Source organism: Ensifer sp. CCNWLY38 (genome assembly GCF_037120565.1).
GTDB lineage: Bacteria > Pseudomonadota > Alphaproteobacteria > Rhizobiales > Rhizobiaceae > Ensifer > Ensifer adhaerens_H.
In genome coordinates this window covers 279,697-336,067 of sequence record NZ_JBBBBO010000007.1, presented here as the reverse complement: position 1 = coordinate 336,067, position 56,371 = coordinate 279,697, and the positions used below count along the sequence as shown (strand labels likewise).

The following is a 56,371-nucleotide window of genomic DNA, read 5'->3' as shown; positions in this document are numbered from 1 at the left end:
CGCGCCGGGTTCTGGCCGATGCCGGCCGGCAGCACATTGCCCATCAGCACCTCGTCGACAGCTTCAAGGCCGGCGCGACCAAGTGCTGCCTTCAGCGCGATGGCGCCGATTTCCGGCGCCGTCAAATCCTTGAGGCTGCCCTGAAAGGCACCCATCGGGGTGCGGGCCGCCGAAACGATGACGATCGGGTCAATTCTGCTCATGTCATTCTCCCATACGGCAAGAGGCAATGGTTAGCGCGAGCGGGTGCAGCGAATTTCCTTCTCCCCGCAGGCGGGGAGAAGGTGGCCGGCAGGCCGGATGAGGGGCGTTTGCTCCCGGACCTGCCAGCGGCGTCAGATATGCAGCGCGTGCCCGAGCGCCTTCAACGCGGACTCCTGAAACGCTTCCGATTGTGTCGGGTGGGCATGGATCGTGCCGGCGATGTCTTCGAGGCGAGCGCCCATCTCAATCGCCAGGCTGAAGCTTGCCGAGAGTTCCGAGACGCCGTGTCCGACCGCCTGGATGCCGAGCACCAGGTGGTTGTCGGCACGGGCAACGATGCGCACGAAGCCGTCTTCCGCAAGCGTCGTCATCGCCCGGCCGTTCGCCTGGAAGGGGAACTGGCCGATCTTGATCTCGATGCCGCTTGCGCGCGCCTCGTCGGGTGAGAGCCCTGAAGTGACGATCTCGGGATCGGTGAAGCAGACGGCGGGGATGCAGCGCTTGTCCCAACTGCGCTTGTGGCCGGCGACGATCTCCGCCACCATTTCGCCTTGCGCCATGGCGCGGTGCGCCAGCATCGGCTCGCCGGTGACGTCGCCGATCGCGTAGATGCCGCGCATCGAGGTGCGGCACTGGTCGTCGATGCGGATGAAGCGGCCGGTGCGGTCGAGGTCGATCTCCTCCAGGCCGAAGCCGTCGGTCACCGGCTTGCGGCCGACGGTGACGAGCACCTTTTCGGCGGCGACATCGATGGCGCGACCGTTGTGCTCGGCATGCAGGCTGCCGGTCTCGGCGGAGTAGCTCTTGGCAACCGTCTGGGTGAAGACTTCGATGCCGAGCTCGCCGAGGCGCTTGCCGATCGGCTTCGTCAGATCCGCGTCGTACTGCGGCAGGATGCGTGTCAGCGCCTCGACGATGGTGACATGGCTGCCGAGCTTGGCGAAGGCGGTGCCGAGTTCCAGACCGATATAGCCGCCGCCGATGACGGCGAGGCTCTTCGGCACGCTCTTCAGCGACAGGGCTTCCGTCGAAGAAATGATCGGCCCGCCGAAGGGCAGGTCCGGAAGCTCGACCGGCGCCGAGCCGGTGGCAATCACGATCGCTTCGGCGCGGATGCGCTGCAGCCCGATTTCGGTCTCGACATCGACGGTTTTGCCGTCGACGAAGCGGGCGGCGCCGATCACGGCCTTGACGCCGGCCTTCTTCAGAAGCCCGGTGACGCCGCCGTTCAGCCGGCCGACGATGCCGTCCTTCCAGGCGACGGTATGGGCGAGGTCGATCGACGGATTGGCGAGTGAAAGGCCGAGCGGGTTACGGCCAGAGGCCGCCGCGCGCAGCTTGTGAAACTCTTCGGCGGCGTGGATCAGGGCCTTGGAGGGAATGCAGCCGACATTGAGGCAGGTGCCGCCGGCCCTGGCCTTTTCGACGATCACCGTGTCGATGCCGAGCTGGCCGGCGCGGATGGCTGCGATGTAGCCGCCGGGGCCGGCGCCGATCACGAGCAGCTTGCAGGAAATTTCCTTCATGATCGCCTCAGGCCTCCACGAAAATAAGCGCCGGCGTTTCGAGCAGGGTCTTCAGCCGCTGCACGAAGACGGCCGCATCCCAGCCGTCGATGACGCGGTGATCGAAGCTCGAGGACAGGTTCATGATCTTGCGCGGCACGAACTGCGTGCCGTCCCAGACCGGCCTGATCGCAAGCTTGTTGACGCCGACGATCGCCACTTCCGGATGGTTGATGACCGGGGTGGTGACGATGCCGCCGAGCGCGCCGAGCGACGAGATGGTGATCGTCGACCCGGTCAACTCGTCGCGGGTGGCCGTGCCGGTGCGGGCCGCTTCCGCCAGGCGGTTGAGTTCGGTGGCGCAATCCCAGATGCCGCGTGCCTCGGCATGGCGCACGACCGGGACGGTGAGGCCGGCGGGTGTCTGGGTGGCGATGCCGATGTGGACGGCGTGATGGCGGTGGATGATGCCGGGACCGTCGTCGAAGATCGCGTTGACGGCGGGCTGATCGGCAATGGTGCGGACCAGCGCGCGCATCAGATAGGGCAGGATCGTCAGCTTCGGCTGGTCCGGCTTGCGGTCGCGGTTCATCGTCGTCCGCAAGTCCTCGAGCGCTGTCATATCCACTTCTTCCACATAGGTGATGTGGGGAATGCGCGAGGTCGAAAGCGACATCTTCTCGGCGATGCGGCGGCGAAGGCCCGTCACCTTGATTTCATCGACCGCGGTCTTGCGCTGCAGGCCTGCTGGCGCCAGTACCGGCTGGGCGCCGCGGGCGATGAACTGGTCGAGATCGTCATGGGTGATGCGGCCGGCCGGACCGGTGCCGGTCACTTGGCGCAGATCGACGCCGCTTTCCTTGGCGCGCAAACGCACGGCCGGCGAGGCCAGTGCTTTTTCCAGCCGCTCGCCGGTCGCGTGGCCATTCGCGATCGGTGCCTTCGCCTCGACTTTGACGGGTTGCGTAGGCTTGGCGACAGGGGCAGGCGCTTCGGCCTTTACGGCAGGTTTCTCTTCCGCCTTGGCGGCCGGCTTGTCGTCAGCGGGTGCCGCTGCTCCACCTTCGCCGGTGATTTCGATGCGCACCAGCGGCGCCTTCACCGCGACGGTGTCACCCACTTCGGCACCGAGCCAGAGCACGGTGCCGGTGACGGGCGAGGGGATTTCGACGGTCGCCTTGTCGGTCATGACGGCGGCGAGCACCATGTCCTCGCGCACGGGGTCGCCAGGCTTCACGTGCCATTCCACGAGTTCGGCCTCGGCCACGCCTTCGCCGACATCGGGCATCTTGATTACGAATTCGCCCATCTCAGGCCTCCATCACTTCGACGAGCGCGCGTCCGACGCGCGCGGGGCCGGGGAAATAGTCCCATTCCTGGGCGTGCGGGTAGGGCGTGTCCCAGCCCGCAACGCGCACGACGGGCGCTTCGAGATGGTAGAAGCAATGCTCCTGGACGAGCGAGGCCACTTCGCCGCCGAAGCCTGACGTGAGCGTGGCCTCATGCACGACGACGCAGCGACCGGTCTTTTCCACCGACTTCACGATCGTATCGAGATCGAGTGGCAGCAGGCTGCGCAGGTCGATCACCTCGGCGTCGATGCCGGTTTCCTCGGCCGCTGCGAGCGCCACGTGCACCATGGTGCCATAGGCGACGACGGTGACGGCGGAGCCCTGACGGCGGATCTCCGCCTTGCCGATCGGGATGGTGTAATGGCCTTCGGGTACCTCGCCGAGATCGTGTTTCGACCACGGGATGACCGGCCGGTCGTGATGACCGTCGAAGGGGCCGTTGTAGAGCCGTTTCGGCTCCAGGAACATCACCGGATCGGGATCTTCGATCGAGGCGATCAGCAGGCCCTTGGCGTCATAGGGATTGGAGGGCACCACGACTTTCAGACCGCAGACATGGGTGAAGAGCGCTTCCGGGCTCTGGCTGTGGGTCTGGCCGCCGAAGATGCCGCCGCCGGTCGGCATGCGCAAGACGATCGGGCAGGTGAAATCGCCGTTGGAACGGTAGCGGATGCGAGCCGCTTCCTGTGTGATCTGGTCGTAGGCCGGGTACATGTAGTCGGCGAACTGGATCTCGACGCAGGGCTTCAAGCCATAGGCCGCCATGCCGATCGCCGTGCCGACGATGCCGCTTTCGCTGATCGGCGCGTCGAAACAGCGGGTCTTGCCGTATTTCGCCTGGAGCCCTTGCGTGCAGCGGAAGACGCCGCCGAAATAGCCGACGTCCTCGCCGAAGACGACGACATTGTCGTCGCGCTCCATGGAGACGTCCATGGCGCTGCGCACGGCTTCGATCATTGTCATTCTGGCCATGTCAGTATCCTGCCTTCTGCCGCTGGCGGCGAATGTGCGGCGGCATCTCGGCATAGACGCCCTCGAAGATGTCGCGCACCGACGGCTTGCCGCCGGCATGCAAGGTGCCGTGGCCTTCGGCCTGTTTCTGCGCCTGGATTACCGCATCGACGATTTCGGCTTCCGCCTGGGTGTGGCGCTCTTCGGACCAGGCGCCGCGCAGGATCAGGTGCTTTTTCAGCCGAAGGACGGGATCGCCGAGCGGCCAGGCCTCCGATTCCGTCTTCGGTCGGTAGGCGCTCGGGTCGTCGGAGGTCGAATGCGCGCCGACGCGATAGGTGACGTATTCGATCAGCGTCGGCCCGAGATTGCGCCGGGCGCGTTCGGCCGCCCATTTGGCGACGGCGTAAACGGCGAGGTAGTCGTTGCCGTCGACGCGCAGCGCCGGGATGCCGAAGCCGAGGCCGCGGGCGGCAAAGGTTCCGGAGCCGCCGCGCGCGATGCCCTGGAAGGTGGAGATCGCCCACTGATTGTTGACGATGTTGAGGATGACAGGCGCCTTGTAGGTGGAGGCGAAGACCAGCGCCGAGTGGAAGTCCGATTCCGCCGTCGAGCCGTCACCGATCCAGGCCGCGGCGATCTTGGTGTCGCGCTTGATCGCGGACGCCATCGCCCAGCCGACGGCCTGCACATATTGCGTTGCGAGGTTGCCGGAGATGGTGAAGAAGCCATGCTCCTTGGAGGAATACATGATCGGCAGCTGCCGGCCGCGCAAGGGATCGCTCTCGTTCGAGAAGATCTGGTTCATCATCTCGACCATGGGATAGCCGTCGGCGATCAGAAGACCCGCCTGGCGATAGGTCGGGAAGTTCATGTCGCCCTTCACCAACGCCTTGCGGAAGGCGCAGCTGACGGCCTCTTCGCCCAGGTGCTGCATGTAGAAAGAGGTCTTGCCCTGGCGCTGTGCCATCACCATGCGCGCATCGAAGGCGCGCAGTGTCATCATGTGCTTGAGGCCGGCGAGCAGTTCGTCGTCGGACAACAGCCCGGCCCAGGGGCCGACCGCTTCGCCGTCACGGTTCAAGACGCGAATGATCGAATAGGCGAGATCGCGCATCTCTTCCGGCGCGACGTCCACCTCCGGACGCGGAACGGAGCCGGCCTTCGGGATCTTGACGTTGGAGAAATCCGGCTGGCCGCCGGGCCGAACGGCGGGTTCGGGGACATGCAGGCTAAGTCGATCGAGATCGCTCATGCGTTTTCCGGCCTCCTCCGGAGTGCGCAGCGCACCAATTCGAGAGCGGGAAAACGGTAGGCTTGACGTATCAGGGGAACGTGCCTTCCGACCTCACAAGGCTCCTCCGCCCGAGGTCTGCACAGACTCCTCCTTAAGCCCCGTTCTCCCGACGGGAATGCTCACAGACTGCCACGAGTTCCGGGGCTAATGAAGGTCTTTCGGCATCGAGGGGTGGGCTGGAGCGAAGAAAGATAGAATCCTGCCGGGAGTGCGCTCACGCGTTGTGTTGCGCATGGCCTTGCCGGTCGCTGCTTGTAATTTTCTTTCGCGGGCGTTTCGCCGTACGGCGATCAAACCGGCGGGGCGATCGTAATCGGCGTCCCGTCGAGGAAGCGCGAGAGCCGGAATGGGGTGGGGTCGACGACCGGTTTATCTCCGGTCACGAGATCCGCAACGAGATGCCCGGCGCCCGGTCCGATGCCGAAACCGTGGCCCGAAAATCCGGTCGCGATGATCAGTCCTGGAACGCCTTCTGCCGCTGAAATCACCGGAACGGCATCCGGCGTCACGTCGATCAGGCCGGCCCAGATCTGCTGCACCTTGGCCTCACGCAGAAACGGGAAGGCTTTTGCGGCGGCGTCGAGAGCATGAAGTGCGCGGCGGGAATCCGGGTTGGGATCGAGCACGCGGTGGCGCTCGAAGGCGCCCGGGCGATCGAGCGGGACGGCGCCGATTTGGAACAGCTCGTTCCAGCTCTGGGCGCTGAGACCCACCTGCACCGCCTCGCCTTCCGCCTTTCGCGCCGGCTGGAAATCGCGGAAGAACGCGAAGCTGTCGGGCACGATCGCGTGCAGATTGGCCGCGCCATCGGCAATCGTGTAGCCGCCGTCGAACCGCTTGCGGTAGGCGTAAGTTGCGGTTGCTCCGGCGCCTTCCGGTCCCCCGGAAGCCGGGCCGGTTCTCAAGACCGTGTTGCGCACTTTCAGTTGCGGCAGGCGGATGCCGAGGCTCTTGAGGAACAGTCGCGACCAAGCACCGCCGGCGACGACGACCATCGAAGTTTCGATGCGCCCCTTCTCGGTCACAACAGCGGAGATCCGCCCGCCTGCCCGCTCGACGCCGCGCACGGCGCAGCCCGTGAAGATGCGTGCCCCGGCGCGGCGAGCACCGGCGACGATCGCGGGCACGACCTTTTGCGGTTCTGCCCGGCCGTCGCTTGGGGTGAAGAGCGCACCTTCATAGCGAAGGGCGGCGCCCGGCATTGCCGCCGCGGTCGCATCGGCGCCAAGCTGCCGACTGTCGACGCCATAGGGTTTGGCCATCGCGAGCCAGGCATCGCGGTTGGCGGCATCACGTTCATTCTCGGAGATGTAGAGAATGCCGCTGCGGCGAAAGCCGGTTTCGCTGCCGACACGGGCGTCGAGTGTATCCCAGATCTTCAACGCCTCGATCGCCAGCGGGATCTCGCGCTCGTCGCGGCCCATGACCCGCACCCAGCCCCAGTTGCGGCTCGACTGCTCCGCTCCCGGCATGCCTTTTTCGCAAAGCACGACATCGATGCCGCGTTCGGCGAGGAAGAGGGCCGTGCTGACGCCGATGATACCGCCACCGACGATGACGACATCGGCCTTGGCGGGCAGGGCGGTATCGGTGGTGATCGGGTCGAGTGTCGGGCCTGGCATGGGGGAAGCGCTTTCGGATGGGTGTCGGGCCATCGGTGCATGCGGAAGCTTCGAGATCAAGACCCGTAAACTGGCCCTTCTTTCGTGGCGCACAGTTTGTCGGCCGCCTTCGTTCGGGAAACTCGTCCAGTCAGCGCCGGGCGGACTTCCGGTTTGCTCGGGGAGCTTCTATGCTCGCCCGCATGAGTGAGAGCCGCCCCGATCTTCGCCCCGTCCTGCGCATCGATTTCCCGCCCGCCGACCGGCTCGGCCGCGGCAAGATCATGCTGCTCGAACTGATCCGCGAGACCGGGTCGATCTCCGCGGCCGGCCGGGCGATGGACATGTCCTATCGGCGCGCCTGGCTACTGGTCGATGCCTTGAACCGGATGTTCAGCGAGCCTTCGGTCGAATCGCAGCGCGGCGGCAAGCAGGGCGGCGGGGCGCTGGTGACACCTTTCGGCGAAACGTTGATCCGACGTTACCGCGAGATGGAGGAAAAAACGCAAGCCGCGATCGCGGAGGATCTTGCCTGGCTCGAATCCGTTCGCGGCAACAATGCACCGTCGGGTACGGACGAGGTCGCTGCTAAGAAAATCTAGTGATCGATCGCCACGGACTTGATGACGGCATAGACGGTTCTGCCAGGAACAAGCTGCAGCGCGTCGCGCGAAAAGCGGGTGATGCGGGCGGCAATCGTCGCATCGCCGCAAGTCACCCTGACATCGACGCTGCCGTCTTCCTCCGTCGCGATCGCAAGGATGCGCCCTTCGAGCACGTTGAGCGCGCTGATCTCCACCGGCCTGGTCGTCGCCAGCATCACGTCGCGCGCGGCGATATGCAGGCGAAGCTTGCTGCCGGGTGTCGCGCTGACGCTCGCAATGCGCAGCCGTTCCCGTCCGACCCGGACCGTCGTCAACTCGTGGGACGGATCGGTTCCCTCGACCTCGCCTTCCAGCAGGACACCGGCCTCGCGCCGGCCGGTGGCAAGCGTCGCGGCGGGCGCGCTCAACACTTCGGCAGCCGCACCCGATGCGGTGACCCGGCCGTTTTCGAGTACCACCACACGGCGCGCCAGCCGGGCGACTTCGCCGACGGAATGGCTGACATAAACGATCGGGATGCCGGCATCGTCACGCAGCCGTTCGAGATAGGGCAGGATCTCGGCCTTGCGCGCCTCGTCGAGTGCGGCGAGCGGTTCGTCCATCAGAAGCAGACGGGGTGCTGCCAGCAACGCGCGGCCGATCGCGACGCGCTGCTTCTCGCCACCGGACAGGGCCGAAGGGCTGCGTTCGAGCAGATGGTCGATGCCGAGCATGTCGACGATGCGGGCAAAGTCGCCACCGGCGCCGCTCTTGCCGGCGAACCAACGGCCATAGGCGAGATTGCGGCGCACGCTCAAATGCGGAAAGAGGCGTGCTTCCTGGAAGACATAGCCGAAGCGGCGGCGATGCACCGGGGTAAAAATCCGGCGCTCGCTGTCGGCGATGACGTCGCCATCGAGCACAACGCGACCGCTTTGCGGCTTCAACAGCCCGGCGATGATGTTGATCAGCGAGGTCTTGCCCGAGCCGGAGCGACCGAACAGCGCCGTAACGCCGCCGTCCGAGGTGAAGGCGGCATCGAGCGAGAAGTTGCCGAACTGGTGGCGGGCTTCGACGGTGAGGCTCATTGGGCAGCCACCCGGCGCGCGGCGAAGGTCGCCAGCAGTTCGGAGAAGATGAGCGCGGCCATCGAAATGATGATCGAAATGATCGTCAGCCGCATGGCACCGGCATCGCCGCCCGGCACTTGGGTGAAGGTGTAGATCGCAGACGAAAGCGTCTGAGTCTCACCGGGGATGTTGGAGACGAAGGTGATCGTCGCGCCGAACTCGCCCATCGCCTTGGCAAAGGCGATGATCATGCCGGCAATGATGCCGGGCATGATCAGCGGCAGGGTGACGGTGGCAAAGACCCAGAGCGGGCTGGCGCCGAGCGTGGTCGCTGCGTCCTCCAGCTTGCGGTCCACCGCTTCGATCGACAGGCGGATGCTGCGCACCATCAGCGGAAAGGCCATGACCGCGCAGGCAAGGGCCGCGCCGGTCCAGCGGAAGGAGAAGACCAGGCCGAAGTAGTCGGCAAAGAAGGCGCCGAGCGGTCCGCGCCTGCCGAAGAGCAGGAGCAGAAGAAAGCCGGTAACGACCGGCGGCAGGATCAGCGGCAGGTGAACGAGACCGTTCAGAAGCGTCTTGCCCCAGAAACGGCCGCGGGCGAGCAGCATGGCGATGGCGAGCGCGAAGGGCAGGCTGCAGATCATTGCGACGGTTGCGACGCGCAGGCTCAGCATGATCGCCGTCCATTCCGCATCGCTCACTGCAAGCCAGTCCAACAGATGTCGCTCCCCGATACGAGGCCGGTGGGATGTGGCTTTCCGCCTGCGTCCGCCCCAGCCTATGACAAATGATTGCGTCGCCCGCGTTTGGGCGCGGGCGACGCGTGACGATAGATGCTTCGCCTGCCTCTGGACAGCCGAGATCCACCGTCTTTTCAGGCCGATTACTTGAGGACGGTGAAGCCCTGCTTTTCGAAGAGGGCGGCTGCCTTCGCCGACTTGACGAAGTCGACATAGGCGGCGGCATCCGGGCTCTTGCTCTCGGCGGTGATCGCGATCGGATAGATGATCGGCGGATGGCTGTCTTCCGGGAAGGTACCGACGACCTTCACGCCCGTGTCGGCGGCCGCGTCGGTCTGGTAGACGATGCCATAGGGTGCTTCGCCGCGCGAAACGAGGAGGAGCGCCGCGCGCACGCTTTCGGCGCCGGCGACCTTAGGCTCCACGGCCTTCCAGGCGCCGAGCTTTTCAAGGGCTGCCTTGCCGTACTTGCCGGCCGGAACGGAATCGACGGCACCCATGGCGAGGCGACCATCGCCGAGGATGGCTGCCAGGTCGAAGCCCTGCTTGATATCGACGGCTGCGGCGTCGGCCTTGCCGGAAACGAGCACGATGCGGTTGCCGAGCAGGTTCGCGCGGGTGTCGTCCTTGATCAGCTTCTTTTCGGCGAGGTAGTCCATCCAGGCGAGGTCGGCAGAGATGAAGACATCGGCCGGCGCACCCTGCTCGACCTGCTTGGCGAGCGCCGAGCTTGCCGCGTAGGAAACGGTCGTTTCCTTGCCGCTTTCCTTCTGCCACTCGGCGTTGATCGCATCGAGCGCGTTCTTGAGGCTAGCGGCCGCAAAGACTGTTACCTTCTCTTCGGCGTGTGCCGATGCCGGCATGAAGGTGGTGCCGGCCCAGGCAAGGCCGAGTGTCAACACCAGGCCCTTCAGCCAGTCTCTTCTCTTGATCATCGATTTCCCTCCAACGAAGCGTGATATCTCTTAGGATACAACGATATCGCTTCCTGATTAGCGTTGTATCCATTGAAATACAATGCTCTTGCAGACGGCTAGCGCGGCGTCCGGCCCGCCCATCCGCTCCAGGCAAAAGCCGTGCAACATCCGCGATAGGGCTTGCGATGGCGGTCGGGCGGCCTAAATTGCTGGCCTCGAAGCCAGGTGATGGACCGGAGGTGCAATGGAAACGGCGGTGAAGCTCGAAGAGAGCTGGAAGGCAGCGCTGGCGCCGGAATTTTCCAGCGCCTATATGGCCGACCTGAAGCAGTTCCTCGTTGCCCAGAAGAACGAAGGCCGGCAGATCTTTCCACGCGGGCCTGAGTATTTTCGCGCCCTCGATCTGACGCCGCTCGACAAGGTGCGCGTCGTCATCCTCGGCCAGGATCCCTATCACGGCGACGGCCAGGCGCACGGGCTCTGCTTCAGCGTGCGCCCCGGTATCCGAACGCCGCCCTCGCTCGTCAACATCTACAAGGAGCTGAACACCGATCTCGGCATACCGCCCGCCAGGCACGGGTTCCTCGAAAGCTGGGCGCAACAGGGCGTGCTGCTCTTAAACAGTGTGCTGACGGTCGAGCGCGGCAATGCGGCCTCGCATCAGGGGCGCGGCTGGGAGCGGTTCACCGACGCAATCATTCGTGCCGTCAACGAGGCCGATCATCCCGTCGTCTTCATGCTCTGGGGCTCCTACGCACAGAAGAAGGCGGCCTTCGTCGATCGGTCGCGCCATCTGGTGCTGCGCGCGCCGCATCCTTCGCCCTTGTCGGCCCATTCCGGTTTTCTCGGCTGTCGGCATTTCTCCCAGGCCAATGCCTTTCTAGAGAGCAAGGGCTACGATCCGATCGACTGGCGTTTGCCGGACAATCCGGTTGTCGCCGAAATGAACTGAGGTCGGCGTTGACGTTTCCGCTGTCGCGGTGAGGTCTTGCGCCGGAGACGGCGATCCGCCAAACACGCCGAGAGAAGGCAGGCGGAGGCGAGGACATGCGCAAAATTCTGATCATCGGCATCGGTTCGGGCAATCCGGAGCATATGACGGTACAGGCGATCAATGCGCTGAACCTAGCCGACGTGCTGTTCATCCCGACCAAGGGGGCGAAGAAGACCGAGCTCGCCGAGGTGCGCCGCGACATCTGCGCCCGCTACGTGACGCGCGGCGACAGCCGCACGGTCGAATTCGCTGTGCCGGTGCGCCGCACCGAGGGCGTCAGCTACGACGGCAGCGTCGATGACTGGCACGCCCAGATTGCCGCGATCTACGAGGGGTTGCTGGCGAAGGAATTGGGTGATCAGGGGATCGGCGCGTTTCTCGTCTGGGGCGATCCGATGCTCTATGACAGCACCATCCGCATCGTCGAGCGCGTCAAGGCGCGCGGGCAGGTCGCCTTCGACTACGACGTCGTTCCGGGGATCACCAGCCTGCAGGCACTCTGCGCCAGCCACCGCATCCCACTGAACCTCGTCGGCAAGCCGGTGGAGATCACCACCGGGCGTCGGCTGCACGAGAGCTTTCCCGAAAAGAGCCAGACTTCCGTCGTGATGCTCGACGGCGAGCAGGCGTTTCAGCGGATCGACGATCCCGACGCGGAAATCTTCTGGGGCGCCTATCTTGGTACGCCGGATGAGATCGTCATATCCGGTCGCCTTGCCGAGGTGAGGGACCGGATCCTCGAAACGCGGGCGGCGGCGCGCGAGAGATTGGGCTGGATCATGGACATCTACCTGTTACGCAAGGGCGCCGACTTCGAGGAGTGAGGACGCCGGACAGACCGCGCCGTGATTGATCTCACTCAAGGTTTGCGGCTGTGTTATAGCGTCTTAAGGGGCTTCTTCAGGGAGGAGAACCTCGAGCGATGACGGATTTGATGAGCACCTGTGCCCTTCCATTGACCGGAGAAATCGATGCCAGCGCCTCGATGCGGCGCGGCGCCTGTCCGTCGCTGGCCGTCCCGATGCAGACCGGCGATGGGTTGCTCGTGCGGCTCAGGCCCGATGACGACAGCCTGACCATTCCCAAGGTCATCGCGCTTGCAGCCGCCGCCGAGACCTTCGGCAACGGCATTATCGAGATCACCGCGCGCGGAAACCTGCAGTTGCGTGGCCTGAGCGCGGCGACGGTGCCGGCGCTGGCGCAGGCGATCGGGGATGCCGAGATCATGATCGCCGAGGGCCTTGCGATCGAAGTGCCGCCATTGGCCGGTATCGATCCGACAGAGATCGCCGATCCTCGACCGATCGCCGCCGGACTCCGGGAAGCGCTGCAGGCGCGCCGGCCGTCCCTGAGGCTCGCGCCCAAATTGTCGGTCGTCATCGACGGTGGCGGACGCTTTGGTCTTGGCGCTGTGGTTGCCGACATTCGCCTCCAGGCGCTTTCGACGCACGATAGCGCTGAATGGCTGCTGTCGCTGGGCGGCACGGCAGCGAAGGGATCGATCGTCGGGACGTTTGCTGGCAACGCGGTCGTACCGGCGCTGATGACCATTCTTGAAAAATTGGCGAGCCTCGGTACGACGGCACGTGGGCGCGATCTGGACCCGGCGGAAGTCCGCGCTCTTTGTCTGTGCGAGGCATTGTCCGAATGTCCGGCAGTTCTGAGTTCGGCCTCGATGCCCGGCAGTCATGACCTCGGTGACGCCGGGGTCGTTCTTGGTCTCGGCCTTGCCTTTGCGCAGGTGGAGGCGTCCGTGCTGGCGGCCTTCCTCCATCAGGTCCAGGAGCTTGGCGCCACTGCGATCCGGCTTGCGCCGGGGCATGCCTTCTTCGTGCTTGGCCTCGGCCACGAGACCGCGGCTGTCGCCCAGAGCCTGGCGGCGGCGCATGGTTTTCGCATCGTCGAAGACGACCCGCGCAACGCGATCGCCACCTGCGCCGGCAGCAAGGGCTGCGCCTCCGCGTGGATGGAGACCAAGGGCATGGCACAAAGCCTTGTCGAGACGGCGCCCGAGCTGCTCGACGGCTCGCTTACCGTGCATCTTTCCGGCTGCGCCAAGGGCTGTGCCCGACCGAGGCCATCGGATCTGACGTTGGTCGGTGCGTCATCAGGATACGGCCTTGTCGTAAATGGGGCTGCCAATGGCTTGCCAAGCGCCTACACCGATGAGAATGGAATGGAATCCGCGCTGGCCCGCCTCGGTCGGCTGGTGCGGCAAAACAAAGACGCTGGCGAATCGGCGCAGTCCTGTCTTACACGGCTCGGAGCTGCGCGCGTCTCGGCAGCGTTCGAACAGGAATAGACATGCCTGAGTATGATTACATCCGCGATGGCAACGCCATCTACGAGCGTTCCTTCGCGATCATCCGCGCCGAGGCCGACCTTTCCGGATTCTCCGAGGAGGAAGCGGATCTGGCGGTGCGCATGGTGCATGCCTGCGGCTCCGTCGAAGCGACCAAGCAGTTCGTCTTCTCTCCCGATTTCGTGACCTCGGCCCGCGCGGCGCTCAAGGCCGGCGCACCGATCCTCTGCGACGCCGAGATGGTCGCACACGGTGTCACCCGGGCGCGGCTGCCGGCCGGCAACGAGGTGATCTGCACGCTGCGCGATCCGCGTACGCCTGAGATTGCCGCCGCGATCGGGAACACCCGCTCTGCCGCCGCGCTCAAACTCTGGAGCGAGCGTCTGGGCGGTTCGGTCGTGGCGATCGGCAACGCCCCGACGGCCCTGTTCTTCCTGCTCGAAATGCTGCGTGACGGCGCGCCGAAGCCGGCGGCGATCCTCGGCATGCCCGTCGGTTTCGTCGGTGCGGCGGAATCGAAGGATGCGCTGGCGGAAAATTCCTATGGCGTTCCCTTCGCCATCGTGCGCGGTCGCCTCGGCGGCAGCGCCATGACCGCTGCGGCGCTCAATTCGCTCGCGAGGCCGGGCCTGTGAGCGGCGCCGGCGTGGGACGCCTGATCGGCGTTGGAACCGGCCCGGGCGATCCGGAACTTTTGACGATCAAGGCGGTGAAGGCGCTGGGCGAAACCGACGTGCTTGCCTATTTCGCCAAGGCCGGGCGCAGCGGCAACGGCCGCGCGGTCGTCGAGGGCCTACTGAAGCCGGATCTCGTCGAGCTGCCGCTCTACTATCCGGTGACGACCGAGATCGACAAGGACGACGGCGCCTACAAGAGCCAGATCACCGATTTCTACAATGCATCCGCCGAAGCCGTGGCGGCGCATCTTCTCGCCGGGCGCACTGTCGCTGTCCTCAGCGAAGGCGATCCGCTGTTCTATGGCTCCTACATGCACCTGCATGTACGGTTGGCCAACCGTTTCCCGGTCGAGGTAATCCCCGGCATCACCGCCATGTCCGGTTGCTGGTCGCTTGCCGGCCTGCCGCTGGTGCAGGGCGATGACGTGCTTTCGGTGCTTCCGGGCACGATGCCCGAAGCCGAGCTTGGACGACGGCTTGGAGATACCGAAGCCGCCGTGATCATGAAGGTCGGCCGCAACCTGCCGAAGATCCGCCGGGCGCTTGCCGCCTCCGGCCGCCTCGGCCAGGCCGTCTATGTCGAGCGCGGCACGATGAAGAACGCGGCAATGACGGCGCTGGCCGAGAAGGCCGACGACGAGGCGCCCTATTTCTCGCTGGTGCTCGTGCCCGGCTGGAAGGACAGGCCATGACCGGTACACTCTATGTGGTCGGCACCGGACCGGGCAGCCCGAAGCAGATGACGCCAGAAACGGCGGAAGCCGTCGCGGCGGCGGAAGAGTTCTACGGTTACTTCCCTTATCTCGACCGACTGAACCTCAGGCCGGATCAGCTGCGCGTCGCCTCCGACAATCGCGAGGAGCTCGATCGGGCGCAGGTGGCACTGGCGCGGGCCGCGGCCGGCGCCAAGGTCTGCATGGTCTCCGGCGGCGATCCCGGTGTCTTCGCCATGGCGGCTGCCGTCTGCGAGGCGATCGACAAGGGACCGGCGGAATGGAAGTCGGTCGAACTGGTGATCACGCCCGGCGTGACCGCGATGCTCGCCGTTGCCGCCCGTATCGGCGCGCCGCTCGGCCATGATTTCTGCGCGGTGTCTCTCTCCGACAATCTGAAGCCCTGGGAAGTCATCACCCGGCGCTTGCGGCTGGCGGCGGAAGCAGGCCTCGTCATTGCGCTCTACAATCCGATCAGCAAGGCACGCCCGTGGCAACTCGGCGAAGCCTTCGAGATCCTGCGCGGTGTGCTGCCGGCAACGGTGCCGGTCATCTTCGGCCGGGCGGCCGGACGGCCGGACGAGAGGATTGCGGTGATGCCGCTCGGCGAGGCCGATGCCAACCGCGCCGATATGGCGACCTGCGTCATCATCGGCTCGCCGGAAACGCGCATCGTCGAGCGTGAAGGGCAGCCGGATCTCGTCTACACGCCGCGCTTCTATGCGGGAGCGAGCCAGTGAGCGATGCGGTCGAGTGCCTCGTCGCAACTGCCAACGGCGGGCACGTCCGTCGGTTTGCGCCGCTCGACCATGATCACCTCGATGCCGAGCCGGCGCGCCGCGGCGATCTTGCCATAGGTGGCGCTGCCGCCGCTGTTCTTGGCGACGATCACGTCGATCTTCCGGCTCTTGAGCAGCACAGCCTCGTCGGCTTCCTTGAAGGGGCCGGTCGCCAGGATCGCCTCCTGGTCGGGCAGGTTAAGCGGTGGAGTGACCGGATCGACGCTGCGGATAACGTAGCTGTGCTGCGGGGCTGCCTCGAAGTGGAAAGCCTCCTGCCGGCCAATGGCGAGGAAGACGCGGCGGCGGCGATCGCCAAGCGCGCTCACCGCTTCGACAACGCTGTCGACGGTGGTCCAGCGATCGCCGGGCAGGGGCAGCCATTCCGGTCGGCGCAGGGCAAGCAGCGGAATTCCGGTTCGTTGCGCCGCTTCGGCGGCGTTGTGCGATATGCGCGCGGCAAAGGGATGCGTGGCGTCGACCAGCAGGGCGATGTTTTCGTCGCGCAGGAAGTGCGCCAGCCCATCGGCGCCGCCGAAACCGCCGATGCGCGTCTTGACCGGCTGCGGCCGCGGGTCGGCGGTACGACCGGCAAGCGAGATTGCGGTGTCGTAGCGGGCGTCTTCGGCCAATCGGCTCGCCAGTTCGCGCGCCTCGGTGGTGCCGCCCAATATCAGAATGCGAGGTTTTTCCATGGCTGACGTGTCGAACAGCGAACCCGCCATCGTCTCCCCCTGGCTGACCGTCATCGGTATCGGTGAAGATGGTGTAGCGGGTCTCGGCGACGAGGCCAAGCGGTTGATCGCCGAGGCACCCGTCGTCTATGGCGGTCATCGCCACCTGGAGCTCGCCGCTCCCCTTATCACGGGCGAGGCTCATCATTGGCAGAGCCCGCTCGAGCGCTCGGTGGTGGAAATCGTCGGTCGCCGTGGCACACCTGTCGTGGTGCTTGCCTCGGGCGACCCATTCTTCTTCGGCGTCGGCGTGACGCTGGCGCGCCGTATCGCGTCTGCCGAGATCCGCACGCTCCCCGCACCGTCCTCGATCAGCCTTGCCGCCTCACGGCTAGGCTGGGCCTTGCAGGATGCGACGCTTGTCTCAGTGCATGGACGCCCGCTCGATCTGGTGCGACCGCATTTGCATCCGGGTGCGCGTGTGCTGACGTTGACGTCGGACGGAGCTGGTCCGCGGGATCTTGCCGAGCTGCTGGTCGCCAGCGGTTTCGGTCAGTCGCGGCTGACGGTTCTGGAGGCGCTTGGTGGCGCCGGCGAGCGGGTGACGACGCAGATCGCCTCGCGTTTCATGCTCGGCCTCGTGCACCCCTTGAATGTCTGCGCCATCGAGGTCACGGCCGACGAGGGCGCGCGCATCCTGCCGCTTGCGGCCGGCCGCGACGACGCGCTGTTCGAACATGACGGGCAGATCACCAAGCGCGAGGTCAGGGCTCTGACACTGTCAGCACTGGCGCCGCGCAAGGGCGAACTGCTCTGGGATATCGGCGGCGGCTCCGGCTCGATCGGTATCGAATGGATGCTCGCCGACCCGACTATGCGCGCGATCTCTATCGAAGTGTCGCCGGAGCGTGCGGCCCGCATCGGCCGCAATGCGACGATGTTCGGTGTGCCAGGGCTGGCGGTGGTCGAAGGTGAAGCGCCGGCCGCCCTTGCCGGCCTGCCGCAGCCCGATGCGATCTTCATCGGCGGCGGCGGCAGCGAAGCCGGCGTGATGGAGGCGGCGATCGCGGCGCTCGGGCCTGGTGGACGTCTGGTCGCCAACGCGGTGACAACGGACATGGAAGCGGTGCTGCTCGATCACCACGCGCGGTTCGGCGGCTCGCTGATCCGCATCGATATCGCCAGGGCCGGCCCAGTCGGCGCAATGACCGGCTGGCGGCCGGCCATGCCGGTGACCCAGTGGTCCTGGATGAAGAGCTAGAGCAATACCAGCAAAACTGCGAAGCGGTTTTGCGTCCGGAACTGCGTGAAACAAAGAGAGAGCTAGATATGACGGTACATTTCATCGGCGCCGGTCCGGGTGCTGCGGACCTGATCACGGTGCGCGGTCGCGACCTGATCGGGCGTTGCCCGGTCTGCCTCTATGCCGGCTCGATCGTTTCGCCGGAGCTGCTGCAGTATTGCCCGCCGGGTGCGCGTATCGTCGATACCGCGCCGATGTCGCTGGACGAAATCGAGGCGGAATATGTGAAGGCAGCTGCCGAAGGCCTCGACGTGGCGCGGCTCCATTCTGGCGACCTCTCGGTTTGGAGTGCGGTGGCCGAGCAGATCCGAAGGCTGGAGAAGCACGGCATCGCCTACACGATGACGCCGGGCGTGCCGTCCTTTGCCGCCGCTGCCTCAGCCCTTGGCCGCGAGCTCACGATCCCGGCGGTTGCCCAGAGCCTGGTGCTGACCCGCGTTTCGGGCCGTGCCTCGCCGATGCCGAACAGCGAAACGCTTTCCGCCTTCGGCGCCACCGGCGCGACGCTGGCGATCCATCTCGCCATCCACGCGCTCCACCAGGTGGTCGAGGAACTGACGCCGCTTTATGGCGCCGATTGCCCTGTTGCTATCGTCGTCAAAGCCTCCTGGCCGGACGAGCGCGTGGTGCGTGGCACGCTCGGGGACATCGCCGCCAAGGTGGCGGAAGAGCCGATCGAGCGCACGGCGCTGATCTTCGTCGGTCCGGGGCTCGAAGCCTCCGATTTCCGCGAGAGTTCGCTCTACGATCCCGCCTATCAGCGACGGTTCAGGGGCCGCGGCGAATAGGCCGGGTCGCTTCAGGACCCTGTCGCCGGCTTTCCCCGTCGTTGCGCAGGCTGAAACCTACTCTGCCGGTTCTTCGCGCGGCGGACGCTGCTTGAGCGGCACGCCGCGCTTTTCTTCGACGCGGTCGCGGTAAAGTGCTGCCTGCCCGAGCAGCATCAGCGTCATCGGTGTGGTGACGAGAACGAAGACGATGATCAGGATTTCGTGGAACACCCAGCGGCTCTGCAGCACGGCGAAGCAGATGATCGAGGCTGTGCAGATCAGCAGCACGCCGCCGCTGGTTGCCAGCGTCGGCGCATGCAGCCGTTCGTAAAAGCTGGTAAACCGCAGCAGGCCGACCGAGCCGATCAGCGCTATGGCAGCGCCCAGAACCGTGAGCCCGCAGACCAGAATGGCCGCCCAGACGGGAAGGTCGGTGACATGGCTCATTCGATGATCTCCCCGCGCATCAGGAACTTGCCGAAGGCGATCGACGAAACGAAACCGATCAGCGCGACGATCAACGCCGATTCGAAATAGATCGAGTTTGCCGTGCGGATGCCGAAGGTGAGCAGCATCAGCATGGCGTTGATGTAGAGCGTGTCGAGGCCGAGGATGCGGTCCTGGGCGCGCGGTCCTCTCACCATGCGGTAGAAGGCGAAGGCCATCGCCAGGCCGAGCATGATCTGGGCAATCAGGATCGACCAGATGATCGTGAGTTCCATCATCCGAATATCTCCTTCAAGGCGGCCTCGTAGCGCTTGACCGTATCGATCCAAACGCGCTCGTTCTCCATGTCGAGCACATGGAAGAGCAGGGATTTGCGCAGGCGGTCGTATTCGAGCCAGGCCGTTCCCGGCGTCGCCGTCATGACGCAGGCGAGCAGCGCCAGGGCATTTTCGTCATCGAGATCGATATCGACGGTCAGGAAGCCGGAATTCGGCGGTCTGCGTCGGCCCCTTAGAATGACGGCAGCGACGGCCAGGTTGGATCGGATGATGTCGAGCGCAATGGTAAAGCCGAAACGCAGCATCAGCAGGACCCGCCGCGGGTGCGAACGGGCGAGACCGAGCTTGAGCGTCACCCAGCCGAGACCGGTGGCAAGCACGGAACCCATGAGGATCGTGCCGGGGGCGACCGACTGATTGAGCAGCAGCCAGATGGCGAGCAAACCGGCCGAAAGAAGCGGATAGGGAAACCAGGTGCGCATCGGCTATTGCCCTCCCGCCCGAGGTGCGGTGAGTACGCGTTCTGCATAGCCTGCCGGGTTCAGAAGCGAGTCCGCCGTCGCCTGCATGTAGTGCATCGTCGGGCCGGCCTGCACGCTGAGGTATATGCAGGTGGCGAGCAACACGACGACGGGTGTGATCTCGATGACGACCACCCGCGGCACGGTGTTTTCAATCGACGCCCAGAAGGTGCGGATGCCGACGCGGTTCATGGCGATCATCGCGGCGAGACCGGAGACGATCAAGAGGGTGACATAGGTCCAGTCGGCTGCGGAAATCGCCGGAGCGGTTTCGGTTCCCGACAGGCCGAAAAGACCGCCAAGGATCGCGAATTTGGCGACGAAGCCGGAGAGCGGCGGCAGGCCGGCAAGCAGCAGGGCGCAAAGGCAGAAGCAGAGGCCGAGGATCGCCATGGTGCCGGGGATCGCGGCGCCGACCACTTCTTCCTCCTCGTCCTCGTCGGCATCGCCGTAGGCCTCCATCGTCACCGCCAGAACGTCGGCGCCGGCGTCACGGCCGCGCTCGACCAGTTCGATCAAGAGGAAGAAGGCGGCGATCGTCAGTGTCGAGCTGACGAGATAGAACAGAGCACCGGCAATCATGCTCGGGTGGCCGAGGCCGATTGCGGCAAGCAGGGTGCCGGAGGAGACCAGCACCGAATAGGCGGCGAGCCGGCCCATTGCCTGGGAGGCCAGTACGCCGATCGCGCCGAAGGCGATTGTCAGCAGGCCACCCAGAAGCAGGATCGGCTGCCCGAAACCCGCCGACGCGCCGGCACTTGCGCCGAACACCAGCAGCGAGAGCCTGAGGATGACGTAAATGCCGACCTTGGTCAGGACCGCGAAAACGGCGGCGACCGGCGGTGTCGCCGCCGAATAGGCTGTCGGCAGCCAGAAGCTCAAGGGCCACATGCCGGCCTTCACCAGGAAGGCGACGCCGAGCACGCCCGCTCCGGCCTCGACCATCTGGCGGTCATCCGGCGAGAGCGTCGCCAGTTTCATCGAGAGATCGGCCATGTTGAGCGTGCCGGTCGCGCCGTAGATCAGGCTGACGCCGATCAGGAAGAGCGACGAGGCGGCGAGGTTAATCGCCACGTAGTGCAGGCCCGCCTTGACGCGGAGCGGCCCGGAGCCGTGCAGGAGCAGGCCGTAGGATGCCGCCAGCATCATCTCGAAGAAGACGAAGAGGTTGAAGAGGTCGCCGGTCAGAAACGAGCCGTTGAGACCGGCGATCAGCAACTGGAACAGCGAATGGAAGTGATGGCCCGCCGTGTGCCAGCGGGCGATCGAATAGGCCTGGGCGGCAAGCGCCAGTCCGCTCGTCAGGCACAGCATCAGTGCCGAGAGGCGGTCGAGCACCAGCACGATGCCGAACGGCGCCGGCCAATTGCCGAGCTGATAGACGCCGCTGCCGGCGGGCGCGCCGTCCATCGAGGCGATGCGCATCAGCACCATCGAGAGGATGAAAAGCGCGAGCGTCGAGACGAAGCCCATCACGCCCTTCACCATGCGGTTGCGCTCGTCGATCGGGATCATCGCGGCGCCGACCATCAGCGGCAGCAGGATCGGCAGGATCAGCAGGTGGTGCACCCAGTTAGTCATGGCGCTGCTCCCGGCCGTCGACGTGGTCGGTGCCCGTGAAGCCGCGCGAGGCGAGCAGCACGACGAGGAAGAGCGCGGTCATGGCAAAGCCGATGACGATCGCAGTGAGAACGAGCGCCTGCGGCACCGGATCGGTGAAGCGGCTGAGGTCGCCGACGCCGCCGGGTTCCAGCACCGGCGGCGCGTTCACGCGAAGGCGCCCCATGCCGAAGATGAAGAGGTTGACCGCATAGGAGAGCAGCGAGAGGCCGATGATCACCTGGTAGGTGCGCGGACGCAGCAGCAGGTAGACGCCCGATGCGGTCAGCACGCCGATCGCGGCAGAGAGGATGATCTCCATTAGCGGGCCTCCTTTCCGCTCCGCGTGGCGCGGGCATGGGCACGCGGCGCACGGATCGACTGATGGGCGAGCGCGATGAGGATCAGCACCGTTGCGCCGAGCACCAGCGAGAAGACGCCGAGATCGAAGAACAGGGCGCTGGCGAGCGGGAACTTCCCGACGATCGGCAGCGTCACGTATTGCGAGTGCGAGGTGAGGAACGGATAGCCGAAGATCCAGGAGCCGATGCCGGTGGTCGCGGCGACCAGCAGACCAATGCTCATCCAGCGCAGCGGATGGATGCGCAGCCGCTCCTCGACCCAGCGGGTGCCGCCGGACATGTATTGCAGGATGAAGCCGATGGACATGGCAATGCCGGCGGCAAAGCCGCCGCCCGGCAGGTCATGGCCGCGCAGGAACAGATAGGCGGCGAGCATGCCGATGACCGGGAACATCCAGCGCATGATCACCGAAGGCACGAACAGATACTCGGCGACGCTGTCGCCCTTGCTGCGATCCGGGTGGTCGTCGTCGAAGGCGTTCTGGACGCGCTGCTGTTCCGGTGCCTCCAGGCTGTCGGCCTGCGGGCGGAAGCGCAGGAGCAGGGCGAAGACCGTGAGCGCGACGATCGCCAAAACGGCGATTTCGCCGAGCGTGTCGAAGCCGCGGAAGTCGACGAGGATGACGTTGACGACATTGGTGCCGCCGCCTTCCTTGTAGGCGCGCTCGAGGAAGTAGCTGGCGATCGTCTCGGGCATGGGCCGCGTCATCATCGTATAGGCGATGAGCGCCACGCCACCGCCGGCTGCGATCGCCAGCAGGAAGTCGCGCAGGCGGCGGAAGCGGACCTTGAGCGAAAGCAGCTCCGATTCCTGCGTATCCTCGATACGCTTCGGCAGCCAGCGAAGACCAAGCAGGATGAGGACCGTCGTGACGATCTCGACGAGGAGTTGAGTCACGGCAAGGTCCGGGGCCGAAAGCCAGACGAAGGTCAGGCAGGTGGTGAGACCGGCGCCGCCAAGCAGGACGAGCGCGGCGAGCCGATGGAATTTTGCCAGCAGCGCCGCACCGATCGCGCAGGCGGTGCCGACCGCCCAGAGCAGGGCGAAGGCCGGATCGATGCTGCGAACGAGAAGCGGCGGCAGCTCGTATTGGCTCAGAAGCAGCGGTAGCGCACCGGCGGCGACGGCGATGAAGACGAGGAAGCGCATCTGCGGCTGCAGCCGCCGGGTGCCGAGTCGTTGTTCGAGCGAACGCGCCCATTTCCAGGAGAGCGTCACGAGCACGCGCTCGAAGATGCGCTGGCCGTGCAGCAGGCGGAAGATCGGCGGCCCCTCGATGCTGGTCGCAAGGTAATTGCGCATCAGGAAATAGAGGCCGACGCCGCCCGCCAGCGCCACGAAGCTCATGATCAGCGGCAGGTTCCAGCCATGCCAGACGGAGAGGCTGTAGTATGGCGTGCTGGCACCCAGGATCGATACGACCGCCGTGTGCAGGAACGGACCGATGGTGATCGCCGGAATGATGCCGACGACCAGGCAGGCGAGCACCAGGAACTCGATCGGCACGCGCATCCAGCGCGGCGGCTCGTGCGGCACCTTCGGCAGATCCTCTGGCGTCTTGCCGAAGAAGACGCTGTGGATGAAGCGCAGCGAATAGGTGACCGCGAACATGCCGGCGAGCGTCGCGACATAGGGCGTCATCGTGTCGAGGAAGTTGGCCTGGTGCGTTTCGATCGCCTCGGCGAAGAACATTTCCTTCGAGAGGAAGCCGTTCAGAAGCGGAACACCAGCCATGGCAGCGCTCGCGACCATGGCGAGCACCGCCGTTCCCGGCATGTAGCGGACCAGCCCGCCGAGATTGCGCATGTCGCGCGTTCCGGTCTCGTGGTCGATGATGCCGGCCGCCATGAACAGCGACGCCTTGAAGGTGGCGTGGTTGACGATGTGGAAGACCGCGGCGACGGCGGCAAGCGGGCTTCCGAGGCTCAAGAGCACCGTGATCAGGCCAAGATGGCTGATAGTGGAATAGGCCAGCAGGCCTTTGAGGTCCTGCTGGAAGATGGCGAAATAGGCCCCGAGCAGCAGAGTGGAAAGCCCGGCAAGGCCGACGATCCAGAACCAGGCTTCGGTACCGGCCATCACAGGCCATAGGCGCACGAGCAGGAAGACGCCTGCCTTCACCATGGTTGCCGAGTGCAGGTAGGCCGAGACCGGCGTCGGTGCCGACATCGCGTGCGGCAGCCAGAAATGGAACGGAAACTGCGCGCTCTTCGTCAACGCGCCGAGCAGCACCAGGATCAGCACCGGCATATAGAGCGGCGAGTTGCGGATCAGATCGCCCGACGCGAGCACAACGTCGAGATCGTAACTGCCGACGATGCGGCCCATCAGCAGGAGGCCGACAAGCATGCAGAGGCCGCCGGTGCCGGTAACCGTCAGCGCCATGCGTGCGCCGTCGCGGGCGTGCGCGTTGTGGTGCCAGTAGCCGATCAGGAGGAACGAAACGATGCTCGTCAGTTCCCAGAAGACGGCAAGCAGGATGAGATTGCCTGAAAGCACGACGCCGAGCATCGAGCCCATGAAGGCAAGAAACAGCGCCAGGAAGCGCGGCACCGGGTCTTCCGCGGCCATGTAATAGCGGGCGTAAATCACGACGAGCACGCCGATTGCCGTCACCAGCACCGTGAAGAGCCAGGCGAAGCCGTCCATCCGGAGCGTGAAATTGAGGCCGAGTTCAGGGAGCCAGGCGATGTCGTAGCGCAGCACGCCGCCCGAAGTGACGAAGGGATAGAGGCTGGCGGCGACGAGGAGACACAGGAGCGCGATCGTTCCTGCGAACCAGGCCGTCGCACCGCGTTGATCGGGCGGAAAGAAGATTGCAAGGAGGCTTCCCGCAAATGGGGCGAGAATGAAGACAGAAAGCAATTTTCCCGCGTATTCGATCGTACCGTTTCCTTCGTCCGGGTTTCATGGAGAGCGGGCACCAGAGCGCCGTGCTTTCAAAAGAATGCACAAGGGACGCACCAGGATGTTGAATCTAGAGCATCTTTTCCGCTTCAGTGGGTTGCCCTTGAAGCGGGACGCCCTAGAGGCCCGAAAGGGCGGTCGCATCAGCGACTGCCGCAGGTGATGCCGCCGATCCCAAGACGTGGCGGCAGGCAATTGTTTTTATGGCGATTCGCGGCAAAGCTGCCAAGCCTTACCGGTGCGAAAAATGCACGCATCGTGTTTTTTGCAGCAGGCCGGCGTGCTTGTCAGGCCGCAAGCCAGCGGCGCTCGAAGGCGAAGGTCGCGAGGTCGTTGGCGTTCATCGGCCGCGCGAAGGCATAACCCTGCAGCCCGTGGCAGCCGAGTTCCTTCAGGATATGGGCATGCTCCAGCGTCTCGACGCCTTCGGCGATCACCTCGATGCCGAGCGACGTGCCGATATCGATGATCGATTCGACGAGGCGCTTTTCGGCCGGCGAGTCGAGGATCGGCAGGACGAGCTGGCGATCGATCTTCAGCCGCCGCGGGGTCAGCTTCAGAAGGCTCAGGATCGAGGCATAGCCGGTGCCGAAATCGTCGATCTCGATGTCGATGCCGAGCTCCTTGATCCGGCGGATGTTGGAAAGCACGGTCACGTCGCTCTCGTCAAAGGAGATCGATTCCAGGAGTTCGAAGGACAGGCGGCCCTTAGGAATCTGCAATTGTTCGAGACGATCGATCAGGTTTTCATCGTGAAGCCGCGCATAGGATAGATTGACCGAGACCTTGGGAATATGGATGCCGCCCGCCTCCCAGCGATAGATCTGGAACAGCGCCTGTTCCAGGATTGCCTGGTCGATCGACGCGACCACGTTGATGTCTTCTGCCGTCTTCAGGAAGGTATGCGGGCCGAGTAGTCCCTTGGACGGGTGATCCCAGCGCGCCAGCGCTTCGACACCTGTTATGTCGAGGGATCGCGGGCAGAACTGCGGTTGGAAATGGGCGATGAACTCGTTGTGCTCCAGCCCGCGAAGGATCTCGTCGGCCGTCTGCTTAGTCTTGAAAACGGCCGTCTTCAACTCACCGGTGAAGGTCTCGTGCCGGTTGCGGCCGCGGCGCTTGGCTTCGTAGAGCGCAATATCGGCATTGACCAGCACGTGCGACAGATCATCCGTTGCCTTGGCCTGGGCAGCAATGCCGATGCTGACGCCGATGCGGCACTCCTGGTCCTTGTAGCGGACGGGCACGCTCATCGCCTCGATGATGCGGGATGCGAGTGTGGCGTCCGGTTCCATCCCGCCATCCTGGCGAACGATGACGAACTCATCGCCGCCGATGCGAGCAACGAAGTCCCTGGCATCCGCATTGCCACGGAGCAGCTCGGCGGCATGGCGCAGGATCTCGTCGCCGGCGGCGTGGCCGAGCGTATCGTTGATCTGCTTGAACCGGTCGAGATCCATGTGGAAGATGCTGAGGCGAGCCTCCGGCGCGAAATGCCGGTTGCGCTCGGCCAGGACCTGATCGAGGAACCGGCGGTTCGGCAGGCCGGTCAGCGGATCGTGCAGGGCATTGAATTCCATGCGGTGGCGCGCAGCCTCGAGTTCGACGCTGTGTGCCTCGGCCATGCGCTTGGCTTCAAACAGGGTTTCGCGGGTCTCGAAATCGGCGGTGACGTCCCAGTTGACCCCGACGACCTTCCGCATGCCATCGGCGCCGATATAGGCCGAGCCGATCGCGCGAATGTGGCGCAAACTGCCGTCTGGGAGGCAGATGCGGAAGTCCGAGTTGTAGCCGTCGCCCGTCTCGAGCGCTTCTGCGAACTCGGCCTCGGCGCGCTGGAGATCGTCGGAATAAAGGGCGCTTCTCCAGTCCTCATAGGTCTCGCGGGTGGAGTCGGCGCGACCGTAGAGTTCGCGCATCCGGTCGTCCCAAATCAGCTTGCCGCTCGCAATATCCAGCTCCCAAATGCCGATCTGCGAGGAGTCCAGCGCGATCTTCAGGCGATGGGAGAGCTCCTGCAGCTGCGCCTTGCTGTGCCTCAGCGCGCGGATGTTCATCTGCCGCTCGCTCATCAGGCGACCGGTCAGCACCATCGGCAGGATGATCATCAGGCCGCCGAGAACGATCAATCCGCGGATGAACCAGGCATTGCCGGCCGTCGTCGGCCAGCCGCCCCTGGGAACGGCTGCGATGCGCCAGGAGCCGCCGGGCAACAGCACGGTCATCCCGACCGGCGAATGCTTGAAGATCGCGGGGTCGCCAAAGAAGACCTGCCCTTCCGCGCCGGTGCCGTCGCGCCCGGCTATGGCGATATCTATGCCGGGCTGTTCGGAAAGGAGGCCGCTGTCACGATAGAGGCGGTCGATGTCGATGATGGCGGAGACGATGCCCCAGAAGCGATTGCTGCCGCCGCCGGCGTCGATCATTACCGGGAAGCGGCCGATGAGCCCACGTCCGCCCTGGACGAGGTCCACCGGGCCGGCAAGCACCATCTGCCTGGTGTTCTTGACGCGCATGACGGCAGCGCGCTGCAACTCGTTCTTGCGGTAATCGAGCCCCAGCGCCTTCTCATTTCCTTTGAGCGGGTAGACGAGCGAGACGACGAGGTTCGGCGCGGCAGCGATGCTGCGCAGTTGCGAGCGTTCGGTAAAGATGCTGCGCGAAAGGGCGGCGAAGCGCTTCTGATCCATGCCCGGCTCGGTGACGAGCGTGCCGATCAAGCCGCGCACGAGCTGGATATTGCCGTTGACGTTGGCTTCGAGCTTGGAGCGGATGGGATTGAGCTCTTCGGCGACCCGTGCGCGCAAGCGCGCCTCGGCCACCACCTGGTTCTGATTGTCCGCCAGGATGCCGGCCACCAGGACCACGAAAGCCGCGATGACCGCCGGAAGGTAGCTTGGCGTTAAAACCCTGGAGAGCCTCTTCATTCCGAGGTTGAAAGCATGTCTGGCAGGCACAAATCACCCCGGCGGCACGCGAATGGCTGTGTATCGACCCGGATAATCCCAAAAGGGTCTTAATAATTCTTGTTTTAGTCAGCTCTTTTATTCGAGGTTTCGCACTCAACCGCCCTTGCGCTCGGGTAGCTTCTTCCGCTTGGTCTCGGCGAGTTCCTTGAGTTCGCCTTCCGTCATGGATTTTTCCATCTCGCGGGACGCGCCCTTGAGACTGGACTTCTTGGTCTCTCCGCGTTTTGCGGCCAGGGCCGCACCGGCTGCCTTCTGCTGAGCCTTCGATTTGGCTGGCATGGAACACCACCTTTCGGTTGATAGCCCCCTCCCAACGCTCAGCTGTCGCCGGGGTTCCGAGATTTCCGGATGAATAGGGCGATGCTACGCGCCTTCCCGGGCTTCGATCATGGCCTGCAGTGTCTCCAGCCGATCGGCGTCGCGCGGCAGCTTGTCCTGTCGCAGGCGGGCAATGCGGGGGAAACGCATCGCGACGCCGGATTTGTGCCGGGTCGAGCGGTTGATGCCTTCGAAGGCGACCTCGACGACGAAACCGAAATCGGGCTCGGCCCTGACGGCACGGACGGGCCCGAAACGGTCGGTCGTGTTGTCCCTGACGAACCGGTCGAGAAGCTCCAGCTCGGCGTCGGTGAAGCCGAAATAAGCCTTGCCGACCGGTACGAGCGTTTCCTTCCCGTCGATGACAGTCCAGACGCCGAAGGTGTAATCGGAATAGTAGCTCGAGCGCTTGCCGTGGCCGCGCTGTGCGTACATCAGCACCGCGTCGATATTGAAGGGCGCACGCTTCCACTTGAACCACGGACCTTTGACACGGCCGGGCGTATAGGGCGAATCGAGCCGTTTCAACATGATGCCTTCGATGACTGGATCGGGCGGGTCGGCGCGCAGCCGGTCAAGCTCTTCCCAGGAGGAGAACGGCACCAGCGGCGAGAGGTCGAAGTGTTGTGGCGCAGCACTTTCCACAAGATCGGCAAGCATTGCCCTTCGTGTGACGAAGCCTTGTGGGCGAACGTCCTCCTCGCCTGAAAAGAGAATGTCATAGGCGCGGATGAAGGCCGGGTAGGCCTCGATGAGCTTGTGGCTGACAGTCTTGCGGTTCAGGCGCTGTTGCAGGTCGGCGAAGCTTCGGGTTGCGCGATTGGTGCGCGCCGTGCCGCCGACGAGCAGTTCGCCGTCGATGACGCCGGTGAAGTCGGCGGCCTCGAGCACGTCGGGAAAGGCGCCGGAAATTTCGTCGCCGCTGCGGGAATAGAGGCGGCGGACGCCGCCGATATTGGCAAGCTGTACGCGGATCCCGTCCCACTTCCATTCGGCCGCGAAATCCCTGGGGTCGAGCGCGTCGAGATCGCCCTCACCGACGGGATTGGCGAGCATGACCGAGTGGAAGACCGCCGGCGTCGAAAGCTCGGGCTTATCCGCCTCGCCTAAGAGCCAGCGGAAGAGCGGCAGATAGGGCGGCGACAGGCCGTGCCAGAGCGTCTCGATCTCGGCGACATCCTTGCAGCCCATGTCGGCGAGCGCCTGTTTGGCGAGCTTCGCCGATACACCGATGCGCAGGCCTCCGGTCACCAGCTTGAGGAAGGCGAAGCGCGCCGAGGTGTCCAGGTGGTCAAGCATGTCGCGCACGACGCTGCGCACGTCGGCGCGCCCGGTCATCTGCAGGCGCTCGATGGCGGCACCCAGCGGGATGTCCGATTGAACCGTACCAACCGGGGGTTCCCAGACCAGCGAGACCGTCTCGGCGAGGTCGCCGATATAATCGTAGGAATATTGGAAGAGCACCGCGTCCATGCGTTCGAGCAGCAGGTCCCGGATCATCGCCGGCTTGACCGTGTTCAGCGACAGCGTACCGGCGATCGCCGCGAGCGCGTAGCCGCGGCTCGGATCCGGCGCCGTCCGGAAGTAATCGGCAAGCAGGCGGATCTTGGCGTTGCGCTGGGGGCTCAGGACGAGACGGTCGAGCAGTTCGGCGAAGGCGTGCATCCGTCACTGTCCCTCGTCGTCGTAGCCGACGAGATGCAGCGGGCGGGCGGCGATGCCTTGCAGCTCGCACCAGCGCACCAGTGCTTCTTCGCGGCCGTGCGTGACCCAGACTTCGCCGGGAGCAATCTCGGTGATCGTCTCAGTCAGATCCACCCAGTCGCAATGGTCGGAAATGACCAAGGGCAGCTCGACGCCGCGCTGTTTCGCTCTTTGGCGGATCAGCATCCAGCCGGAGGCGAAAACGGCGATCGGATCGGCGAAGCGCCGCGACCAGCGGTCGGCGAAGGCGGCGGGCGGACCGATCACGATGGTCCCTCTGAAGTCCTGCTTTTCGTCGGCGGCAAGTGTTGCCGGATGGAGTTCGCCGAGATCGATGCCCTGGCTCTGGTAGTAGTCGCACAGCCGCTGCAAAGCGCCGTGAATGAAAATCGGCTGGTGGTAGCCCTCTTCGCGCAGGAGCGCGATGACGCGCTGAGCCTTGCCGAGCGCATAGGCGCCGACCACGTGGGTCCGTTCGGGAAACTGGGTGAGCGAGGTGAGCAGCTTGCGCGTCTCGGCCCGGTCGTCCGGGTGATGGAAGACCGGCAGGCCGAAAGTGGCCTCGGTGATGAACACGTCGCAGGCGACCGGTTCGAAACCGGCGCAGGTCGGGTCCCGTCGTCGCTTGTAGTCGCCGGAGACGACGATGCGGATGCCGTTGGCACGCACCGAGATCTGTGCCGAGCCAAGCACGTGGCCGGCGGGATGGAAGCCCACCTCGACACCGTTCAGCGTCAGCCTTTCCCCGAGTTCGACCGCCTGGCTCGTGCCGCAGAAGCCATCTCCGTAACGAATGCGCATGATGTCGAGGGTTTCGCGGGTGGCGAGCACCTGGCCGTGGCCGGCGCGGGCATGGTCGGAATGGCCATGGGTAATGAGCGCCCTTTCGACCGGCTGCACCGGGTCGATGTAGAAATCGCCAACCTGGCAGTAGAGACCCTTGGGGGCGGGATAGAGCAGGGCGTCCGGTTTCATGGACATAAAGATAGCCGGCGAACGCGCGTCCGCCAGCCATCTTGTTCAAGTTTTTCAAGGCACGACATCGGTCGCGCCTCGAGCAGATTCAGCCGTTCAGGACAAGCGTGTCGCTGATGAGTTTCAGCGTGCGGGCGGCATCGATGTCGATGCAGGCCTTCTGGCTCGGCAGATTGTCCCACGGGCTCGGTGGGAAGAGCCTGTTGTCGGGACTCTGAATCGTCTGGCCGTCGGCAATGCCGCCGCAGACGACGCGGATCGATCCGCTTCTGACAGTGAAGAGATCGGGCGCCACGACATAGGCGCAGGCGCAACTGTCATGCACGACCATGCCATCGGGCACATGCTGCTCGTAGAAGGTGACGTAGAACTTCGAGATGTCAGCAAGCAGCTTGCCGGCTTCGCCGCCGCGCTCGGCAATGTCGGCGATCATCGCCTTGGTCATCACGGTCTGGGTGGTGACGTCGAGGCCGACGACGGTGACCGGCCACGCGGCCGTCATCACCACGTCAGCGGCTTCCGGGTCGCCGTGGATATTGGCTTCGGCAGCGGGTGTGATGTTGCCGTTGACGTCGAAGGCGCCGCCCATGATGACGACTTCGCGCACGAGTGCGGCAAAATCCGGATCCTCGCGCAGCGCCAGCGCCAGGTTGGTCATGCGGCCGACGGCGATCAGCGTCACTTCGCCCGGATGGGCGCGGACCGTATCGATGATGAAGCGGTGCGCCGGGCGCGGGTCGATCGGCAGATCGACGGTCTCGGGGACATCGATGTTGCCGAGGCCGTCGTCGCCGTGGATGAAGGTCGGCCAGCCGACATGCGGACGGTCGGGGTTGAAGGTCTTGTCGAGGCCCTTGGCAACCGGTGCATCGATGCCCCACTCACGCTTCAGGAACAGCGCATTGCGGGTAGTGGTTTCGACCGAGGCATTGCCGAAGACGGTGGTGATGCCGATCAGGTCGATGGCCGGATGACGATGCAGGAAAAGCAGCGCCATCGCATCGTCGATGCCCGGGTCCGTATCAAAGATGACTTTGTGCATTGCGTTCTTCTTTTCTTGTTCTTGTGTTTGACGGCCCGCAATGGAGGCAAGATGGCTGTGAAAGTCAATCTCCCTCCCGGGCGCCTGGGCCGGGACCGAGCGCGTTCCTGGCCGGTTTCTGCGGGAGCGTCGCTGCACGGGCAGACATGGCAGGCTCCCTCACATGGATGGGAACGGCCCATCCAGTGTCAGCCGGGAGGTCCTGTCATGCATAGGCTGGTACTCGTTTCCATGATCGTCATCGCCGCGGCGACCGCGTTTGCCGCTGCCATCTCCGCAGCAGCTTAAACTTTCCGAAAGGTGGCGCGCCTAATGTTGAGGCGCGCCCTTTCGGGCTTTTCTGCAATTCCTGGATATGACGGCGGAGTCACCCTCGTGAAGGCTATCCTCGGCAAGTTTCGGCCATCGAAGAGACTGCTCGTCATCCTCGCGGCCGCTTTCGGCGTTTCGGCCGCATCCGGCGGGGCCGCTGTCTATGTCAGCGGGGACGCACTGATGGCGGGGCTTTCCAAGCCGAACACCTCAGGTCTCGAATGCACGATGCTGCGGACCCTCAAGCTCAGCCATAACGGCCAGCGCTGGATCCGCATGCACGTCAAGACCGATCGCGCCGACGGCGAGGCACGCATGCGCACGGCCCTGCGCGTGGTTGGCGCGCTGGCGAAGGCCGAGAGGGCCGAACTCTATCAGGTCGTCGTGCTCGACGCGGCCGGCCCGGAGGATCGGGCGCAGGTTCGCGGAGCCGCAATCGGCGCGGAAGTGCTTTTCGCTCCTGGTCCGCAGAGCGTGCCTGGAATAAGCGAAACGTTCCGCGCTTCCTATAATGCCGGCACGGCGAATCCCGCCGGCGCATTTCATGGCAAGACCGTCGATCTCTCGATGGATGAAATCCGCACGATGATGGCGGCGATGGACGATCACTCGTCGTGCATCGATCCGTCTGCGGATCCGGCCGAAGCCAAGACCGCCGACGTGGGCGGTGCCGAACATGCGGCCGAACCGGCTGAAACGGCAGAGGCGCCTGCCGGGCACTGAGAGGCACCGCCTCTGGGCAGTCGGACAGTTCTTCCCAAAATGAAAAGGCCCGACGCGGGTGCGGCGGGCCCTCGTGTTCGTGGCAATGCGACCTTGATCAGTCAGCCTTCTGGCGGCGCGCCGGGAAGAGGATGACGTCGCGGATCGACGGCGCGTTGGTCAAGAGCATGATCAGGCGGTCGACGCCGATGCCGAGGCCACCGGCCGGCGGCATGCCCTGGTCGATCGCATCGAGGAACTCGTCGTCGAGCTGCTTGGCCTTTTCGCCGCGCGCATGCGCCTGTTCGAGCTGCTCGACCATGCGGGCGCGCTGCTCTTCCGGGTCGTTGAGTTCGGAAAAGGCGTTGCCGAGTTCCCAGGCGTTGCAATAGGTCTCGAAACGCTCGACCAAGCGCGGCTCGCCCGGCACTTCCTTGGCGAAGGGCGAGATGTCCTTCGGGAAATGCGTGACGTGGGCCGGCTGGATCAGCGTTCCTTCGACCTTTTCTTCGAAGATGAAGGCGAGGCACTCGCCCCAGGTCCAGTCTTTCTCGACTTCGAAGCCGGCAGCCTTGGCGGCGGCGCGGGCTTCTTCGTCGGTCTTCATCGCCAGGAAGTCGATGCCTGTCGCTTCCTTGACGGCGTCGGGCATCGGCACGCGACGGAACGGACCCTTGAAGGAGATTTCCTTGTCGCCGTAGGCGAATTCGGTCGAGCCGTGGATCGCCAGGGCCAGCTCGGCGAACAGCCGCTCGACGAGGTCCATGATGTCCTCGTAGTCGGCATAGGCCCAGTAGCACTCCATCATGGTGAATTCCGGATTGTGCCGGGTGGAGACGCCTTCGTTGCGGAAGTTGCGGTTGATCTCGAAGACCTTGTCGGTGAGACCAGAAACCAGCGTGCGCTTCAGGTACAGTTCCGGCGCGATGCGCAGGAACATGTCGAGCTTCAGCGTGTTGTGATGCGTCTTGAACGGCTCGGCGGTAGCGCCGCCATAGACCGAGTGCAGCATCGGCGTTTCGACTTCCATGAAGCCGTCGTTTTCCATGAAGCGGCGGATACCGGAAACGATGCGGCTGCGCTGCTGGAAGCGCAGCTTCGATTCCTCATTGGTCATGATGTCGAGGTGGCGCTTGCGGTAGCGAATTTCGATGTCGGAGAGGCCGTGCCACTTCTCGGGCATCGGCAGCAGCGACTTCGTCAGCATGGTGATCGCCTGGGCGTTGATCGTCAGCTCGCCGCGCTTGGTACGGCGCACGACCCCGGTAACGCCGATGATGTCGCCGATGTCGATCATCGGCAGCAGGCCGCGGGCCTCTTCGCTCGTCACGTCCTTGTGGCTGAAGATCTGAATCTTGCCGGAGGCGTCATGGATGTCCATGAACATGCCGGAGTTGCGCGAGGAATAGACGCGGCCGGCAACGGTCACGACATCCTGCGTCTCGGTGTCCGGTTCCAGGCCTTCGTACTTGGCGGTGAGTTCGGCATTGCTCATCGTCCGGTGGAAATGCGCCGGATAGACGTCGCCGATCTGTTCGCGCAGCAGCTTCAGCTTCTGTGCGCGGACTTCCGTTGCGTCGGAGGAGAGGCCAGTCGTCTCGGTCTTGTCGTTCATCGTGCTCTCCTTACTTTCCGCTGCCGACCATGGAGGCGACCACCTGGGCGGCAACCTTCAGGCGCTGGCGTACCACGGCGCGGCCCAGGATTTCCATGCTGTCGAACAGCGGCAACGAGCGCTGCGAGCCGGAAACCGCCACAAAGAGCGGTGCCACGATGACCTTCAGCTTCTTGCCCATGCGCTCGGCGACCGCGCGCAGTTCCGCTTCGATCGACTCCTTGTTCCATTCGAGGATCTTTTCGAGATCCGGCTGAACGGTGTTCAAGACTTCGAGCAGTTCCTCGGGCGTCGACTTGACGCCGGCAAAGGCCGCCGGCTGCAAGCCGAGGTCGGACTTGAACAGGAAGCTTGCGAGATCCGGCAGTTCGCCGAGCTTCGAGATGCGCGACTGGCTGAGCTTCAGGCCCTGCTTCAGACGGTCGTTTTCCATCGCCCAGGCAAGGACGCGGGCGGCGAACTCGTCTTCCGAGAGCTTTTCGCGGATCCAGCGCGCGTTCAGCCAGTCGAGCTTCTGGATGTCGAAGATCGCGCCGGCCTTGGACAGGTTCTCCGGATCGAACTTTGCCGCGAGCTCGTCGATCGTCAGCAACTCCTCGCCTTCGGCGATCTGGATGAAGAACAGGCCGAGGAAGTTCATCAGCGCTTCCGGCAGATAGCCGAGCGCGGTGTAATAGGAGATCGACGTCGGGTTCTTGCGCTTCGACAGCTTCGACTTGTCGGCATTGCGCATCAGCGACAGATGCATGAACTTGGGCGGCTCGAGGCCGAGATACTGATAGATCAGGATGTGCTTCGGAACGGAAGCCAGCCACTCCTCGCCGCGGGCGACGTGGGTGATCTTCATCAGATGGTCGTCGACGACATTTGCCATGTGGTAGGTCGGCATGCCGTCGGCCTTGAGCAGCACCTGCATGTCGACGGCATCCCACGGGATTTCCACGTCGCCATAGACGCCGTCGTTAAACTTGCACGAACCCTCGGTCGGGATCTTCATACGCACGACATGCGGCTCGCCGGCGGCAACGCGCGACGTCACTTCTTCGGCCGTAAGGTTGAGGCAAAGGCCGTCATACTTCGACGGCTTGCCGGCGGCGCGCTGGCTCTCGCGCATCTGCTCGAGCCGCTCGGGCGTGCAGAAGCAGCGGAAGCCGTGACCGTTCTCGACGATCTTCTCGACATAGGGGCGATACATGTCCTTGCGGTCGCTCTGGCGGTAGGGGCCGTAGGGACCACCGACATCAGGACCTTCAGACCATTCGAGCCCGCACCATTTCAGCGCGTCCAGCACCTTCTGTTCGAACTCCGGCGTCGAGCGGGTCGCATCGGTATCTTCGATGCGCAGGATGAACTCGCCGCCGTGCTTCTTCGCGAAGAGGTAGTTGAACAGAGCGATATAGGCCGTGCCGACATGCGGCTCGCCGGTGGGGGAGGGTGCGATGCGTACCCGGACTGCTGAATTTGCCATGGTCTTTGCCCGTCTGACGTGCTTTTCGCCCCTTGCCGGAAATGAAATCCGACCGCCGGGGCGCGCATTTTATGGGAAGGAAAGGCCCGCAAGGGTGCCGCAACAGCGGTATCGGCAGGCTATTCCAGTCGGCTCGCGTGAGACCATAGAACACCGGTCATGTCAACGGAAAGTGGATCACGCCGGTTTTTGTTGACACTGCCGGCCACCGGCGATAATGAACCAAAAGGTTATTTAACTGAAAGGTTTTTTAGAAATGCCGGAAGATCGCTTGTCGACGACGCTCTCAGCTCTGGCCGACCCAACGCGAAGGGCGATCCTCGCCCGTCTCGCCCTCGGAGAGGCCTCGGTCGGCGAACTGGCGGAACCCTTCGCAATGAGCCTGCCGGCAGTGTCCAAGCATCTCAAGGTTCTCGAACGCGCCGGGCTGATCAGCCGCGGCCGCGAAGCGCAATGGCGCCCGTGCCGGCTCGAGGCGGCGCCGCTGAAGGACGTCAATAGCTGGCTCGACAGCTACCGACGCTTCTGGGAGCAGAAGTTCGATCGTCTCGACGCCTACCTGCAGGAACTCCAGCACATCGATCCGGACGCCGGGAAGAACTGATCGCCATTCCATCTTCCGTGTCCGGCCGTTCTGCGGTAAGCAGAATGCGTCGAAAAAGGCAGGACCGGATATGGTAAGCCCGGTCCCTTCGGTTTTCTAACGAAGCTCTGCTCGAACGTCCCGTTCGAACCCACGACGTGGTTCCGATGCAATCGCATCGGTCCGCGGCGGGGTATGCATATCGACGCAGTCCGCCGCGTTTCTCGAACACGGAGACTGTGAACATGCGACTGAATCATATCGACCTCTATAGCCCCGTCGTTGCCGAAACGGCTTCCTTCCTCATCGATCACTTCGATCTGACGCTGGTCGAAAAGCGCGGCAAGGACGCCTTCTATCGCTTGACGGATGGTTGCGGCCTGGTGCTCGTCGTCAGCCCGCCGATCACGGCACTTGGCGGCGGCGACCAGTTGAACCTCGGCGCCCAGACCTACCACATCGGCTTCCTGCTGCCGGCGCGGGCTGAGGTCGACGACGCCTACCGGCGGGTGCGCGGATCCGGCGTCCAGGTGATCGCACCGGAGGACCGGCACGGCGCCTATGTCTTCTATGTGGTCATTCCCGGCAACATCCTGGTCGAAGTCGGTCATCGCGCGGACGTCTGAACCGGACCGGAGGTCAGCGGAACGTTTCTTCGGGAGATGCGTTGTCCAATCAGAAGGCGCGGAGCCAGCCACTGGCATGACTCAGCGAAAGATGAGGAACGATCCTGTTTTTCGCTGATGGCTCGCGGTTGACGGCCGGTCGGTTCGGCCCCGCGTCTTCGTGAACTCCCGCAAACAAGAAGGCCCGCATCGGCGATGCGGGCCTTTTGGTGATGAGAGGGCCTCTGCGCCCAGCTTGTCAGTTGAGCTTGCCGGCTTTTCTGAGGCGGGCGTTGCGGGCGACCATGTTGAGGATCTCAACGAGCGCCGAGAAGGCCATGGCGGCATAGATGTAGCCCTTCGGCACATGCAGGCCCATGCCTTCGGCGATCAGCGTCGTGCCGATCATCAGGAGGAAGGCGAGCGCCAGCATGACGATCGTCGGGTTCTTTTCGATGAAGTTGGCGAGCGGATTGGCGGCGACGAGCATCACGGTCACGGCGGCAATCACGGCGATGACCATGATCGGCAGATGCGGCGTCATGCCGACGGCGGTGATGATGCTGTCAACGGAGAAGACAAGGTCGAGCAACAGGATCTGAGCGATCGCAGCGCCGAAGCTGTTGATCGCCGAAGACGCGATGAAGTCCTCGCCATGATCGGCCGGATCGACATTGTGGTGGATTTCCTTGGTCGCCTTCCAGACGAGGAACAGGCCACCGGCAATCAGGATCATGTCCTTCCAGGAGAAGCCGTGGCCGAAGGCCTCGAACACCGGCGTCGTCAGCTTGACGATCCAGGCGACAGTACCGAGCAGGGCAAGGCGCATGACGAGCGCGAGACCGATCCCGATGCGGCGGGCCTTTTCGCGATGCTCGAGCGGCAGCTTGTTGGTGAGGATCGAGATGAAGATCAGGTTGTCGATGCCGAGAACCACCTCCATGACGACAAGCGTGACGAGGGCGACCCAGGCGGCGGGGTCTTGGGCAAGCAACAGGATATCCTGCATCGGCGATCTTCCTTTGTGGGTGGCGCGTCGTCGCGCAAGAATCGCCGAAAGTATTTAAGAAACATCGCGGAGGTGACAAGCGCCGCCGCTATTTGCGGCGGCGCTTTACCGTTTACGATTTGATCGGAATCCACAATTCCACGACGCCCATGCCCGAATGTGGGTCGAAGCGCTCGTCGTAGCGTTCGATGAGATCAGGCGTTTCGCCGTGCTGAAGTCCGGACTCGGGCAACCAGGTGCCGAAGACATGGTCCGCGGTCTTGGCGATCGCGGAGATGTGGCCGCGGTGCAGGAAGACGGCATAACGCTGCTTCGGCAGCTTCAGCGTCGAAAAGCCCTCGGGCAGTTCGTCGGTTTCGCTGACTTCCGCGGCTGCCATGTAGCGGAAGGTTCCGGCCTCGCCATTGCTTTGGGTGCAGACACCATAGGCGATGTCGCCCTTCTGGCCAGGTATGTTGCCGAAATGGCGGTTGAACCGCTGCCAGAGCGAGGGGATGCCCTCGGTGCGACTGTAGGCATAGGTTTCCGCCAATCCTGCCAACAGCAGGGGCGGACTGTCTTCGAAGCGCGGCGGGTCGATCTTGAGAAGGCGGGTATCGTCCATCCTGATAGGCTCCATCAGTTCGATGTTTCGAACGTGCCTTTGCTTGCGCACCGTCTCGGGCGTCACGCCGAACTGGTCGCGAAAGGCGCGAGTGAAAGCCTCGTGCGAGCCGTAGCCCGCTTCGAGGGCTACCGAAAGAATGCTGAGGGAACCATCGGCTAGCGCTGAAGCGGCATCGCTGAGGCGCCGGCCGCGAATATAGGCGCTGATCGAGCGGCCCGTGACCAGCCCGAAAACGCGCGAGAGATGGAAGCGCGAGAGGCCCGCGGCCCCGGCGATCTCATCCAGCGATATGTCCTTTGCGAAATGGCTCTCGATGAACCAGACCGCCCGTCCGATGGCACTCATCATCACTCCTTTGGCAGCGCCCTGGTGATAGGGTCTTGCCGGAAGGCGCGCTTGATCGCAATTGCTGGATTGTAACGCCCGACGACTGGGAAGAGTTCGGCGCCAGCCGAGCTATTTCTTCGGTCCGTAGGCGGACATGAAGACGCGGACGGCCGCGGTCACCGTCGCCTCGATCTGTTCCTTGGGCGGTGCGGAGCACATGCCGCCGAACAGGCGATGCTTGAAGAGCCCGGCCTGCGCCATTTCGATGAACTGGCGGGCGGCCATCTCGGTGTTGTCGATATCCAGGGTACCGGCAGGAACCTGGCGGTCGAGATAGGCCTTGAGCACGGTATAGCCGTTTTCCGGCGCCTCGCTGAAGAAGCGCTCGGCCAGATGCGGCATGCGATCGATCACGCCGATCACCATGCGCATGGAGCGGATCGTTTCTTCGGCCGTCATGCTGGTCGTCAGCGTCACGCCGAAATCGTAAAGCGATTCTTCGACGTCGTCGTGATCGTTGAGCGCGTGCTTGGCGGTCTGGACCACCCGGGTCTTGCCCTTGATGATCAGCGCCTTGAACAGGTCTTCCTTGTTCTCGAAATAGACGTAGAGCGTGCCCTTGGAGACGCCGGCCTCACGGGTGATGTCGTTCATGCTGGCAGCGTCGAAACCCTGGCTCAGAAAGGCGCGCCGGGCACCTTCAAGGATCTGCTCGCGCTTCGCGGGGTCCTCGCCGGCGGCGTGGCGGCCGCCCATCGAAAAGAGATCTTCGTCCTGGCCGACATTCGGCTGGATCACGTCCTGGGTTCCGGTCTTCACCGTGCTCATGGTGGTTGCTTGTTTCCGTCCTGCTTGCATTAAATTTCAGTCATCGAACCGCGTGGTTCGATTTCCTCTTGATATGCGACCAGAAAGGGCTTATGTCAAGCTCGATCGAACCGAACGGTTCAGTTCGTTCAGCAATCTTTAACCAGGCCGGTGCCCAATGTCCGCATCCAACACATCCAGCGCTGCTCGCGTCCGTCCAGTCGACGAGAATTTTGAAGTGCAGCAGGAAACCGCGCTTGAGGCAAAATCGCCTGCTGCGGAGCAGGCCGCTGTCCAGGCTCCCGCAGAAGCGGCGCAGCCGCCGAAGAAGGCGCGCAAGCCCATCGTTCCGGTGCTCGGTTTGGCGCTTCTCGCCGCCAGCGCCTGGTTCGGCTATGACTGGTGGACCAATGGTCGCTTCATGGTCTCGACCGATGACGCTTATATCGAAGGCGACATCGCGACGATCTCGCCCAAGGTTTCCGGATACGTCGCCAAGGTCGATGCCGTCGCCAACCAGAAGGTGAAGGCCGGCGACCCGCTCGTTACCCTCGACGACGGCGATTATCGCATCGCTGCCGAGCAGGCCGAGGCAAAGATTGCCACCCAGAAGCTGGCGCTCAGCCGTTTCGATGCGCAGATTGCCGGTGCCAAGGCGAGCCTGGCCCAGTCCGAAGCGCAGAAGAAGGCTCTCGAAGCGACGGTGCGCGGCGCCGAGCTTGCGCAGAAGCGCGCAAGCGACCTCCAGTCCAAGGCCGTTGGCACCGTCGCTTCGCTTGACAACGCCGATGTGGCGCTTGACCAGGCACGGGCGAACCTTGCCGGCGCCGACGCCAATATCGCCGCCGCCAATGCGAGCATCACGGTTCTCGGAGCGCAGCGCACCGAAGCTGAAAGCGAGATCCGCTCGCTCGAGCTTGCGCGCGACAAGGCCAATCGCGACCTCGGCTTCACCGTCCTGAAGGCGCCCTATGACGGCATCGTCGGCAACGTCGCGGTTCAGGTCGGCGATCTCGTTTCTGCCGGCCAGCGGCTCGCTGCCCTCGTTCCGGTCGACCAGCTCTACATCGACGCCAACTTCAAGGAGACCCAGATCGCGCATCTGGTGCCGGGCTCCAAAGTCAAGGTCCATGTCGACGCCTATGAGGATCACGCGATCGAAGGCACCGTCGCCTCGATTTCGCCAGCCTCCGGTTCGGTCTTCTCGCTGCTGCCGGCGGAAAACGCCACCGGCAACTTCACCAAGGTGATCCAGCGGGTGCCGGTGCGCATCACGCTGCCGGCAGACGTGCTGGCCGAAGGACACCTGCGTGCGGGCCTGAGTGTCGTCGTCGACGTCGACACGCGCACGGCGCCGGATCAGACCAAGGTCGCCGCCACCAAGTAATCAGGCCCAAACGCCGGCGCGCCTTGAGGGCGCGCCTTTGCAAGGAGTGGCTGAGATGGCCGCAACGGCAACAGCAGGTTCGGTGGCGGCCGCCGCACCGAAGGTCGAGGAACATATGGATCCGAAGAGGCTGATCGCCTTCTTCGCCATGGTCGTCGGCATGTTCATGGCCATCCTCGACATCCAGATCGTCTCGGCCTCGCTCGCCGAAATCCAGGCGGGCCTGTCGGCCGGCTCGGACGAGATCGGCTGGGTGCAGACCTCCTATCTCATTGCCGAAGTCATCATGATCCCGCTTTCGGGAACGCTGGCGCGTATCGTCTCGACGCGCGTCTTGTTCTCGGTTTCGGCGGCAGGCTTCACTGCGGCGAGCGCGCTTGCGGCGACTGCCACGAACATCGACCAGATGATCGTCTATCGCGCCATCCAGGGCTTCATCGGCGGCGGCATGATCCCGTCGGTGTTTGCGGCCGCCTTCACCATCTTCCCACCGTCGAAGCGCAACATCGTCTCGCCGATCATCGGCCTGATCGCGACGCTGGCGCCGACGATCGGCCCGACGGTCGGCGGCTATCTCAGCCACGCGTTCTCCTGGCACTGGCTGTTCCTCGTCAACGTCATCCCCGGCATCATCGTCGCGACGCTCACCTGGACTTTCATCGACTTCGACAAGCCGGAACTCAGCCTGTTCAAGAAGTTCGACTGGTGGGGCCTGGCCTCGATGGCGATCTTCCTCGGCGCGCTCGAATATGTGCTGGAAGAGGGCAACACCAACGACTGGTTCAATGACGACCACATCGTCATCGGCGCGGTCGCTTCGGCAATCGCCGCCGTCATATTCTTCTATCGGGCCTTCAAGGTGGAGTTCCCGGTCGTCGACCTCCGGGCCTTTGCCAACCGCAACTTCGCCTTCGGCTCGATGTTCTCCTTCGTCATGGGCATCGGCCTCTATGGCCTCACCTATCTCTATCCGCTCTATCTCGGTCGCATCCGCGGCTACGATTCGCTGATGATCGGCGAGACGATGTTCGTCTCGGGCCTTGCGATGTTTTTCACGGCGCCGGTCGCCGGCATCCTCTCGGGCAAGCTCGATCCGCGCGTGCTGATGACGATCGGTTTTACCAGCTTTGCCGCCGGCACCTGGATGATGGGGCATCTGACCGCCGACTGGGACTTTTACGAGTTGTTCATCCCGCAGATTCTGCGCGGCGTCGGGCTGATGCTCTGCATGGTGCCGATCAATAACATCGCGCTCGGCACCATGCCGCCGGCGCGCATGCGTGGCGCTTCTGGTCTTTTCAACCTCACCCGAAACCTCGGCGGTGCGGTGGGGCTCGCGGTCATCAATACGATCCTGACCCAGCGCCAGGACTTCCACTACGCGCGTCTTGCCGAGCACGTGCAGTGGGGCAACCCGGAGGCGATGGAGCGGTTCAACAACATGGCCGCCAACTTCAACGCCCATGGTCTCGACGGCACGACGATCGCCGTCAAGCAGCTTGCCGCCATGGCGCAGAAGCAGGCGATCATCCTGTCCTTCGGCGATATCTTCGTGCTTTTGACGGTGCTGTTCCTGTCGCTGATCTTCGGTGTGATGATGATCAAGAAGCCGCAGGGCGCCGGCCCCAGCGGCGGCGGTCACTAGAACAAAGAGGACGATGGGTCGAGGCGGCCCATCATCCTTTACCATGAGAGGCAGGTAGCCGGGCGAGCGCCCGTCTTTCCTCGTTTCCATCCTGAGGCCAGTCCGCACGGTTTACGCGAGCCGAGCCTTGCTGCACACTCCCGTCCACCGATGGCGAGGGGCGGCGAGATGAAGGAACGGGTTTCGGCAGCTATCTCACGGCGGTCTTTCATGACGGGTCTTGCCGGCGTCGGGCTGGGGCTTGCCGCCTCGCGCAGTCGCGCTGCCGCTCCTGCCATCGATGCGACGTTCCTGTTCTCCAACGACATCCATGCCTGCCTCGTCTCGATCGAAGGGCTTGCGCCGAACTGCGCGGCGGAAGGCAAGACCGACGCGAACCTGCTGCGCCATGTGGCGGCGCTCAACGCGGTGCATGCCATGCGCTGGCCGGAAACGGTGGCGGACAAGCCGAGTGGCCTGGCAAGCGCCGGACGGCAGATCGGCAAGCCACTCGGCCTGGTGCTTGGCGGCGACATCACCGACGACGGCGGCGGCCAGGTGCGCCGGCCGCGGGAAGGGCGGCAGCTGCAACAGTTCTCCAGTCGCTATCAGGAAGGGGCAGGAAGCGATCGGGTCCACATGCCCGTCTTTGTCGGGCTCGGCAATCATGACCTCGACCAGGACGGCCCGCCGCCGCATGTCGACTGGTATCGCCGCGAGCTGCGCGACTATGTCGAACTCAATCATCGCCAGACGGTCTTCTACAAGCCGCCGGTGCCGGTGACCAACTACGACCCGCTGTCGGATTGCTATTCCTGGGACTGGGGCGGACTGCACCTCGTGCAACTGCAGCGCTTCGGCGGTGACGAGACCAAGGGTGCCGTGAACGCGCTGCCCTGGCTGAAACAGGATCTCGCGGCATATGCCGGCGACGGCCGGCCGGTGATCCTGTTCCAGCACTATGGCTGGGATACGTTTTCGACCGAGGTCTGGGATACGAAGGCGAAGACCTTCGATGATGAAGGCGATGGCGCGCCGCATTGGTGGAGTGTCGATCAGCGACAGGCGCTGATCGACTCGCTCAAAGGCTACAACGTCATCGGCCTGTTCCACGGACACCAGCACGAAACCGCAATGATCTACCGGCAGGGCGGGCTCGACCTCATTAAGCCGAAGGCTGCCTATATGGGCGGCTTTGCGGTTGTGCGCGTCACCGACGGCTTCATGGACGTAGTGTTGGCCGAGGCCGGTTCCGCGCACGGAGAGGTCGCGTTTACTACCGCTTTCAGCAAGCGGCTCGCCTAATATCTGGCAAGTGTCACAACATTCGTTAAATCGATCAGAATCAATCGTTTAAAGTGACAGCGTGCCGTCTTTCCGCCGGCGCACGGACGCCTGTTTTCACCGCTTTGAAGATTTCTGATTTACGTACATCAGAAATTCCTCTAAAGGCAGAACCCGGAGGAAAACATGCGTCCGACAGTTCACGATATCGCTGCTAAAGCCGGGGTCAGTCTCGCCACCGTCGACCGGGTCTTGAACAATCGTCCCGGCGTGCGTGGTGTCACCCGCGACAAGGTCGAGCGCGCCATAACGACGCTCGGTTATGTGCGCGACGTCGCCGCCGCCAATCTTGCCAAGAGCCGCATTTACCCGCTGGTCTTCATTCTGCCCGAGGGCGACAACACCTTCATGCGCGGCCTTGCGGCCGAGGTGGAAGCGGCGAAAGTGCGCTCTGCGATCGAGCGCACCGCAATCACCATGCTCTCCGTCCCGGCCTTCGATAGGGCGGCCCTGGCCGCGGCACTGGAAAAGGCGCGGACACTCGCCCCTGCCGGCGTCGCCGTGGTTGCGATCGATGCACCCGAGGTCGTTGCAGCTGTCGATCGGCTGCGCGAAGACGGCATTGCTGTGGTGACTCTGGTCTCCGATCTGCCGGGATCGTCGCGTGATCACTTTGCCGGCGTCGACAACATCGCCGCCGGCCGGACCGCAGGCACCTTGATGGGGCGTTTCCTCAGCGGTCGCGAAGGATCGGTCGCGATCGTCGCCGGCGCGATGCTGGTGCGCGACCATCGTGATCGCCTCGAAGGTTTCAGCGCGGCGATGGCCGAAAGCGCCCCGGGCCGCCGGCTTCTGCCCGTCGTCGAGGGTCATGACGATCCTGCCGAAGTCGAGAAGCTCCTCTCGGGGCTTGTCGCCGATCATGCGGACCTCGCCGGCATCTACAGTCTCGGCGCCGGCAATCGCGGCCTGATCGCGGCACTCGAAAAGGCCGGGCGTCAGGCTGATATTTGCGCCATCGCGCACGAGCTGACACCGCATAGCCGCGCGGCACTCGCCTCCGGCACCTTGGACGCGCTCCTCAATCAGGATGCCGGCCATGAGGTGCGCAGCGCCATCCGCGTGCTGAAGGCCCGTGCGGATGGACTCGCGGTGATCGGAGCGCAGGAGCGCATCCGCATCGAGATTTTCCTTAGGGATAACCTGCCGGTCGAGCCGGCGTAACGATTTGGAACTGCGCGGTTCCGGACGGCAAACCGATCTGGAATTGCTCAATGGAGGCAAGCATGTATCTCGGACTGGATCTCGGCACCTCGGGCGTCAAGGCAATGCTCATCGATGGCGACCAGCGCATCATCGGTTCTGCCTCCGGCGCGCTCGACGTTTCCCGGCCGCATCCCGGCTGGTCGGAACAGGATCCGGCGGACTGGGTGCGGGCGACCGAGGAGGCGATTGCCGGGCTGAAGGCAGCGCATCCCAACGAACTTGCGGCCGTGCGCGGCATCGGCCTTTCCGGTCAGATGCACGGTGCGACGCTCATCGATGAAGACGACCGGGTGCTTCGGCCCTGCATCCTGTGGAACGACACCCGCAGCTTCCGCGAGGCGGCAGCGCTCGACGCCGATCCGCAGTTCCGCGCAATCACCGGCAATATCGTCTTCCCTGGCTTTACGGCGCCGAAGCTCGCCTGGGTGCGGGCCAACGAGCCGGAGATCTTTGCCAGGGTGCGCTGGGTGCTGCTGCCCAAGGACTATCTGCGCCTGTGGCTGACCGGCGAACACATGTCGGAAATGTCCGACTCGGCCGGCACCGCCTGGCTCGACACCGGCAAGCGCCGATGGTCCGAGAGCCTGCTTTCCGCCACAGGCATGGATGAAAAGCAGATGCCGAGCCTGGTCGAAGGGACCGATGCGGCCGGCAAGCTTCGGCCGGAACTTAGCGCCCGCTGGGGGATTTCCGGTGACGTCGTGGTTGCCGGCGGCGCCGGCGACAATGCGGCGTCTGCGTGCGGCATGGGCACGGTCGGCGAGGGGCATGCCTTCGTCTCGCTCGGCACCTCAGGCGTGCTCTTTGCCGCCAACGCCAGTTACCTGCCCAATCCGGAGAGCGCGGTACACGCCTTCTGCCACGCGCTGCCGAACACGTGGCACCAGATGGGCGTCATCCTGTCGGCGACCGATGCGCTCAACTGGTACTCGGGCATCGCCGGTCGCAGTGCGGCGGAGCTCAGCTCGGAACTCGGCGACGACATCAAGGCGCCCTCCGGCGTGACCTTTCTTCCCTATCTCTCGGGCGAGCGCACCCCGCACAACGATGCGGCGATCCGCGGCGCCTTCGTGGGCCTTGGCCACGAAAGCAGCCGCGTGGTGCTGACACAGGCGGTGATGGAGGGCGTGTCCTTCGCCATCCGCGACAGCCTGGAAGCGCTCCGCGCCGCGGGCACGACGCTCTCGCGGCTGACGGCGATCGGCGGCGGATCGCGCTCGCGCTACTGGCTGAAATCGATCGCAACGGCACTCAACCTGCCTGTCGATCTGCCCGCCGATGGCGACTTCGGTGCCGCCTTCGGTGCTGCCCGCCTTGGCCTCATCGCCGCGACCGGTGCGGATCCGGTGGCGACTTGCTACGCCCCGCGCACCGCCGAAACCATCGCGCCCGAGGTGTCGCTGGTTTCGGTCTACGAGGAGACCTACCAGCGCTACCGTCGGCTCTATCCGGCGATCAAGGGTGCCGCGTCATGACGACGCTGCGCCGCAAGTCCGGCTTGAGTGCCGGTCGCTCAGCGCGCCGGCACCTTGTCGAGGAAACCGGTGATCGTCTTCAGGCGACCGTTCTCGATCTGGCAGACATCGGTGCCTTCGATAACCGAGGCGACACCTTCCGGGCCGAGCGCCCAGGAAAAGCGGATCGTATCGGCAAAACCGTCGGCGTCGCCCTTCAGCGTGAAGCGGAAGCCCGGAAACTGCCCCTGGACGCCGGCGATCAGCGCATCGATGCCGGCATGGCCGTCGCCCTGCATGATCGGGTCGCGATAGCTGACGTTGGCGCTGAAGGTCTTCTCGATCAGGGCCGAGCGGCTTGCGACATCGGTGGCGTTCCAGGCGGCAATGTAGGCTTCGGCAATCGCGTTGAAGTCGTGCATCGAAGTGTTCCTTTCGTTTGGCGTTTCGATGCCCCAGCTATCGCCGGTCGAGGGAATGAAACCAATTACCTTCCACGTAATGGCCGCGCCTATCGGATGGGCGATGCCGGCCGACACCACTCTTGAGAGGAGCCAAACCCGTGAGCACAGGATTTTTCGGCGATATCGCCAAGATCAAATATGAGGGCCCCGACAGCGCCAACCCGCTCGCCTTCCGTCATTACAACAAGGACGAGGTTGTTCTCGGCAAGCGTATGGAAGACCACTTGCGCTTTGCCGTCGCCTACTGGCACACCTTCGTCTGGCCGGGCGGCGACCCCTTCGGCGGCCAGACCTTCGAGCGTCCCTGGTTCAAGGACACGATGGACGCGGCGAAGCTGAAAGCCGACGTCGCCTTCGAGTTCTTCGACCTGCTCGGCGTGCCCTTCTACTGCTTCCATGACGCGGATGTGCGCCCGGAAGGCAAGAGCTTCGCGGAGAACACGAAGAATCTCAACGAGATCGTCGACCACTTCGAGAAAAAGCAGGCCGAGACCGGCGTCAACCTGCTCTGGGGTACGGCAAACCTCTTTTCCAACCGGCGCTATATGTCGGGTGCCGCGACCAATCCGGACCCGGACGTCTTCGCGTTTGCCGCCGCGACCGTGAAGACCTGCCTCGACGCAACCAAGCGCCTCGGCGGCCAGAACTACGTGCTCTGGGGCGGGCGCGAAGGCTACGAGACCCTGCTCAACACCGACCTAAAGCGCGAGCTCGACCAGCTCGGCCGCTTCGTCAATCTCGTCGTCGAGTACAAGCACAAGATCGGCTTCAAGGGCGCGATCCTGATCGAGCCGAAGCCGCAGGAGCCGACCAAGCACCAATATGATTACGACGTCGCGACGGTTTACGGCTTCCTGAAGAACTACGGTCTGGAAAACGAGGTCAAGGTCAACATCGAGCAGGGCCACGCGATCCTTGCCGGCCACTCCTTCGAGCACGAGCTGGCGCTTGCCAATGCGCTTGGCATCTTCGGCTCGATCGACATGAACCGCAACGACTACCAGTCCGGTTGGGACACCGACCAGTTCCCGAACAACGTTCCGGAGATGGCGCTTGCCTATTATCAGGTTCTCGCAGGCGGCGGCTTCAAGACCGGCGGCACCAACTTCGATGCCAAGCTGCGCCGCCAGTCGATCGACCCGGAAGACCTGCTGATCGGCCATATCGGCGGCATGGACTGCTGCGCCCGCGGCCTGAAGGCGGCGGCGAAGATGATCGAGGACAAGGCGCTCTCCGCTCCGCTCGAAAGCCGCTACGCCGGCTGGCAGGTGCCGGAAGCCAAGAAGATGCTCGACGGCGGCTTCTCGCTGGAAGAAATCGAGGCGTGGGTGCTGAAGTCCGACCTCAACCCGCAGCCGAAGTCCGGCAAGCAGGAACTGCTGGAAAACATCGTCAACCGCTACGTCTAAGCACTCTCGAGAGTTTGCGCGCGCGGCGGCCCGGTCTCTCTGGGCCGCCGGTTGCGACGACTGCGGGTTGCCGGCGACGCAGGTGGGCTGCAATATGAAATCGATTACAAATCTCTCGGGAATCTGTGCCTTCACCAGTTGCCCCCTGTTGAAAATCTGCTAGCTTTGGCGCCTGCAACGTTTCAGGTCCGCCAGTTGTGGCGAAAACAAGGTGCATTGTACCTCCTTGTCGCCGACTGACCGGACAGGCCGACATCATCAATGGCCGTTTCATCGGGAGGAAAATCGGGATGAAGACCATCAAGGGGCCAGGGCTCTTTCTTGCGCAGTTTGCCGGCGATGCGGCGCCGTTCAATTCCTGGGACGCGATCACCAAATGGGCGGCCGATTGCGGCTACAAAGGCGTGCAGGTCCCGAGCTGGGACGCGCGGCTGATCGATCTTCAGAAGGCAGCGACCTCGAAGACCTATTGCGATGAGTTTACCGGCAAGGCGCGCGCCAACGGCGTCGAGGTGACCGAGCTTTCGACCCATCTGCAGGGTCAGCTCGTCGCCGTGCACCCGGCCTATGACGAAGCCTTCGATGGTTTTGCCGCACCGGAAGTGCGCGGCAACCCGAAAGCGCGCCAAGCCTGGGCGGTTGAGCAGGTGAAGCTGGCGCTGACTGCCTCGAAGAACCTCGGGCTGAACGCGATGGCGAGTTTCTCCGGCGCGCTTGCCTGGCCCTTCGTCTATCCCTGGCCGCAGCGGCCGGCCGGCCTCGTCGAGACCGCCTTTGACGAACTGGCGAAGCGCTGGAAACCGATCCTCGACCATGCCGAGGATTGTGGTGTGGATGTCTGCTACGAGATCCATCCGGGCGAGGACCTGCACGACGGCATCACCTACGAGATGTTTCTGGAGCGCACCGGCAACCACGCCCGCGCCTGCATGCTCTACGACCCCTCGCACTACGTGCTGCAGTGCCTCGACTATCTCGACAATATCGACATCTACAAGGATCGCATCCGCATGTTCCACGTCAAGGATGCGGAGTTCAATCCGACCGGACGCCAGGGCGTCTATGGCGGCTATCAGGGCTGGGTCAACCGGGCCGGGCGCTTCCGCTCGCTCGGCGATGGCCAGGTGGATTTCGGCGCGGTGTTTTCGAAGATGGCGGCCAACGATTTTGCCGGCTGGGCGGTGGTCGAATGGGAATGCGCGCTGAAGCATCCGGAGGATGGCGCGCGCGAGGGTGCCGACTTCGTCAAGCACCACATCATCCGCGTCACCGAAAAGGCCTTCGACGACTTCGCCGGCGGCGGCACGGACGAGGCCGCCAACCGACGCATACTGGGAATCTGAGGTAGCGTTTGCCCCTCACCCTAACCCTCTCCCCGCTTGCGGGGAGAGGGGACGCGGACTGTGGCTGCGAGTGCACCTGCAGCGCTCTTAGAGAGAGTTGCTTGGGGCCTGGCGAGCGGCACATTCTCCCCGCGCGCGGGGAGAATGTGCCGGCAGGCGGATGAGGGGCAGACCGCACAACACAAATGGAACACACGAACGGAAACAGGGGAGAAGGCAATGGCAATCGAAGGAACGAGCGAGAAGCGTGAGCGCCGCATCCGGCTCGGCATGGTGGGGGGCGGCTCCGGCGCCTTTATCGGCGCGGTGCATCGTATCGCGGCACGGCTCGACGATCACTTTGAGCTCGTGGCGGGCGCCCTGTCGTCGACACCGGAGAAGGCGGAAAACTCGGGGCGTGAACTCGGGCTCGATCCGTCGCGGGTCTATTCCGACTTCAAGCAAATGGCGATCCGCGAGGCGAAGTTGAAGGACGGCATCGAGGCAGTGGCGATCGTCACGCCGAACCACGTGCACTATGCCGCGGCCAAGGAGTTTCTGAAGCGCGGCATCCACGTGATCTGCGACAAGCCGCTGACCTCGACGCTATCAGACGCGAAGAAACTGAAGAAGGCGGCCGAGGACAGCGATGCCTTGTTCGTGCTGACGCACAACTACACCGGCTATCCGATGGTGCGGCAGGCGCGCGAGATGGTGGCCAATGGCGAGATCGGCGCGGTGCGGCTGGTGCAGATGGAATATCCGCAGGACTGGCTGACCGAAAACATCGAGCAGTCCGGTCAGAAGCAGGCGGCCTGGCGCACCGATCCGGCGCGCTCGGGCGCCGGTGGCTCGACCGGCGATATCGGCACGCACGCCTACAATCTCGGCGCCTTCGTCTCCGGTCTCGAACTGGAGGAGCTTTCGGCCGATCTCGACAGCTTCGTGTCCGGTCGTCAGCTCGATGACAATGCGCATGTGATGATGCGCTTCAAGGCGAAGGACGGCGAGCGCGCCAAGGGGCTGCTCTGGTGCAGCCAGGTCGCGCCCGGCCACGAGAACGGCCTGATGGTGCGCGTCTACGGCACCAAGGGTGGCCTCGAATGGACGCAGAAGGACCCGAACTATCTCTGGCACACGCCGTTCGGCGAGCCGAAGCGGCTGCTCACCCGGGCGGGTGCCGGGGCGGGTGCTGCGGCAAACCGCGTCAGCCGGATCCCGTCCGGTCATCCGGAAGGTTACCTCGAAGGCTTCGCCAATATCTACACGGAAGCGGCGCGCGCGATCTTCGCCAAGCGCAAGGGCGAGAAGGTCGATGCCGCCGTCACCTATCCGACCATCGGCGATGGCATGAAGGGCATGGTCTTCGTTGACGCCTGCGTCCAGTCATCCAAACGAAATGGTGCGTGGGTAAAGGTGTAGCGGAGCACAAGAACCGGCGAAGGGGCGGGGCATTCCCGCCCTTTTTCGCGAGTTGACATTTTCCAGCACGGCTTTAGGTCGGCCCGCGAAACAAAGAAAACAACATGGTCCCGTTTCCGGCGGGGCCGGAACAAGACGAGGCAGAGAGATGACCGATCCCAAGATCCTGGCCCAGCGTTTCCCGGGTGACTTCGTATTCGGGGTGGCGACCGCCTCCTTCCAGATCGAAGGTGCCACCAAGGCCGATGGCCGCAAGCCGTCGATCTGGGACGCCTTCTCCAACATGCCGGGCCGCGTCTTCGGGCGGCACAATGGCGATGTCGCCTGCGACCACTACAATAGGCTCGACGAGGATCTGGACCTGATCAAGAGCCTCGGCGTCGAGGCTTACCGCTTCTCGATCGCCTGGCCGCGCATCATTCCCGAAGGCACTGGCCCGATCAATGAAAAAGGCCTCGACTTTTACGACCGTCTCGTCGACGGGCTGAAGGCCCGCAACATTAAGGCATTCGCCACGCTCTACCATTGGGATCTCCCGCTGGCGCTAATGGGCGAGGGAGGCTGGACGGCGCGCACGACTGCCTACGCCTTCCAGCGCTACGCCAAGACGGTGATCGCCCGCCTCGGCGATCGCCTCGACGCGGTTGCGACCTTCAACGAACCCTGGTGTTCGGTGTGGCTGAGCCATCTCTACGGCATCCATGCGCCGGGCGAGCGCAGCATGGATGCAGCCCTTCACGCGCTGCACTTCACCAACCTGGCGCACGGGCTCGGCGTCGATGCCATCCGTTCGGAGCAGCCGAACCTGCCTGCCGGCATCGTCATCAACGCGCACTCCGTGTACCCGGGCAGCGACAGCAAGGCCGACACGGCAGCAGCCGAACGGGCCTTCGACTTCCACAATGGTGTCTTCTTCGGCCCCATCTTTAGAGGCGAATACCCCGAGAGCTTCATGAGCGCGCTTGGCCACCGCATGCCCGCGATCGAAGACGGCGACATGGCGACGATCTCCCGGCCGCTCGACTGGTGGGGGCTCAACTACTACACGCCGATGCGGGTTAGCGCCGACCCGGCGAAGAGCGCGGAGTATCCGGCGACGATCAACGCCAAGGCGGTGAGCGAGACCAAGACGGATATCGGCTGGGAGGTCTATGCGCCCGCGCTCGGTAGCCTGGTCAGGACGCTCAACGCGACCTACCAGCTGCCCGACTGCTACATCACCGAGAACGGCGCCTGCTACAACATGGGCGTCGAGAACGGCATCGTCGACGACCAGCCGCGACTCCACTACATCGCCGACCATCTGTCTGTCACGGCCGACCTGATTGCCGAAGGGTATCCGATGCGCGGCTACTTCGCCTGGAGCCTGATGGACAATTTCGAATGGGCCGAAGGCTACAAGATGCGCTTCGGTATCGTGCATGTCGACTACGACACGCAGGTGCGCACCATCAAGAAGAGCGGCGAGTGGTACAAGGCGCTTGCCGAAGAATTCCCCAAGGGCAACCACGGCTGACGATTGCGCTGGCGGCTCGATCCGCCCGCGACAAGCGTGGCGACAGGAGGGCCGATGCGGCTCTCCTGAAGCAGCTTTACTCCTCCATCATCGACGGACGGGCAGGACTTCCAGACTCTGCCGGTCGAGTTGGGCCAACACTTCCTTGAAGCCATAACGCGGCTTCCAGTCGAGCTTTTCGATCGCAGCGCTCGGATCGTAGACCCGATCGATCGTCGCCGGCAGCGCCCAGCCGCGCTCGGCAAAGGCCTGCGACATCTTTGGCGCGCGCTCGCGCAAGAGCCCGGCAGCGTCCTCCGCCAGGCGGCGGCAGTCGGTCGGTAGCAGCGGTGTTTCGCCCGAGATGATGTAGCGCTGGAAGGCACGGCCGCCATTGTCGAGTGCGGCTACATGCGCCGCAGCCACGTCGCGCGCATCGATGCCGCGATGCAGCCGGTAGCCCGCGACGCGGTCGGCCGCCTCTGGGAAACAGCGCGACATGCGCAGCACCCGCACGTGCAGGGCGCGATCGGCAGCGTTTTCCAGCAGAGCTTCCGCCGCAAGCTTGGTGTGGTGGTAGATGGTGTGCGGCTTGGGCGGCGTCTCCTCGGTGATCCAGGCGCAGCCGCCTTCCGTGACCGCGTGGCCGTAAAGAGCCGTCGTGCTGGTGAAGACGATGCGGCCGACGCCGGCAGCTTGTGCTGCGGCGATCACCAGATGCGTGCCCATCACATTGACGCGCTCGAACTCCTGGTCGGCGACCGTATCGACATGCGGGGCATGCAGCGCAGCCGTATGGATCACGGCATCCGCCCCCTCCATGGCCCGCTCCAGCAATTCGCCGTCGACGAGATCGCCGACTATCGCGGTCGTGCCGAAAGGCGTGCGGTCGATGCCGATGACGTGATGGTCGGCTGCAAGTGCGTTATAGATCGCCCGGCCGATGCGGCCGGAGCTCCCGGTCAAGACAATGCGCATTTCCTACCTCGTAACCCGTGGTCCCGCCCGTTACCATGAAATGCCTGCGGGCGCAGTCCGTCCGGACGAGGATTTCCAAGGTGGTGGCGCCGCGATGTGGCGCTTCTCGGGCGAGCCCGCAGCAAAAGAGCATGGTTTTGCTGTTCCGCCGCAAATTCAGGAATGTAATGCCTGTGAAACGCCCGGACGATTCTCCATAAGAGCCGTAGATTATGTCGCATGCGGGCCATGTGCCGCCAAAGTTGAACTGACTGGTTTCTTGATGCTAGAGAAGTGCTCCCTGTTCCGAATGCGTTGTCGAATGTCGGCCTGACCGGACGCGCCTTCCATCCCGACTTTGCCGGGATCACGAGTTTTGAACATCCGAGAGCACTTATGTACCCGCACATTCCGACTCCGCCTCTTTCGGGGATCTCCGAACGATGAGCGTTTCCCCCTTGAAAGCCACGTCACCGGCTGACGCGGCCGTCGTCTTCGACGGCGTTTCCAAGCATTTTCCCGCCTCCGGCAACAGCAGCGCCTTTACCGCGCTCGACAACGTCTCGCTGACGGTCGACCGTGGTTCGATCACCGGCATCATCGGCCGGTCCGGCGCCGGCAAATCGACGCTGATCCGTCTGGTCAACGGCCTGGAGAAGCCGAGCAGCGGCAAGGTGCTGGTCGACGGCGTCGACGTCGGCGGGCTTGACGAGGTGGCGCTCCGCACGCTTCGCCGCTCTGTCGGCATGATCTTCCAGCACTTCAACCTGCTCTCCTCGCGCACCGTGTTCGGCAATGTCGCGCTGCCGCTGGAGATATCAGGCATGGACAAACGCGCGATCGAACAGCGCGTGCGGCCGCTGCTCGATCTCGTCGGCCTTGCTGACAAGCACGGGCGCTACCCGGCCGAACTCTCCGGTGGCCAGAAGCAGCGCATCGGCATCGCCCGCGCGCTCGCGACCGAGCCGAAACTCTTGCTTTCCGACGAGGCGACATCCGCGCTCGACCCGGAGACGACGCAGTCGATCCTCGAATTGTTGAAGCGCATCAATGCCGAACTCGGCCTGACGGTGCTGCTCATCACCCACGAGATGGAAGTGGTAAAGGCGGTGACCTCGGATGTCGCCGTCATCGATCACGGCCGCATTGTCGAGCGCGGCCATACCTTCGGCGTCTTCACCCACCCGAAGCATGAGACGACGCGGGCGCTGCTTTCGGGCCTGCCGGGATCGAAGCTTCCGGATGCGGTGGCTCGCGCGTTGAAACCGCAGCCGTCCCAAGGCGATCGCGCTGTCGTGCGGCTCACCTTCTTTGGTGCCGCGGCGGAGAAGCCGCTGATTTCGCAGCTGATCAAATCGGTCGGTGCCGAGGTCAACATCATCGCCGGCACGATCGACGAGATCGGCGGCGCGCCCTATGGCTCGCTGGTCGTTGCCTACGGCGCCGATGCCGAGACATCCGGTCGCGCCGAACGCTTCTTCACCGAAAACGGTCTGGTCACGGAGGTGCTCGGTTATGTCGCCTGATATTCTCTTGCGCATCGGCGGCGCCACCGTCGACACGATCTACATGGTTGCCGTCGCCGGCCTCATCGGCTCGTTGATCGGCTTGCCGATCGGCATCTTTCTCGCGACCAGCGGCAAGGGCGAGCTCTTCCCGGCGCCGACGCTGAACCGCATCGTCGGGCTGATCGTCAACGCCACGCGCTCGACACCCTTCATCATCCTGGTCGTCGCCATCATTCCCTTCACCCGGCTTTTGACCGGCACCTCGATCGGCACCAAGGCGGCGATCGTGCCTTTGACGATTGCGACGATCCCCTTCGTCGCGCGTCTGGTGGAAGCGGCGATCCGCGAGATCGACAAGGGGCTGATCGAGGCGGCGCGCGCCATGGGCGCGACCCCGATGCAGATCGTCTTCAAGGTGCTGCTGGCCGAAGCGCGGCCGGCGCTGACCCTGGCTCTCACCATGACCGCCGTCAGTCTCATCGGCTATTCGGCGATGGTCGGAGCCGTCGGCGGCGGTGGGCTCGGCGACCTCGGCATCCGCTATGGCTATCAGCGCTTCATGCCCGACGTCATGCTCGTCGTCGTCATCGTGCTGATCGTGCTGGTGCAACTTGTGCAGAGCGCCGGCGACGGACTGGCGCGGCGCTTCGACAAGAAAAACCGCAAGACCTGATTTCCTCCCAAGACTTGAACGTAAACAAGGAGACATCCATGAAGAAGCTTATCATCGCGGCAGCGATTGCCGCTCTCACCGCTGGCACGGCGCTTGCCGAGACCATCAAGGTCGGCGTCACGCCGGGCGAACATGCCCAGATCATGGAGAAGGTGAAGGAAGTCGCGGCACCCAAGGGCCTCGACATCGAGATCCTCGAATTCTCCGACTACGTCGTTCCGAACCAGGCGCTCGCCGATGGCGACCTCAATGCCAACTCGTTCCAGCACCAGCCCTATCTCGACAACCAGATCGCCGATCGCGGCTTCGAGATCGTCAGCGTCGGCACCACCATCACCACCCCGATGGGTGTCTATTCGCAGAAGGTGAAGAGCCTCGACGAACTTCAGGACGGCGCCACGATCGCCATCCCGAACGATCCGACCAATGGCGGCCGCGCGCTGCTTGTTCTCGCCTCCAAGGGCCTGATCAAGGTCAAGGAAGAGGCCGGTCTCAAGGTGACCCCGGCTGACATC

Annotated in this window: 52 protein-coding genes (2 of these 52 running past the window's edge); 24 read left to right on the top strand and 28 right to left on the bottom strand. The window is 64.1% G+C overall.

Annotation, left to right across the window (positions count from 1 at the left end; genetic code table 11):
* From V7S54_RS17595 to V7S54_RS17570, 6 genes are all read right to left on the bottom strand, one after another.
* A protein-coding gene (locus V7S54_RS17595; RefSeq protein WP_065375458.1) for an acetyl-CoA C-acyltransferase crosses the window boundary here: on the bottom strand, positions 1 to 203 show its 5' end (the start). The gene continues 979 nt to the left of window position 1, outside the view; 203 of the gene's 1,182 nt are visible here — the first part of the coding sequence; its start codon is at positions 201 to 203; the stop codon falls past the left edge of the window.
* Between the two features lie 132 nt (positions 204 to 335).
* Complete coding sequence (gene lpdA / locus V7S54_RS17590) at positions 336 to 1,730, bottom strand: dihydrolipoyl dehydrogenase (RefSeq protein WP_065375457.1); 1,395 nt, start codon at positions 1,728 to 1,730, stop codon at positions 336 to 338.
* A 7-nt stretch (positions 1,731 to 1,737) separates the two neighbouring features.
* Positions 1,738 to 3,018 (bottom strand): dihydrolipoamide acetyltransferase family protein, encoded by a 1,281-nt coding sequence (locus V7S54_RS17585; protein ID WP_065375456.1) that lies wholly within the window; start codon positions 3,016 to 3,018, stop codon positions 1,738 to 1,740.
* A 1-nt stretch (position 3,019) separates the two neighbouring features.
* Positions 3,020 to 4,033, bottom strand: coding sequence for an alpha-ketoacid dehydrogenase subunit beta (locus tag V7S54_RS17580; protein WP_057254516.1), 1,014 nt, complete (start codon positions 4,031 to 4,033; stop codon positions 3,020 to 3,022).
* Between the two features lies 1 nt (position 4,034).
* Positions 4,035 to 5,267: a 3-methyl-2-oxobutanoate dehydrogenase (2-methylpropanoyl-transferring) subunit alpha gene (locus V7S54_RS17575; protein WP_057254517.1), complete on the bottom strand. Its 1,233-nt coding sequence runs from the start codon at positions 5,265 to 5,267 to the stop codon at positions 4,035 to 4,037.
* Positions 5,268 to 5,599: 332 nt separating this feature from the next.
* Entirely contained in the window at positions 5,600 to 6,931 is a 1,332-nt protein-coding gene (locus tag V7S54_RS17570; RefSeq protein WP_065375455.1) for an NAD(P)/FAD-dependent oxidoreductase, read from the bottom strand.
* A 182-nt stretch (positions 6,932 to 7,113) separates the two neighbouring features.
* Between V7S54_RS17570 and V7S54_RS17565 the strand changes: the two genes are divergently transcribed.
* The gene (locus V7S54_RS17565; RefSeq protein WP_065375491.1) at positions 7,114 to 7,512 is read left to right on the top strand and encodes a winged helix-turn-helix domain-containing protein; all 399 of its coding nucleotides are present in this window, start codon (positions 7,114 to 7,116) and stop codon (positions 7,510 to 7,512) included.
* On the opposite strand, the gene modC is transcribed toward V7S54_RS17565, so the two are convergent.
* The 3 genes from modC to modA form a co-directional block, all read right to left on the bottom strand.
* Positions 7,509 to 8,582: a molybdenum ABC transporter ATP-binding protein gene (gene modC, locus V7S54_RS17560; protein ID WP_065375454.1), complete on the bottom strand. Its 1,074-nt coding sequence runs from the start codon at positions 8,580 to 8,582 to the stop codon at positions 7,509 to 7,511. The two genes, V7S54_RS17565 and modC, sit on opposite strands and share 4 nt — an antisense overlap.
* The gene (gene modB, locus V7S54_RS17555; protein ID WP_065375453.1) at positions 8,579 to 9,280 is read right to left on the bottom strand and encodes a molybdate ABC transporter permease subunit; all 702 of its coding nucleotides are present in this window, start codon (positions 9,278 to 9,280) and stop codon (positions 8,579 to 8,581) included. The genes modC and modB overlap by 4 nt, the downstream gene beginning before the upstream one ends.
* A 167-nt stretch (positions 9,281 to 9,447) precedes the next feature.
* A complete protein-coding gene (modA, locus tag V7S54_RS17550) occupies positions 9,448 to 10,239 on the bottom strand; it encodes a molybdate ABC transporter substrate-binding protein (RefSeq protein ID WP_065375452.1) in 792 nt (263 codons plus the stop codon).
* Between the two features lie 226 nt (positions 10,240 to 10,465).
* Here modA and ung point away from each other — a divergent pair, with 226 nt between their 5' ends.
* From ung to V7S54_RS17520, 6 genes are all read left to right on the top strand, one after another.
* Positions 10,466 to 11,173: a uracil-DNA glycosylase gene (gene ung, locus V7S54_RS17545; RefSeq protein ID WP_065375451.1), complete on the top strand. Its 708-nt coding sequence runs from the start codon at positions 10,466 to 10,468 to the stop codon at positions 11,171 to 11,173.
* Positions 11,174 to 11,268: 95 nt separating this feature from the next.
* On the top strand, positions 11,269 to 12,039 hold the full coding sequence (gene cobF, locus V7S54_RS17540; RefSeq protein ID WP_065375450.1) for a precorrin-6A synthase (deacetylating): 771 nt from the start codon (positions 11,269 to 11,271) through the stop codon (positions 12,037 to 12,039).
* 110 nt (positions 12,040 to 12,149) lie between these two features.
* A complete protein-coding gene (gene cobG, locus V7S54_RS17535; RefSeq protein WP_065375490.1) occupies positions 12,150 to 13,517 on the top strand; it encodes a precorrin-3B synthase in 1,368 nt (455 codons plus the stop codon).
* Between the two features lie 2 nt (positions 13,518 to 13,519).
* Positions 13,520 to 14,152, top strand: a complete 633-nt coding sequence (locus tag V7S54_RS17530; protein WP_065375449.1) for a precorrin-8X methylmutase — start codon at positions 13,520 to 13,522, stop codon at positions 14,150 to 14,152.
* Positions 14,149 to 14,886 (top strand): precorrin-2 C(20)-methyltransferase, encoded by a 738-nt coding sequence (locus V7S54_RS17525; protein ID WP_065375448.1) that lies wholly within the window; start codon positions 14,149 to 14,151, stop codon positions 14,884 to 14,886. Before V7S54_RS17530 ends, V7S54_RS17525 begins: the two co-directional genes overlap by 4 nt.
* Entirely contained in the window at positions 14,883 to 15,647 is a 765-nt protein-coding gene (locus V7S54_RS17520) for a precorrin-3B C(17)-methyltransferase (RefSeq protein ID WP_065375447.1), read from the top strand. The genes V7S54_RS17525 and V7S54_RS17520 overlap by 4 nt, the downstream gene beginning before the upstream one ends.
* Here the strand turns inward: V7S54_RS17520 and V7S54_RS17515 are convergent.
* Entirely contained in the window at positions 15,626 to 16,411 is a 786-nt protein-coding gene (locus tag V7S54_RS17515; protein ID WP_065375446.1) for a cobalt-precorrin-6A reductase, read from the bottom strand. The two genes, V7S54_RS17520 and V7S54_RS17515, sit on opposite strands and share 22 nt — an antisense overlap.
* On the opposite strand from V7S54_RS17515, the gene V7S54_RS17510 reads away from it, so the two are divergent.
* Positions 16,380 to 17,621, top strand: coding sequence for a bifunctional cobalt-precorrin-7 (C(5))-methyltransferase/cobalt-precorrin-6B (C(15))-methyltransferase (locus V7S54_RS17510; RefSeq protein WP_065375445.1), 1,242 nt, complete (start codon positions 16,380 to 16,382; stop codon positions 17,619 to 17,621). The genes V7S54_RS17515 and V7S54_RS17510 overlap by 32 nt on opposite strands.
* A 68-nt stretch (positions 17,622 to 17,689) precedes the next feature.
* A complete protein-coding gene (gene cobM, locus V7S54_RS17505) occupies positions 17,690 to 18,451 on the top strand; it encodes a precorrin-4 C(11)-methyltransferase (protein ID WP_065375444.1) in 762 nt (253 codons plus the stop codon).
* A 57-nt stretch (positions 18,452 to 18,508) separates the two neighbouring features.
* On the opposite strand, the gene mnhG is transcribed toward cobM, so the two are convergent.
* The 11 genes from mnhG to V7S54_RS17450 form a co-directional block, all read right to left on the bottom strand.
* Positions 18,509 to 18,880, bottom strand: a complete 372-nt coding sequence (gene mnhG, locus V7S54_RS17500) for a monovalent cation/H(+) antiporter subunit G (protein WP_065375443.1) — start codon at positions 18,878 to 18,880, stop codon at positions 18,509 to 18,511.
* On the bottom strand, positions 18,877 to 19,158 hold the full coding sequence (locus V7S54_RS17495; protein WP_057254530.1) for a K+/H+ antiporter subunit F: 282 nt from the start codon (positions 19,156 to 19,158) through the stop codon (positions 18,877 to 18,879). The genes mnhG and V7S54_RS17495 overlap by 4 nt, the downstream gene beginning before the upstream one ends.
* Entirely contained in the window at positions 19,155 to 19,640 is a 486-nt protein-coding gene (locus tag V7S54_RS17490) for a Na+/H+ antiporter subunit E (RefSeq protein WP_057254531.1), read from the bottom strand. The genes V7S54_RS17495 and V7S54_RS17490 overlap by 4 nt, the downstream gene beginning before the upstream one ends.
* A 3-nt stretch (positions 19,641 to 19,643) precedes the next feature.
* Positions 19,644 to 21,260, bottom strand: a complete 1,617-nt coding sequence (locus V7S54_RS17485) for a monovalent cation/H+ antiporter subunit D (RefSeq protein ID WP_065375442.1) — start codon at positions 21,258 to 21,260, stop codon at positions 19,644 to 19,646.
* Complete coding sequence (locus tag V7S54_RS17480; RefSeq protein ID WP_034787081.1) at positions 21,253 to 21,600, bottom strand: Na+/H+ antiporter subunit C; 348 nt, start codon at positions 21,598 to 21,600, stop codon at positions 21,253 to 21,255. Before V7S54_RS17480 ends, V7S54_RS17485 begins: the two co-directional genes overlap by 8 nt.
* Positions 21,600 to 24,506 (bottom strand): monovalent cation/H+ antiporter subunit A, encoded by a 2,907-nt coding sequence (locus tag V7S54_RS17475; protein ID WP_065375441.1) that lies wholly within the window; start codon positions 24,504 to 24,506, stop codon positions 21,600 to 21,602. The genes V7S54_RS17480 and V7S54_RS17475 overlap by 1 nt, the downstream gene beginning before the upstream one ends.
* Positions 24,507 to 24,835: 329 nt before the next feature.
* A complete protein-coding gene (locus V7S54_RS17470; RefSeq protein WP_065375440.1) occupies positions 24,836 to 27,475 on the bottom strand; it encodes a bifunctional diguanylate cyclase/phosphodiesterase in 2,640 nt (879 codons plus the stop codon).
* 135 nt (positions 27,476 to 27,610) lie between these two features.
* Positions 27,611 to 27,796 carry a DUF3008 family protein gene (locus V7S54_RS17465; protein WP_057254536.1) on the bottom strand — a complete coding sequence of 62 codons (186 nt, stop codon included), beginning with the start codon at positions 27,794 to 27,796 and terminating at the stop codon, positions 27,611 to 27,613.
* An 84-nt stretch (positions 27,797 to 27,880) separates the two neighbouring features.
* Positions 27,881 to 29,500 carry a cisplatin damage response ATP-dependent DNA ligase gene (locus tag V7S54_RS17460; RefSeq protein WP_065375439.1) on the bottom strand — a complete coding sequence of 540 codons (1,620 nt, stop codon included), beginning with the start codon at positions 29,498 to 29,500 and terminating at the stop codon, positions 27,881 to 27,883.
* A gap of 3 nt (positions 29,501 to 29,503) precedes the next feature.
* Positions 29,504 to 30,514, bottom strand: coding sequence for a ligase-associated DNA damage response exonuclease (locus V7S54_RS17455; protein WP_065375489.1), 1,011 nt, complete (start codon positions 30,512 to 30,514; stop codon positions 29,504 to 29,506).
* Between the two features lie 88 nt (positions 30,515 to 30,602).
* Positions 30,603 to 31,556, bottom strand: a complete 954-nt coding sequence (locus V7S54_RS17450) for a nucleoside hydrolase (RefSeq protein ID WP_065375438.1) — start codon at positions 31,554 to 31,556, stop codon at positions 30,603 to 30,605.
* Between the two features lie 375 nt (positions 31,557 to 31,931).
* Here V7S54_RS17450 and V7S54_RS17445 point away from each other — a divergent pair, with 375 nt between their 5' ends.
* Positions 31,932 to 32,591: a hypothetical protein gene (locus tag V7S54_RS17445; RefSeq protein ID WP_336408638.1), complete on the top strand. Its 660-nt coding sequence runs from the start codon at positions 31,932 to 31,934 to the stop codon at positions 32,589 to 32,591.
* Positions 32,592 to 32,688: 97 nt separating this feature from the next.
* On the opposite strand, the gene lysS is transcribed toward V7S54_RS17445, so the two are convergent.
* Together lysS and gltX are read right to left on the bottom strand one after the other, a co-directional pair.
* Positions 32,689 to 34,185, bottom strand: coding sequence for a lysine--tRNA ligase (gene lysS / locus V7S54_RS17440; protein WP_336408639.1), 1,497 nt, complete (start codon positions 34,183 to 34,185; stop codon positions 32,689 to 32,691).
* A gap of 10 nt (positions 34,186 to 34,195) precedes the next feature.
* The gene (gltX, locus tag V7S54_RS17435; protein ID WP_065375436.1) at positions 34,196 to 35,653 is read right to left on the bottom strand and encodes a glutamate--tRNA ligase; all 1,458 of its coding nucleotides are present in this window, start codon (positions 35,651 to 35,653) and stop codon (positions 34,196 to 34,198) included.
* 256 nt (positions 35,654 to 35,909) lie between these two features.
* On the opposite strand from gltX, the gene V7S54_RS17430 reads away from it, so the two are divergent.
* On the top strand, positions 35,910 to 36,257 hold the full coding sequence (locus V7S54_RS17430; RefSeq protein ID WP_058325288.1) for an ArsR/SmtB family transcription factor: 348 nt from the start codon (positions 35,910 to 35,912) through the stop codon (positions 36,255 to 36,257).
* Between the two features lie 224 nt (positions 36,258 to 36,481).
* Positions 36,482 to 36,862: a VOC family protein gene (locus V7S54_RS17425; protein WP_065375435.1), complete on the top strand. Its 381-nt coding sequence runs from the start codon at positions 36,482 to 36,484 to the stop codon at positions 36,860 to 36,862.
* 238 nt (positions 36,863 to 37,100) lie between these two features.
* On the opposite strand, the gene V7S54_RS17420 is transcribed toward V7S54_RS17425, so the two are convergent.
* The 3 genes from V7S54_RS17420 to V7S54_RS17410 form a co-directional block, all read right to left on the bottom strand.
* Positions 37,101 to 37,850, bottom strand: a complete 750-nt coding sequence (locus tag V7S54_RS17420; protein ID WP_058325287.1) for a TerC family protein — start codon at positions 37,848 to 37,850, stop codon at positions 37,101 to 37,103.
* 112 nt (positions 37,851 to 37,962) lie between these two features.
* Positions 37,963 to 38,802 carry an AraC family transcriptional regulator gene (locus tag V7S54_RS17415; protein WP_065375487.1) on the bottom strand — a complete coding sequence of 280 codons (840 nt, stop codon included), beginning with the start codon at positions 38,800 to 38,802 and terminating at the stop codon, positions 37,963 to 37,965.
* Between the two features lie 111 nt (positions 38,803 to 38,913).
* Complete coding sequence (locus V7S54_RS17410) at positions 38,914 to 39,540, bottom strand: TetR/AcrR family transcriptional regulator (protein WP_419178168.1); 627 nt, start codon at positions 39,538 to 39,540, stop codon at positions 38,914 to 38,916.
* Positions 39,541 to 39,769: 229 nt separating this feature from the next.
* Between V7S54_RS17410 and V7S54_RS17405 the strand changes: the two genes are divergently transcribed.
* From V7S54_RS17405 to xylB, 5 genes are all read left to right on the top strand, one after another.
* The gene (locus V7S54_RS17405) at positions 39,770 to 40,978 is read left to right on the top strand and encodes an HlyD family secretion protein (protein ID WP_065375433.1); all 1,209 of its coding nucleotides are present in this window, start codon (positions 39,770 to 39,772) and stop codon (positions 40,976 to 40,978) included.
* 55 nt (positions 40,979 to 41,033) lie between these two features.
* Positions 41,034 to 42,623, top strand: coding sequence for a DHA2 family efflux MFS transporter permease subunit (locus tag V7S54_RS17400; protein WP_065375432.1), 1,590 nt, complete (start codon positions 41,034 to 41,036; stop codon positions 42,621 to 42,623).
* Positions 42,624 to 42,833: 210 nt separating this feature from the next.
* Positions 42,834 to 43,907: a metallophosphoesterase gene (locus V7S54_RS17395; protein WP_065375431.1), complete on the top strand. Its 1,074-nt coding sequence runs from the start codon at positions 42,834 to 42,836 to the stop codon at positions 43,905 to 43,907.
* A gap of 165 nt (positions 43,908 to 44,072) precedes the next feature.
* On the top strand, positions 44,073 to 45,110 hold the full coding sequence (locus V7S54_RS17390) for a LacI family DNA-binding transcriptional regulator (protein ID WP_065375430.1): 1,038 nt from the start codon (positions 44,073 to 44,075) through the stop codon (positions 45,108 to 45,110).
* Positions 45,111 to 45,172: 62 nt separating this feature from the next.
* Positions 45,173 to 46,627, top strand: a complete 1,455-nt coding sequence (gene xylB / locus V7S54_RS17385) for a xylulokinase (protein ID WP_065375429.1) — start codon at positions 45,173 to 45,175, stop codon at positions 46,625 to 46,627.
* A gap of 38 nt (positions 46,628 to 46,665) precedes the next feature.
* Here xylB and V7S54_RS17380 read toward each other — a convergent pair whose 3' ends face one another.
* Complete coding sequence (locus tag V7S54_RS17380; RefSeq protein ID WP_065375486.1) at positions 46,666 to 47,028, bottom strand: nuclear transport factor 2 family protein; 363 nt, start codon at positions 47,026 to 47,028, stop codon at positions 46,666 to 46,668.
* Positions 47,029 to 47,168: 140 nt separating this feature from the next.
* Between V7S54_RS17380 and xylA the strand changes: the two genes are divergently transcribed.
* The 4 genes from xylA (at position 47,169) to V7S54_RS17360 (ending at position 52,739) form a co-directional block, all read left to right on the top strand.
* Positions 47,169 to 48,479: a xylose isomerase gene (gene xylA, locus V7S54_RS17375; protein ID WP_065375428.1), complete on the top strand. Its 1,311-nt coding sequence runs from the start codon at positions 47,169 to 47,171 to the stop codon at positions 48,477 to 48,479.
* Between the two features lie 290 nt (positions 48,480 to 48,769).
* Positions 48,770 to 49,822 carry a sugar phosphate isomerase/epimerase family protein gene (locus tag V7S54_RS17370; protein WP_065375427.1) on the top strand — a complete coding sequence of 351 codons (1,053 nt, stop codon included), beginning with the start codon at positions 48,770 to 48,772 and terminating at the stop codon, positions 49,820 to 49,822.
* Positions 49,823 to 50,041: 219 nt separating this feature from the next.
* Positions 50,042 to 51,223: a Gfo/Idh/MocA family protein gene (locus V7S54_RS17365; RefSeq protein WP_065375426.1), complete on the top strand. Its 1,182-nt coding sequence runs from the start codon at positions 50,042 to 50,044 to the stop codon at positions 51,221 to 51,223.
* 148 nt (positions 51,224 to 51,371) lie between these two features.
* Positions 51,372 to 52,739 carry a GH1 family beta-glucosidase gene (locus V7S54_RS17360; protein ID WP_065375425.1) on the top strand — a complete coding sequence of 456 codons (1,368 nt, stop codon included), beginning with the start codon at positions 51,372 to 51,374 and terminating at the stop codon, positions 52,737 to 52,739.
* Between the two features lie 87 nt (positions 52,740 to 52,826).
* Here V7S54_RS17360 and V7S54_RS17355 read toward each other — a convergent pair whose 3' ends face one another.
* Positions 52,827 to 53,696: an NAD-dependent epimerase/dehydratase family protein gene (locus V7S54_RS17355; protein ID WP_065375424.1), complete on the bottom strand. Its 870-nt coding sequence runs from the start codon at positions 53,694 to 53,696 to the stop codon at positions 52,827 to 52,829.
* 422 nt (positions 53,697 to 54,118) lie between these two features.
* Here V7S54_RS17355 and V7S54_RS17350 point away from each other — a divergent pair, with 422 nt between their 5' ends.
* The 3 genes in view from V7S54_RS17350 to V7S54_RS17340 are tightly spaced (at most 38 nt apart) and all read left to right on the top strand, a layout consistent with a single transcriptional unit that may run on beyond the window.
* Entirely contained in the window at positions 54,119 to 55,201 is a 1,083-nt protein-coding gene (locus V7S54_RS17350) for a methionine ABC transporter ATP-binding protein (RefSeq protein ID WP_065375423.1), read from the top strand.
* Entirely contained in the window at positions 55,191 to 55,856 is a 666-nt protein-coding gene (locus V7S54_RS17345) for a methionine ABC transporter permease (RefSeq protein WP_057254555.1), read from the top strand. Before V7S54_RS17350 ends, V7S54_RS17345 begins: the two co-directional genes overlap by 11 nt.
* A gap of 38 nt (positions 55,857 to 55,894) precedes the next feature.
* Positions 55,895 to 56,371, top strand: the 5' portion of a protein-coding gene (locus V7S54_RS17340; protein ID WP_065375422.1) for a MetQ/NlpA family ABC transporter substrate-binding protein. The gene runs 300 nt beyond the window's last position; 477 of the gene's 777 nt are visible here — the first part of the coding sequence; the start codon lies at positions 55,895 to 55,897; the stop codon falls past the right edge of the window.

Excerpts from the sequence above, each read along its gene's own strand:
- modA (WP_065375452.1), bottom strand. The coding sequence starts at position 10,239 with ATGATCAAGAGAAGAGACTGGCTGAAGGGCCTGGTGTTGACACTCGGC.
- V7S54_RS17420 (WP_058325287.1), bottom strand. The coding sequence starts at position 37,850 with ATGCAGGATATCCTGTTGCTTGCCCAAGACCCCGCCGCCTGGGTCGCC.
- V7S54_RS17455 (WP_065375489.1), bottom strand. The coding sequence starts at position 30,514 with ATGAAACCGGACGCCCTGCTCTATCCCGCCCCCAAGGGTCTCTACTGC.
- V7S54_RS17510 (WP_065375445.1), top strand. The coding sequence starts at position 16,380 with ATGGCTGACGTGTCGAACAGCGAACCCGCCATCGTCTCCCCCTGGCTG.
- V7S54_RS17400 (WP_065375432.1), top strand. The coding sequence starts at position 41,034 with ATGGCCGCAACGGCAACAGCAGGTTCGGTGGCGGCCGCCGCACCGAAG.
- V7S54_RS17530 (WP_065375449.1), top strand. The coding sequence starts at position 13,520 with ATGCCTGAGTATGATTACATCCGCGATGGCAACGCCATCTACGAGCGT.
- mnhG (WP_065375443.1), bottom strand. The coding sequence starts at position 18,880 with ATGAGCCATGTCACCGACCTTCCCGTCTGGGCGGCCATTCTGGTCTGC.
- V7S54_RS17370 (WP_065375427.1), top strand. The coding sequence starts at position 48,770 with ATGAAGACCATCAAGGGGCCAGGGCTCTTTCTTGCGCAGTTTGCCGGC.
- V7S54_RS17450 (WP_065375438.1), bottom strand. The coding sequence starts at position 31,556 with ATGCACAAAGTCATCTTTGATACGGACCCGGGCATCGACGATGCGATG.
- cobG (WP_065375490.1), top strand. The coding sequence starts at position 12,150 with ATGAGCACCTGTGCCCTTCCATTGACCGGAGAAATCGATGCCAGCGCC.
- V7S54_RS17565 (WP_065375491.1), top strand. The coding sequence starts at position 7,114 with ATGAGTGAGAGCCGCCCCGATCTTCGCCCCGTCCTGCGCATCGATTTC.
- V7S54_RS17350 (WP_065375423.1), top strand. The coding sequence starts at position 54,119 with ATGAGCGTTTCCCCCTTGAAAGCCACGTCACCGGCTGACGCGGCCGTC.
- V7S54_RS17405 (WP_065375433.1), top strand. The coding sequence starts at position 39,770 with ATGTCCGCATCCAACACATCCAGCGCTGCTCGCGTCCGTCCAGTCGAC.
- V7S54_RS17585 (WP_065375456.1), bottom strand. The coding sequence starts at position 3,018 with ATGGGCGAATTCGTAATCAAGATGCCCGATGTCGGCGAAGGCGTGGCC.
- V7S54_RS17360 (WP_065375425.1), top strand. The coding sequence starts at position 51,372 with ATGACCGATCCCAAGATCCTGGCCCAGCGTTTCCCGGGTGACTTCGTA.
- xylB (WP_065375429.1), top strand. The coding sequence starts at position 45,173 with ATGTATCTCGGACTGGATCTCGGCACCTCGGGCGTCAAGGCAATGCTC.
- V7S54_RS17480 (WP_034787081.1), bottom strand. The coding sequence starts at position 21,600 with ATGGAGATCATCCTCTCTGCCGCGATCGGCGTGCTGACCGCATCGGGC.
- V7S54_RS17345 (WP_057254555.1), top strand. The coding sequence starts at position 55,191 with ATGTCGCCTGATATTCTCTTGCGCATCGGCGGCGCCACCGTCGACACG.
- V7S54_RS17520 (WP_065375447.1), top strand. The coding sequence starts at position 14,883 with ATGACCGGTACACTCTATGTGGTCGGCACCGGACCGGGCAGCCCGAAG.
- modC (WP_065375454.1), bottom strand. The coding sequence starts at position 8,582 with ATGAGCCTCACCGTCGAAGCCCGCCACCAGTTCGGCAACTTCTCGCTC.
- V7S54_RS17460 (WP_065375439.1), bottom strand. The coding sequence starts at position 29,500 with ATGCACGCCTTCGCCGAACTGCTCGACCGTCTCGTCCTGAGCCCCCAG.
- V7S54_RS17485 (WP_065375442.1), bottom strand. The coding sequence starts at position 21,260 with ATGACTAACTGGGTGCACCACCTGCTGATCCTGCCGATCCTGCTGCCG.
- V7S54_RS17355 (WP_065375424.1), bottom strand. The coding sequence starts at position 53,696 with ATGCGCATTGTCTTGACCGGGAGCTCCGGCCGCATCGGCCGGGCGATC.
- V7S54_RS17430 (WP_058325288.1), top strand. The coding sequence starts at position 35,910 with ATGCCGGAAGATCGCTTGTCGACGACGCTCTCAGCTCTGGCCGACCCA.
- ung (WP_065375451.1), top strand. The coding sequence starts at position 10,466 with ATGGAAACGGCGGTGAAGCTCGAAGAGAGCTGGAAGGCAGCGCTGGCG.
- cobF (WP_065375450.1), top strand. The coding sequence starts at position 11,269 with ATGCGCAAAATTCTGATCATCGGCATCGGTTCGGGCAATCCGGAGCAT.
- V7S54_RS17415 (WP_065375487.1), bottom strand. The coding sequence starts at position 38,802 with ATGAGTGCCATCGGACGGGCGGTCTGGTTCATCGAGAGCCATTTCGCA.
- V7S54_RS17380 (WP_065375486.1), bottom strand. The coding sequence starts at position 47,028 with ATGCACGACTTCAACGCGATTGCCGAAGCCTACATTGCCGCCTGGAAC.
- V7S54_RS17490 (WP_057254531.1), bottom strand. The coding sequence starts at position 19,640 with ATGCGCACCTGGTTTCCCTATCCGCTTCTTTCGGCCGGTTTGCTCGCC.
- V7S54_RS17465 (WP_057254536.1), bottom strand. The coding sequence starts at position 27,796 with ATGCCAGCCAAATCGAAGGCTCAGCAGAAGGCAGCCGGTGCGGCCCTG.
- lysS (WP_336408639.1), bottom strand. The coding sequence starts at position 34,185 with ATGAACGACAAGACCGAGACGACTGGCCTCTCCTCCGACGCAACGGAA.
- V7S54_RS17470 (WP_065375440.1), bottom strand. The coding sequence starts at position 27,475 with ATGAAGAGGCTCTCCAGGGTTTTAACGCCAAGCTACCTTCCGGCGGTC.
- V7S54_RS17395 (WP_065375431.1), top strand. The coding sequence starts at position 42,834 with ATGACGGGTCTTGCCGGCGTCGGGCTGGGGCTTGCCGCCTCGCGCAGT.
- V7S54_RS17515 (WP_065375446.1), bottom strand. The coding sequence starts at position 16,411 with ATGGCGGGTTCGCTGTTCGACACGTCAGCCATGGAAAAACCTCGCATT.
- V7S54_RS17575 (WP_057254517.1), bottom strand. The coding sequence starts at position 5,267 with ATGAGCGATCTCGATCGACTTAGCCTGCATGTCCCCGAACCCGCCGTT.
- V7S54_RS17580 (WP_057254516.1), bottom strand. The coding sequence starts at position 4,033 with ATGGCCAGAATGACAATGATCGAAGCCGTGCGCAGCGCCATGGACGTC.
- lpdA (WP_065375457.1), bottom strand. The coding sequence starts at position 1,730 with ATGAAGGAAATTTCCTGCAAGCTGCTCGTGATCGGCGCCGGCCCCGGC.
- V7S54_RS17390 (WP_065375430.1), top strand. The coding sequence starts at position 44,073 with ATGCGTCCGACAGTTCACGATATCGCTGCTAAAGCCGGGGTCAGTCTC.
- cobM (WP_065375444.1), top strand. The coding sequence starts at position 17,690 with ATGACGGTACATTTCATCGGCGCCGGTCCGGGTGCTGCGGACCTGATC.
- V7S54_RS17365 (WP_065375426.1), top strand. The coding sequence starts at position 50,042 with ATGGCAATCGAAGGAACGAGCGAGAAGCGTGAGCGCCGCATCCGGCTC.
- V7S54_RS17495 (WP_057254530.1), bottom strand. The coding sequence starts at position 19,158 with ATGATGGAACTCACGATCATCTGGTCGATCCTGATTGCCCAGATCATG.
- gltX (WP_065375436.1), bottom strand. The coding sequence starts at position 35,653 with ATGGCAAATTCAGCAGTCCGGGTACGCATCGCACCCTCCCCCACCGGC.
- V7S54_RS17425 (WP_065375435.1), top strand. The coding sequence starts at position 36,482 with ATGCGACTGAATCATATCGACCTCTATAGCCCCGTCGTTGCCGAAACG.
- V7S54_RS17410 (WP_419178168.1), bottom strand. The coding sequence starts at position 39,540 with ATGGGCGGCCGCCACGCCGCCGGCGAGGACCCCGCGAAGCGCGAGCAG.
- V7S54_RS17570 (WP_065375455.1), bottom strand. The coding sequence starts at position 6,931 with ATGCCAGGCCCGACACTCGACCCGATCACCACCGATACCGCCCTGCCC.